Origin of the sequence: Parvibaculum sedimenti, from assembly GCF_009184905.1 — a bacterium.
Classification (GTDB): Bacteria; Pseudomonadota; Alphaproteobacteria; order Parvibaculales; family Parvibaculaceae; genus Parvibaculum; species Parvibaculum sedimenti.
This window is the reverse complement of sequence record NZ_WESC01000001.1, coordinates 280686-337326: the sequence shown is the minus strand read 5'-3', so window position 1 is coordinate 337326 and position 56641 is coordinate 280686. Positions and strand designations below refer to the sequence as shown.

Genomic DNA, 56641 nt, shown 5'->3' with positions numbered 1-56641 from the left:
GCGCGGGGCGGCATTGAGCCGCGCACCGGCCTGTGCCACCCTGCCGCCCACAGAAATTTGCCATCAGAAACGTCAAAAAGCGGACTTGCCTATGGGTCTTCCCGAAAATCCGAACATCTTCGCCAATAATCCGCTGGACCGCGCGAGCTATCGACGGACCGACAAGGCATGGATCGCCGAGCAGATGGCCGATCCGCAGAGCCTTTTCGTGCCCTTCCGCAAGCTCGAGCCCTTCATCCTGCCGGAAGCGCAGCCGGGCGACGGCAAGGATGTGGGCTGGCTCCGCATGGGGCTGCTGAAGGAACTCGCAGGGCCCGATCCGCTGGTGATCTTTCTCGGCATCAACCGGCGCGGAAAATCGCTCTTTGCCGCCGATGTCACCGGCCTCAAGGACGCGGAAAACCATCCCGCGCTCAAGGGTCTCGGCGCGTTCGAGGAATTGCGCGGGCTTGCCATGTCCGGCGACATCACGCCGACCGAGCTTGCGATCCTCGCTCAGGCGAAAAGCATGATCGACTGGCACCTGCGCCACGGCTTCTGCTCGGTCTGCGGCACGGCGAGCGAGATCATGGAAGCGGGCTACAAGCGCCAGTGCCCCTCTTGCAAGGCCGAGCATTTCCCGCGCACGGACCCCGTCGCCATCATGCTCGCGACCTACAAGGATTCCTGCTTCCTCGGCCGTCAGAAGATCTGGCCGAAGGGCATGCATTCGGCGCTGGCGGGCTTCATAGAGCCGGGCGAATCGATCGAGGAGGCGGTTGCCCGCGAGCTTCATGAAGAGGCGGGGCTCAAGGTTTCGCACGTCACCTATCACTCGACGCAACCCTGGCCCTACCCCTCGTCGCTGATGATCGGCTGCCATGCGGTGGCCGATACGGACGAGTTCAAGATCGACGGGATCGAGCTTTCGGCGGGCCGCTGGTTCACCCGGGCGGAAATCCAGGCCGTGCTGGCGGGCAAGGGCGATGGAAGCTTCTGGCTCCCGCCGCCCTTCGCCATCGCGCATCAGCTGGTCAAGGCCTTCGCCGAAGAGAAGGCCTGAAGCGGAAATCCGGCGGCTGCTATTTCGGGCAGTCGCCGATCCGCTTGTGATCGACCTTCATGGTCATGATCTGCGACGTACCATCCATTGAGGTCGTCGTCTTTGCCTCCTGCACCATGTGGCTCGAACTCTCGAACGTCATGGTGCCGATCGTCGTCATCGAGCCGCCCTGCTCCGGCATCGCGCATTCGCTCTTGAAGTGAAAGACGTTGCCGTCCCACGTGCCCGACGTCTTGCAGTTCGTCTGATCCTCGCCTTCCGGACGCAACATCTCCTCGGCGGACTGCCTTACGTCATCCGGCGAGAAGCATTCCTTGTCGGTAAATGTATTGGTCCCCAGCGTCATGGTGCGCTCCCAGAGACCGGGGGCCATTTGCGGCGGGGCGGCAATAGCCGAGACAGGCAGCAGCAGCGCCGCTACCGCGATTGAAATCACTTTTTTCATATAGACCTCCAAGCGGTCCGCGCACACGCGACGCGGGCCCGTGGCGCGAAAGCTAACACGCCTCGCGCAACGCGAAATAGTGCCGCCCGTACAAAGTTTTGTACGGAGACAATTTGTATGGAGACAATCTATTCTTCAGCGGCCGCTGGCTGCCAGTTCGCGCCTGTAGGGATGCGACTTGTAGATGCCGAGTATCTTGAGTTCGGTCGTGAAGAACTCAAGCTCCTCCAGCGCCAGGCGGACATTGCGCGAGGCGGGATGGCCCTCGATGTCGGCATAGAACTGGCTCGCGCTGAATGTGCCTTCGAGCTGATAGCTCTCGAGCTTCGTCATGTTGACGCCATTGGTGGCGAAGCCGCCCAGCGCCTTGTAGAGCGCGGCGGGCACGTTCCGAACACGGAAGATGAAGCTGGTGATCACCGGGCCTTCCTCCGGCTCGGCATCGTTCGGCTCCTTCGCCATGATGAGGAAGCGCGTCGTGTTATGCGCAGCGTCCTCGATGTCCCGCTTGAGAATGTCGAGGTCATAGATTCCGGCCGCAAGCTCGGAAGCGATGGCGGCACGGCTCTTGTCCCCTGCATTGGCGATTTCACGCGCCGAGCCCGCCGTGTCCGCGGCGACGACGGGTGTGAGCCCCAGCTCGCGGATCACCTTGCGGCACTGGCCAAGCGCCATGACATGGCTCTGGATCGTCTTGAGATCGCCGAGCGATGCGCCCTTCACGCCGAGCAGCTGATGACGCACGCGCAGGAAATGCTCGCCGACGATATAGAGCGATGAATCCGGCAGCAGATGATGAATGTCCGCCACGCGGCCAGCGACCGAATTCTCAATCGGGAGCATGGCGAGCCTGGCCTTGCCCTCGCTGATGGCCGAGAAGACGTCCTCGAAGGTCGCGCAGGGAAGCTCCACCATGTCGGGGAAGGCTTCATGGCAGGCGATATGCGAATTGGCGCCGGGCTCGCCCTGAAAGGCGATGATGTTTTCGGGGCTTGCGGGAGAAGAGCTCATGGCGTCTTTCATGCGGCGGTGCTGGGGCCGAGGGCCGCGCGCGCCTTTTCGAGGTCGGCGGGAGTATCGACACCGAGGGGAACGGTGTCAACGAGCGCCACTTCTATCGACATTCCGGCTTCGAGCGCGCGAAGCTGCTCGAGCTTTTCGCGCCGCTCCAGCGGCGACGGCGCGAGCGAAACGAAACGCGCAAGCGCCGAACGGGCATAACCGTAAAGGCCGATGTGGTGATAATGCGGGCCCTCGCCATAAGGTGCGGTCGCCCGCGTGAAATAAAGCGCACGGCCCGAACGTGCGCCATCGGGCAGCGCGATCACCGCTTTCACGACATTGGGATTGGTGCGCTCTTCCTCGACCTTGATCTCGCAGGCGAGCGTCGAGATGTCGGCACCGGTCCTCACCAGCGCCTCGGCGGCGCGGCGGACGAGATGGGGATCGAGCGTCGGCAGGTCGCCCTGGACGTTGAGAATGACCTCGTGGCGGCCTTCGGGATCGACGCCCTTCAAGGCCTGCCAGATGCGGTCGGAGCCGGAAGGAAGATCAGGGTCGGTCAACACCGCCTCGCCGCCTGCCGCAACCACGGCCTCGGCAATCTCGCGCTCCGCGGCTGCGACCACGACCCGGCCCACGCAAGCCTCACAGGCCCGGCGCCAGACCTGGACGATCATGGGCACACCGGCAATATCGGCGAGCGGCTTGCCCGGAAGCCTCGTCGAGGCCATGCGGGCGGGAATCACGATAATCGGCTCGGCGGACATGAGGGGCCTCTGCTCGGATGGCGATCTCGGGTCTGCTCGGCCCCTCTGGCGACCCTCAATGGGTACGGCTGCGACGGAACGCCGCACTTTGGCCCCGTTTCACCGCCCCGTTCCCGAGAGATCAGGCCCGCCGGGGACCTTGCGAATGCGAGAACTTATACGGCTTGCGGCGCAGACGCGGAAGCGGCTAATCTCCGCGCCAATTGCGGGGTGGGGCAAGGCGTGAGCGCTTCTTCTGGTGCTTCTCCGGACCTCTCCATCCCGACTTCGTGAATAGATCTTCCGTAAATAAAGCCGGGCGGAGCGAGAGCTGATGGATAGTTTTGAACTCAACAAAATCGCGGGCGCAGTGCTGTTTTCTGTGCTCGTCGTGCTCGGCGTGAAGAACCTCGCCGACTACCTCTATCATGTGGAGCCGGCCAATCCGAAGGCCTTCATCGTCGAAGGCGTCGCTGCCGCCGGTGGTGAAGCCGGCGCCGCGGCGGAAGCCGCCCCTGTCGAGGAGCCGCTCCCCGTTCTGCTCGCCAAGGCCGACAAGGCCAAGGGCGAAGCCCAGTCGAAGAAGTGCCAGGCCTGCCACAACCTGCAGGAAGGCGCCGGCGCCAAGATCGGCCCGGACCTCTATGCCGTGGTCGACCGTCCGGTCGCCAGCGCAGCCGGCTTCGCCTATTCGGAAGCGATGAAGAAGAAGGGTGGTAAGTGGACCTTCGAGGAACTCTTCCACTTCGTGAAGGATCCGCGCGGCTATGTCTCGGGCACGGCGATGACGTTTGCCGGCATCAAAGACCCGCAGCAGCGCGCCGACCTGCTCGTCTACCTGAACACGCTGGGCTCGAACCAGCCGCTTCCAGCGCCTGAAGCCGCGCCTGCCGCGGCCGCGAAGCCTGCGGAAGCCAAACCTGCGGAAACCAAGCCCGCGAAGTAATCGCCCGGCCCACCGAACCCCGAACAAAGCGCCCGGAAGAAATTCCGGGCGCTTTTTTCTTGCGCAGAATTCATCCGCAAACGCGGCAAGGCTCGCACTGGTCTCAAAAAATGGCCACAATGCCTGATAAACCTTGGCGCATGGCGGCGGAACAATCGCAGCCGCACATGCCGAGTTCGGAGGGGAAATGAGGTTCAGCAAGGCCGTGCTCGCATTGGCGCTCACCATGTCGGTCGCCGGTGCTTCGGAAATGGCTTCCGCCGCGCCAGCCACAACTGAACGCCACGGCGCTTCGCTATTCGGCGATCTCAAATACGGCCCGGACTTCAAGCATTTCGACTATGTGAACGCGGATGCGCCCAAGGGCGGCGAGCTGCGCTATGCGGCCATTGGCACTTTCGACAGCCTCAACCCCTATATCGTCAAGGGCGAGGTCGGCGCGGGCATCAACCTGATCTACGATACGTTGCTTGAACCGAGCATGGACGAGCCCGGCGCGGAATACGGGCTCATCGCGGAGACAATTTCCTACCCGGACGATTTTTCATCCGTCACCTTCAAGCTGCGCAAGGAAGCGCGCTTTCAGGACGGCACGCCCATCACGCCCGAAGATGTCATCTGGACTTTCGAGACGCTGAAGAAGCTCCACCCCTTCTACGCCGCCTATTACCGCAACGTCGAAAAGGCGGAGAAAGTCGGCGCCGACAGTGTGCGCTTCGTCTTCTCCGTCAAAGGCAATCGCGAACTGCCGCAGATAACGGGACAATTGCCGGTGCTGCCCAAGCATTACTGGATGGCCAAGGACGCAAAGGGCCGCCCGCGCGACATATCGCAAACGACGCTCGAAGCGCCGCTCGGCAGCGGCCCCTACCGCATTGCCGAAGTCATTCCGGGGCGCACCATCGTCTACGAGCGCGTGAAGGATTATTGGGCGAAGGATCTGCCGGTCAAACGCGGCACCAATAATTTCGATCGTCTGCGCTTCGACTATTACGGCGATCCTGTCGTCGCGTTTCAGGCCTTCAAGGCCGATCAGGTCGATCTGCGCATCGAGACCAGCGCGAAGAACTGGGCCACAGGCTATGACTTCCCGGCTGCGAAGGACGGGCGCGTGAAGCGCGAAGAAATCCGGATGCGCAATCCTGCCGGCATGCAGAGCTTTGCCTTCAATCTGCGCCGAGACATGTTTCAGGACGAGCGCGTCCGCGAGGCCTTCAACTGGGCGTTCGATTTCGAGTGGCAGAACAAGAATATCTTCTCCGGGCAATATGCGCGCACGGACAGCTATTTTGCCAACTCCGAACTCGCCTCGCGGGGCGTGCCGCAGGGCCTCGAACTCGAAATGCTGAAGCCCTTCGAGAAGGAGCTTCCGCCGGAACTTTTCACGACGCCCTACAGCAATCCCAAGACCGATGGCAGCGGCAACAATCGCGCCAATCTGCGACACGCAGCGGAACTTCTCGACGCCGCCGGATGGAAGATCGTCAACGGCACGCGCATGAAGGACGGAAAGCCGCTCGCGGTCGAATTCCTGCTTGCCGATCCGCAATTCGAGCGCGTCGTCGCACCCTACAAGCAATCGCTCGACAGGCTTGGCATCAAGGTGACGCTGCGCACCGTCGATACGGCGCAATATCAGAACCGCCTCGACAATCGCGATTTCGACATTGTGGTCGAGAGCTTCGGCCAATCGCTCTCACCGGGCAATGAGCAGCGCGAATTCTGGGGCTGCGAGGCCGCCAGGCGCGTTGGCAGCCGGAACGTCATCGGCATTTGCGATCCCGTCATCGAGAAGCTCATCGACCGCGTGATCTTCGCCAAGAGCCGTGAAGAACTCGTGGCCGCCACGCATGCGCTCGACCGTGTGCTGCTCTGGCGTCACTACGTCGTGCCGCAATGGTATTCCCCCTTTGCCCGCGTCGCCTACTGGTCGCGGCTCGCGCATCCGAAGAAGATGCCGGATTACGCGCTCGGCTTCCCCGATATCTGGTGGTACGACGCGAGCGACCAGAAGGCATCCCCCCAAAACGCGCCTACGAAGCCATGACATCGAGGTTCGAACTTCCGCGCCGCGGCGTACTCGGCCTGATGGGCGCGAGTCTCGGCTTGAGCCTGCTGCCCGCGCCCTTGCGCGCGCAGACGGCCGGCGTCAATACGGGGCGGCTCCACGGACTGTCGATCTTCGGCAATCTCAAATATCAGCCGGGCTTCACGCAGTTCGATTACGTAGCCCCTGATGCCCCCAAGGGCGGCTCGCTTTCGCAGACGCCGTCGAACGGCGCCTACAATGCGTCGCTGCTCAGCTTCGACACGCTCAACGGCTTCATCCTCAAGGGCAACGCGCCGCCCGGCCTCGACTATGTTTTCGATACGCTGATGACGCGCGCTCTCGATGAGGAAGACGCGGTCTATGGGCTCGCCGCCGAGAGCGTCGAAATCCGCGACAAGGGCAACCGGCTTATCTTCCACATGCGCGAAGCCGCGCGCTTCCATGACGGATCAAAACTCACCGCAGAAGACGCGGCCTTCTCGCTCAATCTGTTGAAGGCGCAAGGCCACCCGCTCATCGCGCTCAATCTGCGCGAGATGAAAGAGGCAAAGGCGCTCGATGCCGCGACGCTGTCGATCGTCTTTACCGGAAACCAGACGCGCGACCTCGCGATCTACATCGCGGGCGGATTGCCGATCTTTTCCAAGGCCTGGTACACGGCCCATGCTTTCGAGGAGACGACGCTGGTGCCGCCGCTCGGCAGCGGTCCTTACAAGATCAGTGAATTCAAGGCGGGTGAATTCGTCACCTATGAGCGCGTGCCGGACTATTGGGCGCGCGATCTCAATGTGAATATCGGCCAGTGGAATTTCGGCAAGCTGCGCTTCGACTTCTATCGCGACCGTACCGCGGCTTTCGAAGCCTTCGCGTCCGGACAGTACAGGTTCCGCGAGGAGTTCACCTCGAAGACATGGGCGACGCAATATGACTTCCCGGCGGTGAAGGACGGCCGTGTCAGGCTCGAGACGCTGCCCGACCATACGCCGTCGGGCGCACAGGGCTGGTTCATCAATACGCGGCGCGAGAAGTTTGCCGATCCGCGCGTCCGCGAGGCCCTGACCCTCGCTTTCGACTTCGAATGGACGAACAGGAATCTTTTCTATGGCCTCTATCAACGTACGGTGAGCTTCTTCGAGAATTCGCCGATGCGCGCCGAAGGCCTGCCCTCGCCGGATGAAATGAAGCTCCTCGAGCCCTGGCGCTCAAAACTGCCCGAGGCCGTTTTCGGGCCCGCCTATAGCCCGCCCAGGACCGATGGCTCGGGACAGGACCGCAAGTTGCTCCGCCGCGCAATGGACCTTCTCGATCAGGCGGGATGGAAGATCATCGACGGCATTCGGAAAAATGCCAAAGGCGAGGCGCTGACCGTCGAGTTCCTCGGCGACGATCCGATCCTTCAACGCATCGAAGGGCCCTATATCAAGAACCTGAAGCTTCTCGGCATCACGGCGCAATCGCGCCTCGTCGACTCGGCACAGTTCCAGAAGCGGATCAAATCCTACGATTTCGACCTGGTCGTGCAGCGCTATTCGCTGGGCCTCACGCCGGGCATCGAAATGCGCGGCTATTGGGGTTCGGAATTCGCCAGGACGGATGGCAGCCGCAATCTCTCCGGCATCGAGAACCCGGCCATCGACGCGCTGATTGAAAAGGTCATCGCCGCACCGACCCGCGCCGACCAGATCGTGGCCGCCCGCGCGCTCGACCGCGTGCTCCGCGCCGGGCAATACTGGATTCCGCAATGGTACAAGGCGAGCTATGCGCTCGCTTTCTGGGATATCTTCGCCCGGCCGGATACGCTGCCGAAGTATGATCGCGGCGTCGAACGCTGCTGGTGGTTTGACGCAGCCAGGGCGAAGAAGCTCGGGATCGAGGGATAGACATGGCGGCTTACATCGCGCGGCGCTTATTGCTGATGATCCCGACCATTCTCGGCATCATGTTCATCAGCTTCGTCATTGTGCAATTCGCGCCGGGTGGGCCCATTGAGCGCATCATCGCGCAGCTTTCGGGCACCGACGTCTCGGCGACGGCGCGTATCGGCGGCACGGGAAGCGATTTCGCGCAAGGCGCGGGCGGCGCGGCGGATGCGGCGCTCAACAGCAAATATCGCGGCGCGCGCGGCCTCGACCCGGAATTCATCAAACAGCTCGAGGTGCAGTTCGGCTTCGATAAACCCTGGTATCAGCGCTTCGGCAAGATGATCTGGGACTATTCGCGCTTTCACTTCGGCAAGAGCTATTTCCGCGACACAGGCGTTCTCGACCTCATTCTCGAAAAAATGCCGGTTTCGATTTCTCTCGGCCTCTGGACGACGCTGCTCACCTACCTGATCTCGATTCCGCTCGGCATCAAGAAGGCGGTGCAAGATGGATCGCGCTTCGACCTCTGGACGAGCGGCGTCATCATCGTCGGCTATGCCATTCCGGGCTTTCTATTCGCGATCTTCCTGATCGTGCTTTTCGCAGGGGGTTCCTACTGGTCGATCTTCCCCTTGCGCGGCCTCACATCCGACAATTGGTCGGAGTTCTCGCTCGCAGGCAAGGTGCTCGACTATCTCTGGCACATCGTACTGCCGGTGGCGGCCATGACCATTGGCGGCTTTGCGACCTCGACACTGCTGACCAAGAATTCCTTCCTCGACGAGATCCGCAAGCAATATGTGACGACGGCGCGCGCCAAGGGACTGACCGAAAAGCAGGTTCTCTACGGCCATGTCTTCCGCAACGCCATGCTGATCGTCATTGCGGGATTCCCCGGCGCCTTCATCGGCGCGTTTTTCTCGGGCTCCATCCTCATCGAAACGATCTTCTCACTCGACGGGCTCGGCCTTCTCTCCTACGAGTCGATCGTCAATCGCGACTATCCTGTCGTCTTCGCGACGCTTTACGTCTTCGGCCTGCTGGGCCTCGTCGTGGCGCTGATTTCAGACCTCACCTATACATGGGTCGATCCGCGCATCGACTTCGAGTCGCGGGAGGTTTGAGGTGATGCTATTCGGAAGGCGCCTCGCCCTCAGCCCGATCAACAGGCGGCGCTGGCGCAATTTCAAGGCAAACAGGCGCGGCTACTGGAGCCTGTGGCTTTTCCTCGTGCTGTTTTTCATCTCGCTCTTTGCCGAATTCATTGCCAATGACCGGCCACTCTTCATCACCTTCAAGGGTGGCATCTACGCACCAGTCTTCGTCTCCTATCCGGAAACGACCTTCGGCGGCGAGTTCGAGACGGCGGCGGATTACCGCGACCCTTATGTGCAGAAGCTGATCGCGGATGCGGGCGGGCATATCGTCTGGCCGCTCATTCGCTATGACTACCGCACCATCAACCTCAACCTGCCCGTCCCCGCACCCGCGCCGCCCTCGGCGGAAAACTGGCTCGGTACCGACGATCAGGGCCGCGACGTTGCGGCGCGCCTCATCTACGGCTTCCGCATCTCGGTGCTGTTCGGTCTTATCCTCGCCACCGCCTCCTCGATCATCGGCGTCGCGGCAGGTGCCGTGCAGGGCTATTTCGGAGGCTGGCTCGATCTTCTCTTCCAGCGCTTCATCGAAATCTGGACCAGCGTGCCGACGCTCTATCTGCTCATCATTCTTGCGGCCATGTTCGAGCCGAGCTTCTGGCTGCTGCTCGGCATATTGCTTGCCTTCAACTGGACATCGCTGGTCGGTCTCGTTCGCGCCGAATTCCTGCGCGGACGCAACTTCGAATATGTGAAGGCGGCGCGCGCATTGGGCTTGAGCGACGGCATCATCATCTTCAAACACCTGCTGCCCAACGCGATGGTGGCGACGATCACCTTCATGCCCTTCATCCTCAACTCGTCGATCACGACTCTGACCTCGCTCGATTTTCTGGGCTTCGGCCTGCCGCCGGGATCGGCTTCGCTCGGCGAATTGCTGGCGCAAGGAAAGGCCAATCTTCAGGCGCCCTGGCTCGGCCTTACAGGCTTCTTCTCCATCGCGATCATGCTGAGCCTGTTGATCTTCATCGGCGAGGCGGTGCGCGACGCCTTCGATCCGCGCAAGGTGCTCGAATGAGCGAGACGAAACCCCTTATCGAGGTGAAAGACCTTTCCGTCGCCTTCCGCAGCGACGGAAAGGAGGTGCTTGCCGTCGATCGCATTTCCTTCGACATCATGCCGGGCGAGACGGTCGCGCTGGTTGGCGAGTCGGGTTCGGGAAAATCAGTCTCGGCGCTTTCGATCCTTCAGCTTCTCCCCTACCCGCAGGCCTCGCATCCTTCGGGCGAAATCATTTTCGAGGGCAGGAACCTCGTCGGTGCGAGCGAGCCGGAACTGCGCAAGGTGCGCGGCAACCGCATCACCATGGTCTTCCAGGAGCCCATGACCTCGCTCAATCCGCTGCACACGATCGAGCGGCAAGTGGGCGAGGTGCTGACGCTGCACAAGGGATTGCGGGGCGCGGCCGTCCGCGCGCGCGTCCTCGAATTGCTCACCAAGGTTGGCATTCCAGATCCGGAAACGCGGCTCGGCGCCTATCCGCATGAGCTTTCCGGCGGCCAGCGCCAGCGCGTGATGATCGCCATGGCGCTTGCGAACGAGCCCGACCTCCTCATCGCCGACGAACCGACGACCGCGCTCGACGTCACCGTGCAGGCACAAATCCTCGAACTGCTGAACGATCTCAAGCGCGAGATGGGCATGGCCCTTCTCCTCATCACGCATGACCTCGGCATCGTGCGAAAAATGGCCGACCGCGTCTTCGTCATGACTGGCGGCGAGATCGTCGAGCGCGGAGCGACGGAAGACGTCTTCACCCATCCCAAACACGCCTATACGCAGCGCCTTCTCGCCTCGGAGCCCAAGGGCCGCGCGCTCGGCGCGCCGAAAGACGGCGCGTTCATCATGGAAGCCGACAATCTCAAGGTCTGGTTTCCGATCAAGGCGGGCTTCCTTCGAAAAACGGTCGGCTATGTCAAGGCGGTGGACGATGTGTCCATCAATGTGCGCGAAGGCCGCACCATTGGCGTGGTGGGCGAATCCGGCTCCGGCAAGACGACGCTTGGCCTTGCGCTGCTGCGGCTCATTTCGAGCGAAGGCAATATCCGCTTCCAGGGTCAGGCGATCGACGGGCTGAAGTCGAAGGAACTCCGCCCGCTTCGCCGCCATATGCAGATCGTCTTTCAGGATCCTTACGGCTCGCTCTCCCCTCGCCTGTCGGTCAGCCAGATCGTCGAGGAAGGACTGATCGTCCAGAAGATCGGCGCGAGCGCGAAAGAGCGCCGCGCCATCGTCTCGAAAGCGCTGGAAGAAGTCGGCCTCGACCCTGCCATGCAGGACCGCTATCCACATGAATTCTCCGGCGGTCAGCGCCAACGCATCGCCATAGCCCGCGCCATGGCGCTGAAGCCGCGCTTCGTCATGCTCGACGAGCCGACCTCGGCGCTCGATATGTCGGTACAGGCGCAGATCGTCGATCTGCTGCGAGAGCTGCAACGCAGGCACAACCTCGCCTATCTCTTCATCAGCCACGACCTGCGCGTCGTGCGCGCGCTTTCAGACGACATCATCGTGATGCGCGGCGGCAAGGTGGTGGAAAGCGGCACGGCGGACGAGATTTTCGAGGCACCGAAGAGCGATTACACGAAGGCGCTTCTCGCCGCCGCCTTCGAACTCAGAACCGCCCCTGCGGGCGTCGTCGCGACCTAGCGCCGGGGCAGCCGCCTGATCGTCGTCACATGGCCCGCTACGCGCGAGATGCGCGCCATGGCGATATCGAGACGTTCAACCACGACGCGCATCTGGAAGCCACTTGCATGGATCATGCGTTCCGCGTCCACCATGATGCCGACATGGCCTTTCCAGAAAACGAGATCGCCGCGCGCGAGCGTCGTGAAATCGATGGGCTCCGGCAACCGCTCGCCCAGCGTCGCTTCCTGCATGTCGGTATCGCGAAGCGACGATATTCCCGCTCGTTCCAGCGAGGCCTGAACAAGCCCCGAGCAATCGACGCCAGTGCTTTCGCGCCCGCCCCAGAGATAGGGCGCGCCGAGATGCTCTTCAGCCACCGAAACGAAATCGCGCACGAAGGCGTCCACCGGCGCGAGATGCGCCGTGAAGACCCAACCGCCACGCTCGATTTCACTGAAGTCGCCCTTTGCTCCCACGACCTTTACCTTGGCGTTGAGAGCAAGCGGCGTCGCGGGCCTGCTTTTGAGATCGGCGCGGGGATAGACGAAAGTGCGCAGCGCCGCGACGACATGGCTCGGCTTGTAGGGATGGGGCGCGAGCGCCTTCGCATCGACATAGCCGACATAATCGTCATGCGCCGACTGTCCCCAGGCGAATCCCCCCTTTTCTTCATAAGCGCGAAAATTCTCGCCAAAGAGAAGCTGCGTATCCATCGGCGCGTCCGCATCAGGACGTTGCAGCAGCGGCACGCAAGGCAGCTTCACCTGTCGGTCCTCGCCGTCGACGAAGCGGCCTGCCTTCACCTCGCCGCGCAGATAGGCGGCGGCAATGTCGTCACGATAGGGGTTGATGCGGCGGTCGGGCCCGGTTGCACGGCTCATGCTTCAAGCCTCCCGGCAACAGAAGTCACGAGATCTGCGAAATCGCGCAGAAAGACCGAGCCCTTCACCGTGCGTTGAACGAGCACATTGCGGCGGTCGGCCTCGTCGCGCTTTCGCTTCAGCAGATCGAGCTGGCCCAGCGCGTCGAGCGCACGCGTAATCGCGGGTTTCGAGACATTGAGGGAACCGGCGAGGCCGCGCACCGTATGCGGCGGCGAGGTGAGATAGACGGTGAGCAGGATCGCGAACTGGCGCGAGGAAAGATCGGGCCCGTCGCGCCGGACTGTTTCCAAAACCACGTCCTGCCACAGTGCGAGCGCCTGCACCGGCTTCAATTCCAGTGTCATCGGCTTTTCTGCCCCCAGATCCGTTTCGGCCCCGGATCAGTTTAGAGGGCGACAGATAAGACTGTAAATGATTTTAGCCCCGCCGGTTCACTCACGTGGGCCGTAGCGGTCTTTCAGCACCGCATAGAGCGCGCGGATCGCCTGCGCCTCGCCGCCCACGGGGCGACCGGGCTTCGGCTTGGGCGCCCAGCCATAGACGTCGAAGTGAACCCATGATTTCGCATTCCCGACAAAGCGCCGCAGAAAAAGCGCCGCCGTGATCGAACCGGCAAAGCCGCCCTCACCCGCGTTGTTGACGTCGGCGATCTTGCTGTCCATCCAGCCGTCATAAGGCTGCCAAAGGGGCATGCGCCAGAGCGGATCGAACTCCGACGCCGCAGCCGCCGCGATCTCGGCGGCGAGCACATCGTCATCCGTGTAGAAGGGCGGCAGATCGGGGCCGAGCGCCGTGCGCGCCGCGCCGGTCAACGTCGCCATGTCGATGAGCAGTTCCGGCTCTTCGGCGTCGGCATCCGCCAGCGCATCGGCCAGCACAAGGCGGCCTTCGGCATCGGTATTTCCGATCTCGACGGTGAGGCCCTTGCGGCTCCTGAGAATGTCGCCGGGACGGAAAGCGTCGCCCGACACGCTGTTCTCGACGGCAGGGATCAGCACACGCAACCTGACATCGAGCTTCGCGCCCATGACGAGCGCGGCAAGGGCGAGCACATTGGCGGCGCCGCCCATATCCTTCTTCATCAGGAGCATTGCGCTCGACGGCTTGAGGTCGAGCCCGCCCGTATCGAAGCAAACGCCCTTGCCCACCAGCGTGACCTTGGGCGCATCGAAACGGCCCCATGTAAGGTCGATCAGGCGCGGCGCGACGGCAGCGGCGCGGCCCACTGCATGAATCATCGGATAATTGCGGTCGAGAAGCTCGTCGCCCTCTATGACGCTCACCTTCGCCTCATGCGCCTCCGCGACAGCATGCGCGGCGGCCGCGAGATCGGCGGGGCTCATGTCGTTGGTCGGTGTGTTGATGAGGTCGCGGACCAGGAAGATGGCGCGGGCGACGCGGCTCACCTCTTCGCCGTCCACGCCGTCCGGCAGAACGAGACGCGGATACTGGCGCGCCTTGCCGCTATAGCGCGCAAAACCATACGTGCCGAGCGCAAAGCCGAGCGCCGCCTTTTCCGGCGTCTCGCCAAGCGCACCGGCAAGACGATAGGTCTGGACCGGCAGCGAAGCCGCCAGAGCGCCGGTGACGAAAGGGTCGGAGCCGTCACCGATTCCGAGGATCGCGCCCGACAATCCGCCCGAGCCATCCGGCAACAGCAGCACCTTGCCCGCTTCCGCCTTGAAGCCCGACGTCTCGACCCATGCGGCGCCCGCGCCCGCATGTTCGGCTGCCCAGTTTTGCAGATCGGCCGACCGCACCAGCCAGACCGGCGTCGCGGCGGCATCCTTTTTCGTGACGAAGATTTCAAGCATGACCGGTCCAATAATGACGTCGCATTCGCGCAGTCGAAACCTTATAGAGTGGAGTGATTACCCGCAACGGGCGCCGGTCGGAGGCGCCGGGGCGCAGAAAAGGCGGAGGACGGCATGCAGGATTTCGAACTCATCATCGGCGACAAGAACTGGTCGACCTGGAGCCTGCGGCCCTGGATCCTGATGAAAGTAGCCGGCATTCCCTTCCGCGAGGCGCATATCCGCCTGCGGCAGGAAACCACAAAGGCGCAAGCTCTGGAGCATTCGCCGTCGGGCCTCGTTCCAGTGCTCAAGTGGGATGGCAACATTGTCTCGGACTCGCTCGCGATCTGCGAAACGCTCCACGACCTCTTCCCCGAAAAGAGGCTCTGGCCCGAAGCCGTGCCGACCCGCGCCCAAGCCCGCAGCGCCGCCTGCGAAATGCATTCGGGATTCATGGATCTGCGCCGCGACATGCCCATGGACATCATCAACCGCTATCCCGGCGAAGGGCACAGCGAGGGCGCGCGCGGCCATGCGCGGCGCATCGTCGAAATCTGGCGTACGCTTCGCAGCCGCTATGGGCTGAACGCCGCGCAGGACGAGGGCTTCCTTTTCGGCCACTTCACCATCGCGGACGCGATGTATATGCCCGTGGCGACGCGCTTTCGCACCTATGGCGTCGATCTCGCGAAGCTTGGCGATGACGGAAATGCGAAATCCTATATGGACGCCCTGCTGGCGCTCCCCGCTTTCCACGAATGGGAAGAGGGCGCGAAGCGCGAAATGGCCGCTCGTGGCTGAACTTCACTTTTCGGGCAGCACACCTTCCTCGCGATAAAAGCGCGCGGCGCCTGGATGGAGCGGAATCGGCAGATTGGCAACGGCATCCGCCATCAGCTCTTGCCGCGCCGCCTCTTCCGCTGCCTTGTCGTGCTTTTTCGGCAAGGGCGATGCCTCGTCGGCGGCTGGCAGAAACTCGCGATTACCCGGCTCGAAAAGCGCCTTCGTCATGTCATGGACCAGCGCCGGATCAGCATTGGCGTTGCATACCCAGACGGCGCTGAGCGCCAGCGTGTCGAGCGCAGGCGCAAAGCGATAGGCTTCCGCATCGATATGCAGCGGGCTCAACTCGCGATGCGAGTCCACAAGTTTTGCCGTCGCTTCGCCATCTATGGGGACAAGGTCGATGGCGCCGCGAGCTGCAAGGTCGGCGACAAGCGGGTCCGGCACAGCAGCGATCAGAAAGAACGCATCAAGCTGGCCATGCAGCATCATATCGGACGCGCGTGCCGGCCCCTCACGCACGATCTCGACATTCCTTGCCGTCAGGTCATAGCCACGCAAAATCAAGAGCACGACATCGGTGGTCCCCGACGCCTTGTCGCCCACCGAAACGCGCTTGCCTGCCAGATCGGCAAGCGTATGGATATTTGCACCCCGGCTCGCGACCAGATGAACCGCCTCGCGGCGAATGCTCGCAATCGCCCGCAGATTGGCGAAACGCTTCTCGCCGCTGAATGGCCCCGCGGCCCGCGACGCCTCGGCAAGCGTGGTCGATCGAACGAGAGCGGATTCGAAATGTCCGGCACTCACCGCCCTCACATTGGCAACCGAGCCTGACGAGGATTTGACCACCGCGACCAGCCCTTCAACGCCGCAGGGACTCCCAGGCTCGCAGGGGCCTGCATCCGGCGGGCGGCTGATGATCGCGGCGAGCCTGCGCCCAAGGCCGAAATAAGGACTGTCGGAAGCTCCGGCGCCGATACGAAAGAAGGTGATCTTTTCCGTGCCCTCGTCGAGGGTCACGGGCCCGCGCTCATAAAGAAGCGCCAGAAAGCCGGCGATCAGGGCCACAGCCGCCCCGCCGATAAACCAGCGCGCCAGCGGGCGCTTCGCGGTCTCGCCTACCCGGGCCTTGATGCTCGACCAGAACGCCATTCGGCTAGCTTCCTCCCTCCGCCCGGCGAGCGGCGCCGCATACCTCATGCAACCCGCAGCTTGCCAGAGTAGCGCCGAAAAGCGAGGCAATCCGCCGGAACTTATAATTAAGGCTTTCTTGACGGGTACTCAGCCAAAATCGCTATCGATCGGTAGAGGTCCAAGTCAGGACACATAGACCTATGGACAGCATCAAGAAATTCAGAGCCCGCTCAGGGGCGACACGCCTTCTCATGGCTTCGACGGCGCTTGCCACAGCGCTCGCGCTTTCAGCCTGCGCCACCACGCAAGGCCCCGGCGCCGATGCGGGTCAGAACGGACCGGCCGCCGCCGCCCAGCCGGCAAGCAAACCCTCCACGCAGGACGTCGAAAAGATTCGCGAGGCCGCGATCACCTCCACCAAGACGGAGGATTACATCTCGGCCGCCGCGTACTGGGGCAATCTCTATGAGCGCCAGCAGGACGACCCCGATACGGCCGTCAATTATTCCAAGGCGCTGCGCCAGATAGGCTCCATCGATCAGGCAGGCACCGTGATGCAGCGCGCCAAGGATCTTCATGGCGACAGCGCCGAAGTGCAGGCCGAATATGGAAAGGTGCTGGCCGCGAGCGGTCGCGCCGATCAGGCGGTGCCGGTTCTCAACCGCGCCGCCGCGCTCGCCCCGAAGGACTGGACCATTCTCTCCGCCGCCGGCGTCGCGCTCGATCAGACGGGCCGCTATGCGGAAGCACAGGAAAAATACAAGGCGGCGTTGACGCTCGATCCCGGCAACCCCTCTGTCCTCACCAATCTCGGCCTCTCCTATGCGCTGCAGGGCGATCTCGACCATGCCGAACAGACCCTGAGGCAGGCGGTGGCCGATCCCCGGGCAACCGCCAGCGCGCGGCAGAACCTCGCCGTCGTGCTCGGCCTCAAGGGTAATTTCGAGGAGGCGTCGCGCATCGCACGGGCCGACCTGCCCGCCGAAGTCGCCGAGAACAACATCGCCTATTTGCGTGAAATGCTGACGCAGCCCGCGCTCTGGAAGCAGATGGAAAAACTCGACAAGCCAGCCACGGCAGCGACGGCGACAGCGGATCAGGTGTCCGAAATGCCGCCGGCGACCACCACATCTCTCCACTGACGAAGTGGAATCCACTCACGAAAAAAGGCGCCTCACCGGGCGCCTTTTTATTTATCGCTACCACCTTTGCCGATCAGGCCAGATGCAACACATTGATGACCGCCGGGCCGAGGATGACGCAGAAGAGCACGGGCAGAAAGAAGGCAATCATCGGCACGGTCAGCTTCGGTGGAAGAGCCGCCGCCTTTTTCTCGGCTTCCATCATGCGCATGTCGCGATTTTCCTGCGCCATGACGCGGAGCGCCGTTCCAAGCGGTGTGCCGTAACGCTCGGCCTGAATAAGGCTCGTCACCACTGCCTTCACGCCGTCAAGCCCGGTGCGCCGGGCAAGATTCTCATATGCCTTGCGACGCTCCGGCAGATAGGACAGTTCGGCAGTCGTCACGGTGAGTTCTTCCGCAAGCTCCACCGACTGGCTGCCGATCTCGCCAGCGACCTTCTGGAACGCCGCTTCGACGGACATGCCGGATTCGACGCAGATCAGCAGAAGGTCGAGCGCGTCTGGGAACGCCTTCTTGATCGATTCCTGACGCCGCGCGATGACGTTCTGCACAAAGACGTTTGGCAGGTAGAAGCCGAAGAAAGCGCCCGCAGCCGCGATGAAGAAGCGCCCCATCGTCCCCTGGCCAAAGCTGTTGACGAAATGGAGATAGCCAAGCACGACCAGGAACAGCGCCGGCGGCATCACGAAGCGGAAGAAAATGAAGGTGTAGATCGGCCCCTGTCCACGGAACCCGGCCTGACGGAGCTTTTCCTTCACTTCCTCGTTTTCGAGCATGCGCGCATGCCCGAACTTCTCGACGATCTGCTTGGTAAAACCCTTGGGCGTCTGGCGCAGACGGTTCTTCTCCATCTGCATCTGCTCGCGATGACGCTGTCGCAGCGCCTCGCGCTCCGTGGCCGCCGCCTTCATGCGGGCACCGAGCTTATCGGTTTCGAGCAGCGGCATGGCGAGCGTCAGGATGGTCGCGAAAGCGGCGACGCCGACGAGCAGCATCACACCCGTTTCGAGATTGAACGCATCTGCAATCAGGGAATACATGGCCGCGCCCTCAGAAGTTGAAGTTGATCATCTTGCGCATCACAAGAATGCCCATGCCCATCCAGCACAGTCCGCCGACGATGATCATATGGCCGGGACGCGTGGTGATGAGCGGCTCGAGATAGGTCGGCGCGGAAAAATAGAGAATGGCCATGACGCCCGGGGGAAGCACGCCGATGATTGCGGCCGAGGATTTGGCTTCCTGCGAGATCGCAATAATCTTGGCGCGCATGCGCTTGCGGTCGCGCAACACCTTTGAGAGATTGTTCAGTGCTTCAGCGAGGTTGCCGCCCGTCTTCTGCTGGATGGCGAGAACGATCTGAAAGAAGTTCACCTCGGCGAGCGGCATGCGTTCAAAGACCTTGGCGAGCCCCTGATCGAGGGAGACACCGACGCGCTGCCCTTCGACAAGGCCCTGGAACTCGGTGCGCACGGGCTCGGCGGCTTCCGTCGCGATGATCTTCAGACAGTCGTTGATCGGAAGGCCCGCCTTGACGCCGCGCACGATGACGTCGATCGCATTCGCGAATTCGGCGAGAAACGCCTTCTGCCGGCGCGAGATGATAAATCCCAGAATCCAGCGCGGCAGGCCGAGCGCCCCCGCGAAGGCGGCCCCGAGGCCGACCAGAGGCGAATAACCCATGAACATGACCAGCGCCGCGCAGATGAGGCCGGAGGTCGCGCTCAGCATGTAAAAGTTCCGCGGCGTCATCTCAAGGCCGGCGCGTTCGAGCTTCAGCCGCAGCGTAACCTTCTGCTGCGCCTTCTGCTTCTGCTCGATGCTCTTGAGCGTTTCCTGAACCTGCTTGCGACGCTTGTCGTTGCCGTCGGCATCTGCCTCCGCGGATTTGCCGCGACTGCGTTCGCCGCCGGCCACGCGCGCCACGCGCTTCGAGGTATTGTTGCTACCGCCCACAAACGCGAATCCGACGCCGCCGATGCAGAGCGCGGCGAGCATTGCGATGCCTGTGACGAGGAGCGTTGTCTGGTCCATGGTCCCCCTCCTCAGGCTTGCGCGCGGTCGAGCGCGGCGGCCAGCGCATGATGCTGATTGTAGTAGCGCGCGCGATCCCAGAAGGCTGGCCGGGCGATACCCGTCGACTTGTGCCTGCCCTTGAGCTTGCCCGTCTCATCTTCGCCTTCGATGTCGTAGATGAAGAGGTCCTGCGTGATGATGACGTCGCCTTCGGTGCCCAACACCTCAGTGATATGGGTGATGCGGCGTGAACCGTCGCGCAGACGCGCGGCCTGAATGATCACGTCGATCGACCCTGTGATCATCTCACGGATGGTCTTCGAGGGCAGGTTATAACCGCCCATCGTGATCATGCTTTCGAGACGCGACAGAGCTTCACGCGGGCTGTTGGCGTGCAACGTTCCCATCGAACCGTCGTGACCGGTATTCATGGCCTGAAGAAGGTCGAATGCTTCGGGTCCGCGGACCTCGCCCACGATGATGCGTTCGGGACGCATACGCAGGCAGTTGCGCACGAGTTCCGTCATGGTGATCTGGCCCTGACCTTCGAGGTTCGGCGGCCTTGTTTCCAGACGCACCACGTGAGGCTGCTGAAGCTGCAGTTCGGCAGCGTCCTCACAGGTGATCACACGCTCGTCGGTATCGATATAGGCGGTGAGGCAGTTGAGAAGCGTCGTCTTGCCAGAGCCCGTACCGCCGGAGATCAGAACGTTGCAGCGAACCTTGCCGATAATGCCGAGCACTTCCGCGCCTTCGGGCGAAATCGACTTGTATTCGACAAGATTCTGCAGCGTGAGCTTGTCGCGGCGGAACTTACGAATGGTGAGCGCCGGGCCATCGATCGACAGGGGCGGCACGATGACGTTGACGCGGCTGCCGTCGGGCAAGCGCGCGTCGCAGATGGGGCTTGCTTCGTCAACGCGACGGCCGACCTGGCTCACAATGCGCTGACAGATGTTCATCAGCTGACTGTTGTCGCGGAAGCGGACGCTGGTCAGCTCGACCTTGCCGCCGACTTCGATGAAGGTCCGGTCGGCACCATTGACCATGATGTCGGCAATGTCGTCACGCGCAAGCAGCGGCTCCAGCGGACCATAACCAAGAACGTCGTTGCAGATATCCTGAAGCAGGGCTTCCTGCTCGGAAATCGACATGACGACATTCTTGATCGATAGGATCTCGTTGACGATGTCACGGATTTCCTCGCGTGCGCTCTCCGAGTCGAGCTGCGCGAGCTGGGTGAGATCGATCGTATCGATCAGCGCATTAAAGATTGTCGTCTTGATCTGATAGTAGTTCTCGGACCGCGTATCCGCAGGCTTTGCGCGGGGCGGCGCAGGCGGCGGCGCATTGCGCGCGGCGACAGGCTTCGCAGCTGCGGCGGAAGGTGCCTCGGCTGCTGAAGCCGCGCTTGTCGGCGCGGGAGCGACAGGCTTCCGGGGAGCCGACTGGGTATCATTGCGCCGTCCAAACACGCGTTACTCCTCCGGATCAGCCCTTGCGGGTCAGCCGCTTCAGGAATGGGAAGATTGATGACCCGGCTGGCTTGACGGGCTGGGCCTGACGACCGCACAGCTGCTTGGCGAGAAAGCGGAAGCCTTCCGTCGCCTTGCCCTTCGGATCGAGCTCTTCGACCATCTGCCCGTTATTCGCCGCCGTGCCGAACAACGCAGGGTTGAACGGCAGCACCAGCGTCGGCTCGACACCGATCGCCTGCGCGAAGTCCTTCACCGGAATTTCGGGCCGCTTCGGAACGCCGACCTGATTGATGACCACATGGGGCGTGAAATCATTGGCGCGCATCTGTCTGGCAAGGTCGATGATGTTCTTCGTATTGCGCAGACTCGCGAGGTCCGGCGTCGCCGTGATGACGATGTCGTCGGCGGCAAGAAGCAGCTTCTTCGTCCAGGACGACCAGACATGCGGCAGGTCAACGATGACGCAAGGCACGGTCTCGCGCACGATCTCGAGGACGGACTCATAAGCCTCGCTATCCATGTCGAAATCGCGGTCGAGAACGGCGGGCGCGGCGAAGAGGCTCAGGTGGTCCGAGCACTTTACCAGCAGCCGGTCGAGCAGCACGTCGTCAAGGCGCTCCGGCGTCGTCAGCGCATCGGCGATGCCTTGCGCGGGATCCTGATTGAAATCGAGACCCGCGGTGCCGAAGGGAAGATCGAGATCGGTGATGATCACGTCTTCCTGCATGCGCGTCGAGATGCACCAGCCGACATTATGCGCGATGGTGCTGGAGCCCGTACCGCCCTTCGCGCCCATGAAGGCGATGGACCGTCCGATCGGCGGGGCATCCGGGTCTGCATAAAGGCGAGAGACCGCCTCGATGATCTGCATCGGCTGCAGCGGGCTCACGAGATACTCGTTCACGCCCTGGCGGATCATCTCGCGATAGACGGAAACGTCATTCAGATGACCAACGACGACGACCTTCGTGCCGGCATCGCAAACCTCGGCAAGGGCCGCCAGATCGCTGAAAAGGTCAGCTTCGCCGCGCTTCGTCTCGACGAGAATGAGATTCGGCGTGCCGTTCTGCTGATACTGTTCCACGGCCGCCTTGATGCCGCCCATGTGAACGGTCAAATGAGCCTTCGCAAGACGCCGGTCTTCGCCCGCGCGCTGGATGGCGCTGCCGGTCTCGGGCAGCTCGCAAAAAGCATGGATCGTGATCCGCGGCACGGGCTTCATGACCGGAGAGGGAGCTTCCTCTTCCGGCATCGGCGGTGCTTCCATCGCTTGCTTACGCGCTATGCTCATTTGCTGACCTCACTCACCGCTGCGGAATCCTGCCCGTCACGCTTCGTCGCTGTAATTTCACCCTGGCGATACTTGCCGAGAACTTCGGTCGAACGCTGCGCGTCCCTCGGCGTGCTGTCGCGCGGCGTCACCAGATCGCCTGGATCGGCAACAAGCACCGCAAGATTGTTCTGACTGGCGCAACCGAAATTGGGCGGAGACCCGTTCGTCGGATCGTCCGCATAGTCGCTCGACCAGTCTCCGCAGGCGCTCGGTTTGGCGACATAGCGATTGTAGGAAAGAATAATCGGCGCATCGGCGCTGGAAGCCGAAGCTGCATAAGAGGTGTAGTTTACGGCGTCCGTCGAGACACCCTTGTCCGACAGCGTATCGCGAATATCGACGAGTACGTTCATTGCCGTCGTCGTGTTGGCGGAGCCCGACGGCGTCGATACGGTGAGCGCGCCATGTCCGCGCTCCTTGTAGGCGACGGCAAAGCTCGCAACGTCGCGGCGCTCCTGATCGGTCAGGGCCGACTTCGAACGCGGCGCGGGAACGCTGAGCGTCGGGACATCGCGATCCACCGAAATTGGGTGACGATATTCAGGCTCCTGATAGGCCATTTCGGCTCCGTTGAAGCCACCGCCGCAACCCGTGACCGAGAGGGCGATAGCAACGGGCAGAAGATGCCGCGCGATACGGAAGGACAACACATGACTCATTTGGTCCACGGCTCCCATCAATCCACCACGAACCCAACCGGGCCCTTCAACTTCTTGTCCGTCGGCGCGCTGCCGTTCGTGCCGTAAGTTGCGTTGAGACGGCCCATGAGAATCGTGTCCATGTCGCTTGCTGGTGCATAGCCATCCGTCGGCAGCGCAATCTTCTTGCGGTTCGTCGGGTCGACGATGTACGGCGTCACGACGACAACGAGTTCCGTTTCGTTCTTCTGATAGTCGCGGCTCCGGAAGAGCGCGCCGAGAACCGGCACGTCCTTCGCACCCGGAACGCCGTCGATGTTCTGCTTCGTCTTGTCGGAGAGAAGACCGGCCATAACGAGAGATCCACCGGAGGGAAGCTCAAGCGTCGTTTCGGCGCGCCGGACATTGAGGCCGGGAATGCTCATGCCCTGAGAAACGATCGCGCCCGACGTCGTCAACTCGCTGACTTCGGTCGAAATCTTCAGGCTGATCCGGCCTTCGCTCAACACCACCGGCGTAAACGCAAGACCGACACCGAAAGGCTTGTAGGAAACTGTGATGTTGCCCTGGTTGTCCTTGGAGACAGGGATCGGGAATTCACCGCCCGCGAGGAATTTTGCGCTTTCCCCAGAAATCGCCGTTAGCGTCGGCTCGGCGAGCGTCCGGACAATTCCGTCCTCCTCAAATGCCTTTAACGTCTGATCAATGGATAGTCTTCTGCTCCTCCATGAAAGAGGACTTTTCAGCGTAGCCCCACCAAGCTCTCCCTGAAGGGAGAAGCCATTTGTGGTTACGAGACTTGCGGCAAACTTCCCCAAGGTCAGCGCACTCGACAGATCGATGCCGAGCTGCTTGATGACGTTGCGCTGCATTTCCGCAACGGTCACCTTCAGCATGACCTGTTCCTTGCTGTCGACCGCAAGCATGTTCAGCACCTGCTCAGTCTTGCCGACATAGCGCTCGGCGAGATCGCGCGCCTTGTCGGCGTCGCTCGAATTGGCGACGGTACCCGACAGAACGATGTGATCGTTCATCGCCTGAACATCGATCTTCGCATCGGGCAGATAGTGGCGAAGCGCATCCCGGAGTCCGGTCAGATCGCGTTCGACGCGAATTTCGAGATCGAGGATCTGCTGACCCTTGTCATTGAAGAAGAATGCGTTGGTCTGCCCGACCGTCAGGCCGATCAGATAGGTACGCGTGGCGGAACGTACGACGGCATCGACGACTTTCGGATCGGAAACCAGAACGTCGCGTGCCGCAACGGGCAACTCGACGATGGCAGCCTTGTTGAGACCGAGCACAACCGAGCGCGACGTCTTGCCGGACCCGCCGGTTTCAATCTTCACATAGTCGGCGTTGCTCACCGCGGCGTTGGCCGGAACGGCGATGGCGCAAGCAGCAAGCATCGTTACCAACAGTCGGCTTGCGCGAAGAATGCTCATGATCTTGCCTGTGACCAAACTCATGACGCTTACCTCACCCGTACCGTTTTTTCCGTGCCATACCGCACAACCCGGATCATCGTGCTTTCGGTCTTGGCCGCCTGATCGTCGGCAACCACTTTGTCCGCTTCGGCAATGCTGCGCAGAGAGAGCGAAATGGTTCCGTCAATTTGAGCAGCCGCGAGCACCTCGACCTGCTGGCCGCTCAGCTCAAGCGTCGCCGTCCGACCCACGGTGGCCTGATCGCCGTCTTCCTTGAAACGCTGATCGATGGCGAGAACCCGAACATTGCGCAGAATGGTTTCCGCGCGCGCGACGTCCTTGCCTTCGACGCCGCTCTCGCGGACCTTGTGCGTCAACACCACATCGACGTGATCGTTAGGCAGGATGAAGCCGCCGGCACTCGTTTCCGCGGCAACCGGAACCGCGACAGCCCGCATGCCAGGCGCGATCAGCGCCGACATGAAGCCGCCCTTGTCCAGGCTGACGAGCTTTGTTTCGATGATCGGCTCGCCGTTCGAGATCTGCATGCGCGCGACACTACCCGCGAACTGGTCGATGGCGTTGGGTTTTACGGCCTTCGTAATGAGCTCCGGCGCGAGCTGACCTTCGGGCCATGCCTGCCAGCGCAGGCTGCCGCCGGTTACGCGCTCGCCACGCTCAATATTCGAGGCAGCCACCAGGACTTCAACAGCCGGAGCCGCCGCGACGGGTTCGGCCTTGTCGGACTTGTGCGAGACAAGACCACGGGCCAACAGTGCTGCAAGCCCCGCCGCTACCACCGCCAGAATCAACACACCCATGCGCGCCGCGTTCACGTCTCAGTTCCTTTCGTCCGGTGCGACAAACTTGTCCACCAAAGCCCCTCAGGCTCTTATCCCAGAGAGATCACCATCCGGAAAACATCCGTATCCGGAAATATAATCAGTCCCGCCGCCGCCAATGCGAGCCCATAAGGCACGCCCTCCTTGCGATCGTGCAGCCGCGCGATCCAGTTCACGCGGAAGAGAAAGCCCGGCAGCGGCATGTTTCTGTAAAAAAGGATCAGCAATGTCAGGACACCGCCGAAAATGCTCGCGACGAGGAGATAGGGCAGCGCCTGTCCCCAACCCACCCAGAGAGAGGCCGCCGCCACAAACTTCGCGTCGCCGCCGCCGATCCAGCCCATGGCGAACGCCGCCATGCCGACAAGCAGAAGCGCAAGACCCGCGGAAGCATGCAGCGCTATTTCCGAAAGCGGCACACCGACAAGCGGCGCCGTAATGAAGAAAGCGAGCGCAAGACCCAGCGTCAGCCAGTTCGGGATCGTCATGGTCGTGAGATCTCGAATTCCGGCGAAGATCATCGCGGCTGCGAAAACGACAATCGGCAATATGCTCAGCACAGCAACGCCCCGATTTCTGTTGGCGGATCGGCAGACCTCTACCGATCAACTTTTCTGTTCGTTTTGAATTTTGAACCTGAGCCGTAAATTTGGCGTAAACAGCGGCTTTCATTGGTGAACGAAGCGTTAAAAATAAAACCGCCAGATCCCGTTGCCAGGATCTGGCGGTTTTCAGAAACGCTCGGTACCGGCGGACGTGGCAGAGGGCTGCTAGCCGCCGTTACTCCGAGTTAGCCCTTGATCGCCGTATCGACCTTGGTGAACGTCGCGCTGATATCGGTACCCAGCGACGTAACGATCATGGCGATGGCAACGGCGATACCGGCGGCAATCAGGCCGTATTCGATCGCGGTCGCACCGGATTCATTCTTCGCAAAAGCTTTCAGAAACTGACCCATTACAAGTCTCCTTCACATATGTGGCTTCTCGACAGCATCAATCTCCTCAGCCCCGCCGGGAGATAGCCCGCTCTGGGGCCGACAAGGAGCCTAGCGATCCTTCATTACTTGAATACTAACAATCACGTTCGAGTTGCCTAAAATACGGCCATTTTTTTGGTTGTTTTCTGTATTCAACAGAACTATTTATGTATTCATACGCATGACAAAGAATATCTTGCCTCAACTTTTCAAATAAAACAGAAGTGGCATTCGAAACAAGGTTACTTAGGGGTTAAACGCCGCGCGATTACCCTGCGGCGTGCGCATCCCCATTCAGCGCAATGCGCAGATACAGGTCAGCAGCGACACAGACGCGCCGCAGCCGATTATTACGAAATATGTAAGGGGAGCCCGCGTCAGCGAGCGTCACAGATACGGCGCAGCGCCGCTTCGTTCCTGATCCAGAGTCCCGGATAATCGCGCTCGGCGATTTCGAGCCGCACGAGCTCGGCAATTGCGCCTGCGACGACTTCTTCGGTGGTCGACAGACGATCCGCAAGTTCGCGGTGGCGCGGCAGACGCGGCACGATGAGGCCGCCCCGAGCATCACCCTGCGCGCGCGGCTCCGCCAGCGCGAGAAGTTCGGCATAGACGCGCTGAGCTCCGGTTGCGCCGGGCTGACTTTCCGAGGCGGCGCTGGTGGCAGCCTCGCGAGCGCGCAGCATCTTTGCATATTGAAACAGAAGAGCACGCGAGACGGATTCCTGGCGCGTGAGCAATTCGGAGAAGCGCGCCTCTGGCAGCAGCGCGATCAGCGTGTCGTCGCGGGCAATCGCGGTGAGGTCGCCATCGTCCAGGCCGAGTATTCCGGTTTCGCCGAACTGGCCGCCGGCAAAGACATCGACATAGGAAATGCGGCCGGCCGCGCCCGTGGGCCGCGCAAGACGCACCGAGCCCGAGACGATGAAAACCACATCGCCGCGCGTGCCGCCCTGCCCCGCCGAAAAAATAATGTCGTTGCGCGCATAGGACCGCCAGTCACATTCGGCGGAAAGCAACGCCAGCTCCCGTGGCTCCAGATCGGCCAGAATGCGGATACCGCGCAGGCTTTTCGACTTCTCGGGGGAAGATTGGGTCGTGCGGTCCGTTCCGAACATTTGCGCCTCCAATTGCAACATGAAATTAAGGCGGCCGCCTTAATCTGCGGTAAAGACGCCGCTCGGTGAAAGGGTCAACAAATCATTCACCCCTTGGCCTTAGGCTCCATACACATAACGGCGAACTGGTCGCCGCCCGAAAGAGATGGCCATCCCATGCTTTCAACTTCCCGCAAAACTCTCCGGCTCGCCGGTTGTGCCGCCCTTGCCCTCGGCTTCCTTTCGAGCGGCGCTGAGGCTGGCAATTTCAAGGTTGAACTCAACGAGCAGAAGGTGCTTCACCTTGCCGCTCCGATCGCAACCGTCATGGTTGGCAACCCGGCCATCGCCGATGTTCTGGTCGAGAACTCCCAGACCGTCTATGTCCTGGGCCGCAGCTACGGCAAGACCAATTTCATTGCCCTGGACGCAGCGGGCAAACAGATCGTGCAATATGATCTCGATGTCGTCGCTCAGTCGGGCGGTGTCGTTACCCTCGTTCGCGGTACGGGCCAGGCAACCTACAGCTGCTCGCCGCGCTGCGAGCCGGTTCTGAATCCAAGCGACTCAGGCGAAAGTTTCTCCAAGACCCTCAATCAGTCGAGCGCGCTGGCAGGTGCCGCGAGCGGCGCCGCGACAAGCGCCAGCGCTGCCCAGACCCCCCAGTAATACGCCTGCCAAACAAACCAAACGGCCCGCCTTGAAAAGGCGGGCCGCTTTTGTTGGCTGACTATTATTGGCTGATGCGGAGATTGGAAATCGACGTCGCGATCGCCGTAAAGATCGAATCGAGCTGACTTGCGCTCGATACGTCGTAGTAATAACCCGTGCCCGACGAGCAGGCGGACAGAAGCGTGGCGTTTCCATCCAGCGTGCGGATCGTATAGACCGTGATGCCGGCGTTCTTGATGGCACTGCAGACAAGGGCGGTGCGCACATCCGCGCCCGAACATATGTTCATGCCGTCGCAAGTCACCGCTCCCTGACGATAGTAAGTATTGTCGCCGTCAGTCAGGAAGATCAGCACCTTGTTGATCTTCTTGGGGTCCGCCGCTGCCGCCGTCGAGAGGGGCATGCCCTGCGTCAGCATGTTCCAGCCCCAGACGAGTCCGATCGTCGTGTTGGTCGAGCCGCCGGCCGTCATCGCATTGATCTTGCTCGTCAGCGCCGTCCAATCATAGGAGAGCGACATCAGCGACTGCAGGCTGCAACTATTGTTGTAGCTGTTCGCAGTATCGGCCGGATAAAGTGTCGTTGAATCGCTGGTCGAAGGCGGCGTCACCGACACGTCATTGTCCTCGTCGCGATCGGTAACACACCCCTTCCAGCCCGTCTTGCTGACGGTTTTGGTCGACGTGGTGTCGGTACAGGTCGTGCGGCCCCATGTCCTGGTGCAGGTTTGCGACGGGTAGGTCCAGCTCCATTTGAGCCAGCTCGCAGAACTGTTCGACGAACCGACATTGACGTCTGTCGTAAAGGGAATGATCGCAACCTTGACGTCGCCGGCGTTCGGCGCCGAGTTCTGCAGGACCGTCAGGAAGCTCTTTGCCGCCGTCTGAAGCGAGGAGAGCTTGCTGCTTTGTGACATCGAGCCGGTATTGTCGAAGACCAGCGCCACCTCCAGCTTCTTGCCCAGCTTGGTGATCTCTGAGGTTGCGGCAATGCTCATGCTGTTGATGCCGACAATGCCCATGATCGCAGTCGGCATCGACGCGGAGGCGGCAAGCGTGACCTTCGCAGTGGTGGACGTCACCGTCAGAGTGCCGGGAACACCGATTTTTGTCGCCGGATAATTGGCATTGAAAAAGTTCTGAGCGGTCGTCTGTATCTGGGCGTTCGTAAGGCCCGTCATGCCCGCGACAGCGAGGCCCGCGGCATCGAGCGCCTTCGTCATGCGCTGCTTGACGACATAAGCGCGCGAAATGTCGATGGCCGCGCCGACGGCAATGAGGATCGGGATGACAGATAGAGCGAAGAGGATCGCATAGCTGCCGCGCGCGTCCGAAATGAAGCGGCGCAGCAAGGATGGGCGCCGCGCTGGGCGCATTGAAGTTGGAGTCTGGTTCCGCATGGCCTTGGCCCCGGCAATATGAAATGCAGGGCGATGATGTGATGCCAGCAGTTAACGCAACATCAACTTTCACGTTGCAACTCTAGGCATCTCCGCGAAATGCGCGAGCTTCCCCGCGGCAGTCCGCCCGCCTCATTGCCGTTCGGCGATACTTCCATTTGCGCATGGAAAGTTAACGAGGCATCAAGAATCTACCGCCAACATGGACGTGGACGGTCAATCCACGCCGGGCCGACGATGCCTGAAGCATCGCAGCGACGTGCCGAGAACCCGAGGCGAGTATCTGGCGATGACGCAAAACGAAAGCACCAAAAGGAACGGCCTCCTGCGCCGCTTCGCGCGCGCCAATCGTGCGAGCGTGGCCGTCGAATTCGCCCTGACGGCGCTTCCCTTCTTCATGGTTCTTTTTGCCATCATCGAGGGCGGCCTCGTTTTCTTCGCCACGGCAACCCTCGAAAACGCGGTGACCGATGTGGGCCGCCTCATCCGCACCGGCCAGGCCCAGACAGGCAACATGACCTCGGCGCAGCTCGTTCAGAAGATCTGCAATGAAGTCGTCTTTGTCTCGAACTGCACCACCAACCTGAAGCTCGACGTGCGCACCTTTTCGAGCTTCTCGAGCGTGGCCTTTCCTTCGCCTGTCGACGCGAACGGAAAGATCGTCGACACGCTGCAATTCGATACCGGCAGCGCGGGCGACATCGTCCTTATCCGCGCCTTCTATGTCTGGAGTGTCATGAGCCCGCTACCAACGGGACTTGCGAACAATACGGGCAGTTCTCGCCTTATCCAGTCGAGCGTCGCATTCCGCAATGAACCCTATACGTCCTCCTGAGTGTTGCAGAGGCCCCGCCCATGAGTGCCCATTCCCGCAAAGAAGCCGCAGCACTGATGACAGCGCATGAACAGTCGCGCCGTTTCTGGCGAGACACGCGAGGGCTTGCCGCGGTTGAGTTCGCGATGATCCTGCCGATCATGCTGACGCTGTATTTCGGCACGCTGGAGACGGCGGACGCGCTCACCGCGTCGCGTCGCGTGGCCAATGTCGCGGAGACTGCCGCTGACCTTGTCGCCCAGGAGACCACGGTCAGCAGCGCCGACCTGAACGACGTCTTCGCGGCAAGCACCGCGATCCTTACGCCCTTTGACACGGCACCGATCAAGATCACGATCTCAAGCGTGGTGGCGAGCAGCAGCAACGTGACCACCATCGCCTGGAGCAGCGCTTATGGAGGTGCCACCGCCCGCACCGTGAATTCCAGCATCACTCTCCCGACCGGCCTCACCACCGCCAATTCCAGCGTCATCATGGCCGAGGTGACCTACAGCTACGTCTCCCCGATCGCCCATTTCATCGTCGGGCCGATCACCATGACCGAAACGGCCTATCTGCGCCCTCGCCGCTCGCTCACCGTCGCGAAGACCTCCTGAGCGGATCGATTCCGTCCGTTAACCAACATTCCCGCCTGCCCGATGCAAAACTGCCGCAGCCACCTTATGGGGCGGTAAAGGGCGGACCCATGTCCCGCCACCGGCGCGTCGGCGCTATCGCGCGCGGCAATGCGGCGGACTTTACCGGCGTGTGCGCCGCCAGGACGCGGCAAAGCCGATCGGCAGCCACAAGCGTCTGAAAATTATGGGAATTTTGCCGCAGGGGCGCTGGCGGAGGGAGAGAACTCTTCGACAAACTCGCTTAGCGGGTCGCTTCGCATTGGGTTGATGTTTGGGCAAACTGACGCGTAGATCGGCTTTGCTCTGCTTTTCGCTGATGGTTCCGCAGCACAAGCCCCGGCAACGCCGGACCATCCCATCATTGCCCGTGAACGTAGCTGTTTGGGACGCCGCATCGTCAGGGGTGCAGTCGTCTTACTCTGCCCAGCAATGGACTAGTTTGCCCTGGTTTCCTATGCTATGGTCGCAAAAACAGCGAGGGCTCGATAATGGCGGATTCGCCAGACCAGGCCATGACCGTCCGGGATGTGGCTGGCTATCTGAACGTCGACGAGAAGACGGTCTATCGGCTTGCAAAGCGTGGCGACCTGCCGGGGTTCAAGGTGGCCGGTGCATGGCGCTTCAAGAGATCGGACCTCGATAGCTGGATTGATCTGCAGAAAAAAGCTGCACAGACCAAGGCTTGAGGGGGCCCGAGTGAGCGATCTGAACATCAGCAATTTTATCTGGAACATCGCCGATGATGTTCTGCGCGATGTCTATGTTCGCGGCAAATACCGCGACGTCATCCTGCCGATGACCGTCATTCGTCGGCTCGACGCCGTGCTTGAACCGACCAAGGACGCGGTCTTGGCCATGAAGACGCAACTGGACAAGGCCGGAGTCGCCAACCAGCACGCGGCTCTTTGCCAGGCGTCGGGCGAAGCCTTCTATAACACATCGCAGTTCCGGCTTCGCGACCTCACGTCTCGCGCGCGCCGCCAGCAGCTGAAGTCAGACTTCGAGGCCTACCTCGACGGCTTCTCCCCGAACGTTCAGGAGGTGCTCGACAAGTTCAAGTTCCGCAATCAGATCCCAACGCTTGTCGAAGCGGACGCGCTCGGGTTCCTGATCGAAAAATTCCTCGACCCATCGGTCAATCTCAGCCCGAAGCCCGTGTTGCACCAAGACGAAAGTGTGCGCCTACCGGGGCTCGACAACCACTCCATGGGAACGATCTTCGAGGAGCTCATCAGACGGTTCAACGAAGAGAACAACGAAGAGGCCGGAGAGCACTTCACGCCGCGCGACGTGGTGGAGCTCATGGCGTACCTGATCTTCATGCCGATCGCGGATGAAATTCAGTCCGGCACCTATCTTGTATACGACGGAGCCTGCGGTACGGGCGGTATGCTGACGGTGGCGGAAGAGACGCTGGTCAAGCTGGCGGCCGACCATCGCAAGGAAGTGTCCGTCCACCTCTACGGACAGGAGGTTAACCCAGAGACCTTCGCCATCAGCAAGGCGGACCTCATCCTCAAGGGTGAAGGCGCAGAAGCTGAGAACATGAAGTACGGCTCGACGCTCTCCAGCGACGCATTCCCATCGCGCGAGTTCGATTTCATGCTGTCGAACCCGCCCTACGGCAAGAGCTGGAAATCCGATCTTGATCGGCTCGGCGGCAAGAAGGACATCGCCGACCCCCGTTTTGTGATCGAGCACGGTGGTGATCCCGAGTACAGCCTGATCACGCGCTCCAGCGACGGCCAGATGGTGTTTCTGGCCAACATGCTGAGCAAGATGAAGAAGGCCACCAAGGTCGGCAGCCGCATCGCGGAGGTCCACAACGGCTCGTCGCTGTTCACCGGCGATGCAGGCTCAGGCGAAAGCAACGTGCGGCGCTGGGTCATCGAGAACGATTGGCTCGAAGCCATCATCGCGCTGCCGCTGAACATCTTCTACAACACCGGCATCGCGACCTACATTTGGGTGCTCAGCAATCGCAAGGCAGAGTCCCGCAAGGGCAAAGTCCAGCTGATCGACGCCACGGCGTGGTTCAAACCGCTGCGGAAAAACCTCGGCAAGAAGAACTGCGTTCTAGGGCCGGACGACATCAAGCGCATCTGCGACAGCTTCCTCAACAGCGAGGAAAGCGAGCAGTCGAAGATCTTCCCCAACGCGGCGTTCGGTTATTGGAAGGTGACGGTCGAGCGGCCCTTGCGCTTGAAGGTCGATCTGTCGGCGAGTGCGCGGCGTCGCTTCGCAAAGGTGTGCGCGGATGCGGGGGAAGAATCGCTCACTGGCGTTGTGGAAGCGGCAGCCGATCGGCTTGGCGAAGGCCCTCATCTAGATTTCAACCGCTTCCTTGAAGAAGCCGAAGCTGTGGCGGGCAAGCACGGCGTCCGTATGACAGCCAAACGCCAGAAGCTCCTGATGGCGGGGCTGGGCATAAAGGATCCTGGAGCTGAGCCGGTCATCAAGAAAGTGTCCAAGATCAAGCCGGGCGCCGATGCTGAAACGGAAGCGCTCCACGGCAGCTATCATCTGACCGTCGGCGGAAAGCCAGCCATCGTCGAATACGAACCGGACACGGAGTTGAGAGACACCGAGCAGGTGCCGTTCTTGGAAGACGGCGGTATCGAGGCGTTCTTCCGCCGCGAGGTTCTGCCTCATGCGTCGGACGCCTGGATCGACCCGTCCAAGACGGTCATCGGCTATGAAATCTCTTTCACGCGGCACTTCTACAAGCCGCAGCCGCTGCGGACACTCCAGGAGATCGAAGCCGACATTCGGGCGCTCGAGCAGGAAACCGAAGGCCTTCTTGAAGACGTTCTGACGGGAGGCCAGTGAACATGGCCACCCAACGCTACTCCGTCACCCCCCATCCGATCGAGACCCTGCTCACTTGGGTGAAGTCCGGCGAGATCGCCATTCCGGAGATCCAGCGCCCTTTCGTGTGGGACGCGACCAAGGTCCGCAACCTTCTGGACTCGCTCTATCAGGGCTATCCGGTTGGCTATCTCATCGCCTGGCGGAACCCGTCGGTCCGGCTGAAAGACGGCTCCACATCGTCGGGCAAGCGCATCCTGATCGATGGGCAGCAGCGCGTCACTGCGCTCATGGCCGCGTTGCTCGGCCAGGAGGTGCTGACCAAGGACTACGAAACCGTCCGCATTCGGATTGCGTTCCACCCGGTCGAGGAGCGCTTCGAGGTCTCGAACCCGGCCATCCAGAAGGACGCCTCATGGATTGCTGACTTGGCGACGGTCTTTGCGCCAGACGCCAGCCTGACCAAGCTCACACGTGAATATGCAGCGCGAAATCCGGAGTCTGATCAGGACCAGATTTCATTGGTGCTGGAGAAGGTCCGCAAGATCATCAACAACCAGGTCGGCATCATCGAGCTGGCCGAAGATCTCGATATCGAGACGGTCACCGAGATTTTCATCCGGGTGAATTCGGCCGGCGCATCGCTCAGCCAAGCGGATTTCGCCATGTCGAAAATCGCGGCGAACGACACCTATGGCGGCAACATGCTGCGCAAGGCGATCGACTATTTCTGCCACCTCGCCGTCGCACCGGAGTTCCTGCCGCGCATCGAGAAGGGCGACAAGGTCTTCGCCGCTTCCGAATTCCTGCCGAAGATGCGCTGGCTGAAAGACGTAAACGACGACCTGTACGACCCGTCCTACACCGACATGCTGCGCGTGGCGTTCACGTCGGAGTTCCGCAGGGGCAAGCTGCAGGATCTGGTCGCCCTGCTGTCGGGCCGGAACTTCGAGACGAAGCAGTACGAGGAGACGGTCGCCGAGGAGGCTTTTGCCCGCCTGAAGGCCGGTGTCCTGAACTTTATCAACAAGACGCATTTCGACCGGCTGACGATGATCCTGCGCTCGGCAGGGTTCGTCACGGCCGGCCTGATCCGCAGCCAGAACGCCATCAACTTCGCCTATATTCTCTACCTACGAGGCCGCGCCGAAGGCATGCCGGCAGCCGAGATCGAGCGTCTCGTCCGGCGCTGGTACGTCATGTCCCTCCTGCGCGGGCGCTATTCGGGCAGCCCCGAAACGGCCTTCGATTTCGATATCCGCCAGATCGAGTCCCGTGGCCTTGCTGCCTATACGGATGCGGTGATCAACGCCGAGCTGCCGGAAAGCTTCTGGACCACGCTGCTGCCGCAGGAAATGGACACCTCGTCGGCCTCGAGTCCCTATTTCCTCGTCTATCAGGCGGCGCAGGTTAAGCTCGGCGATCTGGGCTTCCTGTCGCGGGACATCACGGTTCGCGACCTGTTGCTGAACCGCAGCGATGTGCACCACGTCTATCCGCGCAATCACCTGAAGGGCCAAGGTCTGACGCGTGGTCGTTACAATCAGATCGCCAACTTCGTCCTCGCGCAAAGCGAGATAAACATCGGCATCGGGGACCGCGATCCGAAGATCTATTTCGCCGAGCTAGCGGGCCAGTGCAACGGCGGCATCCGGAAGTATGGCGGCATCACGACGGACGAGGAGATGCGCGCCAATCTTCGCATGAGCTGCCTGCCGGAGTGCCTGCTCGACGGTGATATCCCGTCTTTCGATGACTTCCTGGAACAGCGGCGAAAGCTGATGGCCCAGAAGATCAAAACTTATTTCGAAGGGCTTTGAAGTGCCGTCGGGGAAATACTACGCAGGTGGAGGGGCGAGACATGGCTGAACGGGACGACCTGCTCGCATCAATAGCGACGACCACCGCCGACTATCGCGAGGGTGATCTGGCGGTGCCGACTCCGGAGCATGTGGGACGCTGGATCGATCAGTTTGACGCTGGCGTCCAGCTGCCGATCCTGCGTGAAGTGAACCATGTCCTAAAGCAAACCTACCTCTCACAGGAGTGGATTAAAGGCTTCTTCTCTCACCAGATAATTCACAAGGACATGACTGGCGACAATGCACAAAGATTCTGGTCACGCGCACATGTCTTAGACATCCAGCAAAATGGTCAAAGCCAGACCCACATAAGGAGACTATTTGGGGAGTCGTTGTTGGAGAAATGTGGCCTTGATATTGATGCGTGCGGCACTGCTGGTGGCGCATACATCTATCTTGATGACGTGATCTTCACCGGCGGGCGTGTGAAGAGTGACTTGACTGCATGGATCAGGGATGCCGCGCCAGCCAAGGCTGTACTGCACATATTGGTAATCGCCGCCCATACGCTTGGCGAATGGCAGTGCACGAAAAGCCTTAAGGAAGTGGCCGCAGCGGCTGGAAAAGAGATCGAACTTCATGTTTGGGCTGCTGCTCGAATTGAGAATCGAAAAGCCTACCGTAACGTGTCAGAAGTTCTTTGGCCCGCGACGGTGCCAGACGATCCTGCTGTGGCAGCCTATTTGGCCCAACAAGGCCGCTTCCCGCTTGAGCCTCGTCAGCCGGGCGGTAAGCCAAAGATCGAGATATTCTCATCTGAAGAAGGGCGGCAACTCTTAGAGCGCGAGTTCCTGCGCGCAGGGATCAGGATCAGAGGCTTCTGCCAGAACCCGAATGCCATCATGCGCCCGCTGGGGTTCGGCAATTTTGGAGTCGGTTTCGGTTCGACAATCGTGACCTATCGAAATTGCCCGAATAACGCGCCGCTTGCTTTGTGGTGGGGTGACCCTCACGCGCATGCCAACCACCCATTCAGCAAGTGGTATCCGCTGTTACAGCGGCGAACCTATGAACGAGAGGTCGATTTCGATGACTTCGACTTCTGAAGCGCCCCGGGGCAACCAGTTTCGCACCTACGACCGCGAATCGAGCGTCGTCTTTCTGAAGACGAACGAGCGGTTCGGCGGTCTGTCGAACATGGCGCCGGGCTTCCCGCTGCGGGTGAACGGCGTTCGCATCCGCACGTCGGAAGCGCTCTATCAAGCCTGCCGTTTCCCACATCTGCCCGATGTGCAGCGCAAGATCATCGACGAGCACAGCCCGATGACGGCCAAGATGCGCAGCAAGCCGTTCCGCAAGGACTCGCGGCCGGACTGGGACGCGGTGCGCGTGAAGATCATGCGCTGGTGCCTGCGGGTGAAGCTGGCACAGAACTGGCGCGAGTTCGGCAGGCTGCTGCTGGCGACGGGAGACCGCCCCATCGTCGAGCAATCCCGCAAGGATGATTTTTGGGGCGCGAAGGTGGCCGAGGACGGATCACTCGTCGGCATGAACGTGCTGGGCCGCCTGCTGATGGAGCTTCGCGAGCAGATGAAGGGCGACGAGGCCGAGAGCCTTCGGGTCATCGAGCCGCTGGCGATCCCCGAGTTCCTTCTGTTCCGCCAGCCCATCGAGGCGATTTGCGCCGCTGACGGTTGGGAGAAGCCGATCGGGATCGAGCCGCACGCGTCGCAGCCAACCGCCTCGCCACTACCGCGAGACCTCCCGCAACCTTCTCTTTTCGACCAGCCGACGATCGCCCGGGGGCAAATGAACATTCAGCAGAGCAACCGCCCGGCCGAGGCGTACACCAGTAAGAAGCCAATGCCCTATTCCGGATATCGGGACAGCGGCCTGCCTTGGCTCGGAGAGATCCCGGAGCATTGGGAAGTTCGGCGCAGCAAGTACGTCTTCCGCGAGGTCGATAAGAGATCAGAAACCGGTGAGGAAACGCAGCTTTCAATGAGCCAAGTTCATGGCCTTGTCGAAAGTTCGAAGATCGACACTTGGCGCCTGCGCTCAGAGAGTTACGCAGGCGGGAAACTCTGCGAGGCGGGCGACCTCGTTCTGAATCGGTTGAAGGCTCACCTCGGTGTGTTCGCGCACGCCTCGATGCCTGGCGTTATCAGCCCGGACTACACGGTGTTCCGCCGCGTTGATGGCGCTGAGGTGCGTTACTTCGAACATCTGTACAAGTCGCCGATTTATAAGACGGAGCTGCGCAAGCGCACCAAAGGGATCGTCGAAGGGTTCTGGCGTCTCTACTCCGATGATTTCTACGACCTGCGCGTTGTCGTCCCGCCGACGGAAGAACAGACCAAGATTGTCGCATTCATCGATTCATATGACCGCCGCGTCCGCCGCCTGATCCGCAACAAGCGGCGGCTGATCGGGCTACTGAACGAGCAGAAGCAGGCGATCATCAACCGAGCCGTCACGCACGGCTTAGACTCCAATGCCCCGATGAAGCCCACCGGCATCGACTGGATGCCCGAGGTTCCCGCCCATTGGGAGGTGAAGCCGCTCAAGCACTGGCTGCGCGAACGCGCCAAAGCACTCGGCGACAAGACCTCGCCAGAGTACGAGTTCGATTATCTCGACATCAGCTGTGTCGGGACTGGGTTTCTGACCGCCAAGCCAGAACGCATGAAATTCGAAGATGCCCCGTCTCGCGCGCGACAGATCGTGCAGAAGGGCGACACGATCCTTTCGACAGTTCGAACGTACCTGAAGGCGGTCTATTTTATCGAGAACGACTGGCCGGACCTCATCGCTTCCACAGGCTTCGCCGTGCTGCGGCCCGTCGAGCAGGTGGAGCCCCGTTTGCTCGGCTACGTCCTTCAGAGCAGCACGTTCATTGAGCGTGTCATACGAGCGTCGATCGGCGTTGCCTATCCGGCGATTTCAGAGGGGCGTCTGGGCACGCTTCATGTGGCGTTTTCCCCTCATCTGGCCGAACAGAAGGCCATCCTCGATCACATTGCGGCTGAGACCGCCGCCTTCGACGAGGCAATCGAGAAGGCTCAGAGCGAGATCACGCTGATCCGGGAATACCGAGAGCGCCTGATTGCCGATGTCGTCACCGGCAAGCTGGACGTGCGCCATGTCGAGATCGCCGAAGCTGCGGACGAGCCGATTGCCGACGACGAGGCGCTGGAGGAGGAAGGCGACGACACCGAGGTGATGGAGGGGGCCGATGCCGACGACTGACACCAGCGAAAAAGGCCTCGAAGCCCTCATCGTCCGCTCGCTGATCGACGAGGCAGGTTACGTTGCTAGCGAGTCGAAGGACTTTGACCGGGACCACGCGATTGACCTGGCCAAGCTGTTCGACTTCCTGAACGCGACGCAGCCGGAGGCTGTCGAAGCCCTCGGCATTGGCGAGGACGGACCGAAGCGGCTGCAGTTCCTGCACCGGCTGCAAGGCGAGATCGCCAAGCGCGGTGTCATCGACGTGCTGCGCAACGGCGTGAAGCACGGCCCCGGATCGGTCGAGCTGTTCTTCGGCACGCCGACCCCCGGCAACGCGAAGGCCGAGGAGCTGTTCGCCGCCAACATCTTCAGCGTTACCCGCCAACTGCACTATTCCAAGGATGCGACCAAGCTGTCGCTCGACGCGGCGCTGTTCATCAACGGTCTGCCCGTCGCCACCTTCGAGTTGAAGAACAGCCTGACCAAGCAGACGGTCGAGGACGCAATCGAACAGTACAAGCGCGACCGCGATCCCAAGGAGCTGCTGTTCCAGTTCGGCCGCTGCGTTGTCCACTTCGCTGTGGACGACCACGAAGTGCGGATGTGCAGCCACCTGAAAGGCAAAGCGTCCTGGTTCCTGCCGTTCAACAAGGGCTGGAACGACGGCGCAGGCAACCCGCCGAATCCGCATGGCCTGAAGACCGATTACCTTTGGAAGCAGGTTCTGACCAAGCGCAACCTCACCGACATCCTGGAAAACTACGCGCAGGTGGTCGAGGAAACGGACGAGCGCGGAAAGAAGAAGCCGCCGAAGCAGATTTTCCCGCGCTTTCACCAGCTTGACGTGGTGCGCAAGCTGCTCGCCGACGCAGGGTCTTCCGGCGCCGGGCGGCGGTACCTCATCCAGCACTCGGCAGGTTCAGGCAAGAGCAACTCGATTGCCTGGCTCGGCCACCAGCTGATCGGGCTGGAGACAGGCGGCAAGCCGACCTTCGACACCGTCATCGTTGTCACCGACAGGCGCAATCTCGACAAGCAGATCCGCGACACCATCAAGCAATTCGCGCAAGTGTCCTCCATCGTCGGCGCGGTCACCGAAGGATCGCAGCAGCTGCGGACGTTCCTGCAGCAGGGCAAGAAGATCATCATCACCACGGTGCAGAAGTTTCCGTTCATCCTGGACGAGATCGGGGACAGCCATCGCGGGCGAACCTTCGCCATCATTATCGACGAGGCGCATTCCAGCCAAGGCGGCCGGACGTCAGCCAAGATGAACATAGCCCTTGCCGCGAATGGTGCCGAGGAGGAAGACGAAACCGTCGAGGACACCATCAACCGCTTGATGGAGGCGCGGAAGGTTCTGCCGAACGCGAGCTATTTCGCCTTCACCGCCACGCCCAAGAACAAGACGCTGGAGATTTTCGGCACGGCGGTCCCCGAGGGTGGGAAGGTCAGGCACGTCCCTTTCCACAATTATTCGATGAAGCAGGCCATCGAAGAGGGCTTCATCCTCGACGTGCTCAAGCACTACACGCCGGTCGAAAGCTACTACCGGCTCATGAAGACGGTGGAGGACGACCCGCAGTTTGACGCCAAGCGGGCGCAAAAGAAGCTCCGGCGCTATGTCGAATCCCATGACCATGCCATCCGCAAGAAGGCGGAGATCATGGTCGACCATTTCCACGACCAGGTGATGGCCCATCGCAAAATCGGCGGAGCAGCGCGCGCCATGGTGGTGACCAGCGGGATCCACCGGGCCATCCAGTATTTTCACGCCTTCGAGGAGTATCTGAAGGAGCGCAAAAGCCCGTACCAAGCCATCGTCGCCTTCTCGGGCGAGCACGAATATGGCGGTCAGAAGGTGACTGAGGCGTCGCTCAACGGCTTTCCCAGCAACAAGATCGAAGAGTTGATCCAGAAGGACCCGTACCGGTTCCTCATCGTCGCCGACAAGTTCCAGACCGGCTACGACGAGCCGCTGCTGCACACGATGTACGTGGACAAGACGCTGTCCGGCATCAAGGCCGTGCAGACGCTGTCGCGCCTGAACCGGGCGCATCCGCAGAAGCACGACACCTTCGTGCTGGATTTTATGAACGACTTAGACGGCATCAAGGCGTCGTTCGAGGATTATTATCGCACGACGATCCTGAGCGAGGAGACCGACCCGAACAAGCTGCACGACTTGAAAGCGCGGCTCGACGGCTACCAGGTCTATTCCTGGGAGCAGGTGGAGGACCTCGTGGGGTTGTATCTCGGTGGCGCCGACCGGGACAAACTCGACCCCATCCTTGATGCCTGCGTTGCGGTCTACAAGGCCGATCTCGATGAAGATGGGCAGGTCGACTTCAAGGGCAAGGCGAAGGCTTTCACGCGCACCTACGGGTTCCTGGCGGCAATCCTGCCGTACACGAATGCGGAGTGGGAGAGGCTCTCGATTTTCCTGAACTTCCTGACGCCGAAATTGCCTGCACCAGAGGAGCAGGACCTGTCGAAGGGCATTCTGGAGGCCATCGACATGGACAGCTACCGGGTCGAGGCGCAGGCGACGATGGCGATCGCGCTTCCCGATGCCGACGCGGAAATCGGACCTGTGCCGTTGGGCGGAGGCGGTCGCAAGCCTGAGCCGGAACTGGACCTGCTCAGCAACATCCTCAAGACGTTCAATGAGATGTTCGGCAACATCGACTGGAAGGACGCCGACAAGATCGGGAAGGTAATCGCTGAGGAGTTGCCCACGAAGGTCGCGGCCGACAAGGCCTACCAGAACGCGATGCAGAATTCGGACAAGCAGAACGCCCGCATCGAGCATGATAAAGCGTTGGAGCGCGCGGTGATCGAACTGCTGTCGGACCACACCGAACTCTTCAAGCAGTTCAGCGACAATCCCTCGTTCAAGAAGTGGCTTTCAGAGACGATTTTCGCTGCGACCTATGCCGACAAGGCGGCGCAGGCTGGTTCCGCCGCTACTCGCAGCTGAACCAGCGCATGGCGGTCTGGATCAGATGATCATGATCACCGCTTGTGGCCTCCTTGTAGAAGGCGTCGATCTCTTCCTTCGGGAGATTGGCGTCTTTCGCTGCCCGTTGACACAACCCGAGGATCATAAAGGCATTGCTGTCATGCCCAGTCAGCTGGACCGTGATGTTGGGATACTTTGGGGGCATTGACCGGCTCCTCCAGTGCAGTAGACAGGGTGCTACAACGCTCTTTTTTTCATTATTATCAATATGATAAGGCGCTTGTAGTTCGCGCATTTTCCCATCGCTGTGCTGATGGGCGCCGGCTGCGGCAACTTCGTGCCTGGTCCCGCATGACGGCGTAGTCGCTCATCATCTCGGCGATGGCCGATCCGTCCGGCAGCACCCCGAGTTCCTCGGCTGCGCGCGCTTGGAACTCGCGGCTATACTCGACAACGGGTGGGCAGACGGTGGCGATGCGTGGCTCAGAACCTGCCGTCGCGCAGGCGGTCAGCAAGCTCATCGCGATCGCGAGGACGGCGAGCCGCGGCATCCAGCATCTGGCGTTGGACGTCATTGGTCTTCTCCGAGGTTTCGAGGCGTTCGGCGAGGCGGCCCGCGCGCTCGCCGGAGCGCCGGAGCGCGAGCAGGAACAGGAGCACCGCGAGTGCGATGGCGCCGTAGCGCAGGGCCGCCCTCATCCACGGGCTGGCGGCGATCCCGGTGAGGAGAGCGGCGATCATCGCTGCCCCCGCTTCCAGTCATCAAGCCGCGCGTAAATCGTGACGGCGACGCCCGCGAGCGCCACGGCGATGAACACCCAGCGCAGCGTATCGAGGTACGGGACGAGCGGCAGGATGGCGGACTGGGTCTCGGCCAACACGCTCTGCGCGACCTCGACCCCGGCTGCGCCCAACGTGGCGACACCCGCCGCGCCGCCGCCCTTCATCGTGCGGCTGTCAGCCAGCGTCTCGCGTGCAGGTGCGGTCTCCTCGGCAAAGGCCGTGGGACGCACGGGGAACCGCTGGCCCCAGATCCGCGCCGGACCGAGGTCGATGTGAATGAAGCCGGAGCGCGGGTAGAAGCCGAAGCCGAGGAAGCCAACGGCTCGGGCGGCCGCCTCGAAGGCCACAGGGTCATGGTTCGCCATGGCGATATCAAACGCCGTACCGTCCATGTGCTTCGAGCGCGGCGCGCCACCAACGGCACGGTTGTGCTCGGGGCTGCGATACGCGGAGCGGACGATCAGCGGCTTGCCCAGCCGGTCGCGCAGCGCCTGCAGCTTGTCGAGCGCGGGTTCGTTGATGAGCAGCTTGCCAGCGCCCCGGCAGGCGATCTCGGCCGGCGAGAAATTGGGCCAGCGCCAGGTGCTCTCAGGCACGTCGCGCCAATGGCGGTGGAAGGTCGTCGTCATGGGGTCCTCCGAAAACGAAAAACCCGCCTAGAGGGCGGGTGCGGTTGGGCTGATGATGGGAGTGGGGAGCGGCTACGGGCTGCCGCCGAAGATCTTCAGCTTGATCGCGATGCCGGCCAGCAGAGCCAGCATGACGCCGGTGGTGATCATGCGGACGGCGGTCTGCATCGCCGTGCGCCGCACCAGACGGATGCAATCCACCAGCGAGCGCAGATCGCGGATGTCGAGCGCGGCCTCGTCGCCGTCGAGGCCGACATCGGCGAGCGCGCGTTTAGCGCCTTCCTCGGCCGCCCGGGTCAGGATCGCCTCGAACTCGGCGTCGGGCATGCGCACGAAGCCCTCGGATCGGGGTGGGTTCATCGGGATCCTCCTTCCGCCGCTCAGCCGACCTTGCAGCCCCAGAAGGACGTGTGGTCTGCCGCGAAGTAGCCGTCCGCGACCCGGAAATACCCCTGGAGCTCGACGGTATCGCCTGCGGTGAGTGGGACCATGGTCTGCAGCCAGATCGCGGTGGCGAGCGAGACGTGGGTGGCGGATATTTCGCCGAGGGAGCCGCGGATTTCGGTGGTACCGTTCAGGACGAGCCGTCCACTCATGCGGGCCGTGGTGCTGGCGTTGATCTTGTAGAGCAGCGTCGCGCCAAAGAGGTAGGTGCCGTCGACTGGCGCCACGAAGTGGTTGTTCGCGGCGTCGAAGACCCCCTGGTCGTTGTAGTCGGTGTTGTTCAGGCCGATCTTGGTCCAGGTGCCGACGCCCACGTAGTTGTCGTAGTTAGTGTAGGCCTTGAACCGCGGCAGTTGAGGCTGGTCGACGATGCCGGTGGCGTTGTCGACGCTGAGCCCGTCGAAGAAGGTGCTGCCGTCTGCCGAGACCGCGAGGCGGAACCTGTCGGACCCGAACAGCCCGACCAGCGCCTTGGTGACGAAGCCGGTCTGCAAGATCAGACCGAGATCGTCGGCGGCGGCCTCCTTGTTCATGGTGTAGAACAGATCGCCGGTGCCACCCTCGGCGACGGTCTTCGCCGTCCAGAGCGCAGCGTTCAGCTTGGCCGAGAACGGGTTGGACGCATCTGCGGTTGTGCCGAGACCCAGCAGCGTCATGTTCTGTAGAGCCGCCGGGGTAGAGTCGATCCAGTCCGCCCCATCGTAGACGAGCAGCAGGCCCTCGTCCTCGACCCACGCCCGCCAGCCGGTCCGGGGTGGCAGGCGGAGCCAGGCCCCATCCGTCCACAGCGCCACGTTCAGGTCCCACCCCGCCCAGTCGCCAGTCGCACCCGAGGCGACGATGTAGCGGTCGCCATCGCTCGGGCTGCCGGGAGGGGCGATTGCCGATGCGCTGATAACAGAAAGCTGGACCAGCGCATCGAGCAGCCGCAGGGCCTCGTTGTGCGTTACATGCTTCTGCGATTGGTTCGCCAGGATGTAGGGCATATCGAGATGGGGCGTGGTATCGGGCATGGGCAAACCTCAGAAGAAAAGGGTTTCAGCCTTCGGCGCGCCGCGTCCGAAGGTGGCGCTGATCTGATAGACGACGACCGCGAGCTGATCGCCGGGCCCCAGCGGCGCGCCCCAATCGGCGGTCTGCTGCGCGCCCGTATAAACGACGCTCGGTTGGTTCGAGGCGAGGGTGCGGAGGACGGTTTCGCCATCGATGATGTCGACTTCATAGGCTTCCGCGTCTTCATCCAGCGGGACGGACGCCACCTGCCAGCTATCGCCCGACGCGGCGCGCGTGCGCCTGACCCAGCTGATTTCCAGATCGCCCGGCACGCGCGGAAAGCGGAAGGGTTGCGATACATGCGCCACCGAATAGGGCCGCAGGCCGACGCCCGTCGCCGCGAAGACGATTTCGGCATAGGAGGAATCGTCCGGCGTCCGCGCGGCGGGGCCGCAGCGCCAGTTGAATGAGAGCCCGAGCGTATCGGCGGAAATCGGCAAGGGCACGACCGCGCTATCGAGCACCACCACCCGGGCGCCTTCCGGCGCGGGAGCGCGCATCGCGCTTTCGGTTCCCAACTGGCCGCGCAACAAGCGCCGCAGCACGTATTGCCCCGGCGCGACAAGTTCAGCTTCGCCGAACTGAACGATTTCCCAAAAGCCGCTTTCTGATTCCACGGCCAGCGCGTTGGCGCCGCCAAACAGTTCGATATCGGAGACGCTGCTCAACTGGCCCGAGTAGAGACTGACCCAAAGTTCATTCGCCAGATCGAACCGCGCCACGGGGCCGCTGTAGAAATCCCCGGCCAGTTCGCCCATGCGTGCGGGCAAACCGGGCGTTTCGATCAGCTCGAAATTGTCCTGGGTCGCGCTGCGATAAATGGCGCTGCGGCCATACCATGGCTGCGCCAGCACGGCCGCGTAGGGGCGATGCGCCGGAACATCGTCCGACAAGCGGGGCAAATTCATCAGCGCCGCCACCGGCGGGCCGTAGCCAACGGGTATAGGCAGGGAAGGTACCCTATCGGGCCCCGGGCGCATGCCATGGATCGCGGCATCGGCCCGCGCCGCCTCGATCCCTCGCGCCTCGCCATCGGCGACGGAAGCGATCCTGAATTCCATGAAGCGGCCGTCATGGGCTAACAGCACGATATCGGTAGGGTCCAGCGCCAGCCGCGACGGCGGCAACCTGAAGGCGGCCGTTTCGCGTTCCAGCCAGGCTTCATAAAGCGCGCGGCGGCAGCGGGTATCGGCGTCGCCTTGCATGCCGGCGATCGAGAAGCTTTCGGTTGAAATCCGCGCGGTATCGACGGTGATCCGCCGGGCTTCGACCGTAAGGCCGTTATATTCCTCGTCCGCCCGAAGAAGCCGCCATTTCAGCGCGAGGGGCAGTTCCGTTTCCTGGCCGCGCGTCAACATGAGATCGTCGGATTGGCGGGACGGCGCGGCCACCAGCGAGTCGGAATCGAATTCAAGCACCGGCTGGCCGCCGCGCGGAACAAAGCGGATCAGCCCGTCGCTTTCCACCGCGTCGAAAGCGTAAAAGCGCATCAGCGGCCCCAGCGAGGCGCGGGCGCTTTCAATGCCCTGAATCAGGTAGCCCGCCACCGTGGCGTTCAGCAGCGACGTATCGATCAACCCGTCCGCCAGCCCGGCGCGGCGGCACAGCGCGCGAACGATCGAGCCAAGGCCGGCGGCACCGAGCCGCCCGGCGATCCAATGGCCCAGGCGCCAGTTTTCGGCATCGCTCCATACATCCGGCAATCCGGGAAAATAGGGATAGGGCCGCGCGTCCCATGTCCAGATATGGATGTTGGCGGCATCGATCATCCGGCCGCTATATTCGGTCGAGGCCGGGTTGTTGTCCGGATCGGACCAGTAGCCGATCAGCGACTCGATATAACGCCGCTGGATGAAATCGTCGCGCTCGCCGCGCGAGAAGTACGGAGCGGTGCTTTCCGCCGATTTGGGATCGACAAACACATTGGGCTGGTTCGTGCCCTTATCGATCGCCGGGCAGCCCGCTTCGGTAAACCAGATCGGCTTGGATTCCGGCGCCCAGGCGGTCGGCGTTTCGCTTTCAACGCCCCCGGGCCGGTTGTAATGCGCGTTCTGCCACCAGCTTCGGAGATCCTTGTAGCGGAAGGCCCAGGGCTTGCCTTCGCCATCGGTGATCGCGGTGCGGGTTTGCGTTTCACGATCGCCGCCGCTGGCATAGTACCAGTCGAAGCCCTCGCCGCCCTCGATGTTCGATTGCAGATAGTCGGGATCGTATATCGATTTCCAGCCGGCTTCCGCGTCCAGATGGTCGTTCCCATCGCGCCAGTCCGAAAGCGGCATGTAGTTGTCGATGCCGACGAAATCGATATTCGCGGATGCCCAGAGCGGGTCCAGATGGAAATATACGTCGCCGCTTCCGTCCTGCGGATGATGCCCGAAATATTCGGACCAGTCGGCGGCGTAGCTGATCGCGGTGCCCGCGCCCAGGATCGCGCGAACATCGGCGGCCAATTGCGCCAGCGCGGTTACGGCGGGATAGGCGGAGGCGCTGCTTCGGACCTGCGTCAACCCGCGCAATTCGGAGCCGATCAGGAAAGCATCCACGCCGCCGGCCGAGTCGCAAAGGTTGGCGTAGTGAAGGATCATGCGGCGGTACGACCATTCCCCGGCCCCCGGCGATGCCGAACCGAAGAACGAATTGATTTGCGTGGCCGCCGCCGAGGTCTTGTCCGGGCTTCCCGCCTGCCCCGGCGCGGGATCGCAGGTAATCCGGCCACGCCATGGATACGCCGGCTGGCCGGCGGCGCCGGTCCATGGATCGGGCAATTCGTTATCCGGCGGGATGTCCATCATGACGAAAGGGTAGAAGGCCACGCGCCAGCCGCGCGCCTTGATGGCGGCGATGGCGCGGCCGACCGAACCGTCGGAAGGGGTGCCCCCGAACGCCTGGCGGCCGTCGAAGCTGCTTACCACCGCCGCCGACGACCGCCCGATCCCGGCGACGCTCCATGCGTGCGGCAAGGAAATCCGGTGATTGACTTCGACCTTGGGGCGAAGGGTGCAGTCGCCCGCGCGTAGATCGTCGCCGAACCAGGCAACGACCAGCGCCACCGATTCAAGGTTGGGGCAAACATCGGCCAATTGATCCAGCGCCACCTCAAGGTCGGTCCTGTCCGGCGCGGCGTGATTGTTCAGGGTTCGGCTACTGGTTTCGGTAAGAATGTCCCGCTGGCGGGCCGTTTCATAGACGAATTCGCCGGCCCCGGGGATCAGATTGACGGCGGTAATGAGTTGCTCGCTGGACGCTGTTTCATCGTCCGGCCGGTAAACCTCGAACGAAAGCTGCGGGATACGATTGCCGAATTTTTCGAGCGGCAGTTCCTCGAAGACCACATAGGCGGTGCCGCGATACGCGGGCACGGTTCCCGCGCCCTGCTTGGCCTCGATCCATGAATCGGGCTCCTGATCCTCCGTACCCTGATAGACGCGCCAAACAGCGCCGGGCACATCGAACGGTTTGCCATCGGCCCATATGCGGCCGACCCCGGCGATGGGCCCCTCGCACAGGGCCACCGCGAAGGAGGCGTAGTAGATATATTCGGTTACGCTGACACTACCGCCGCCACCGCCCTTGCCGCCGCCTTGCGATGTCGTGCGCGTTTCTTCGCGGAAATCGGTGGCCCAGATGATCTGGCCGCCAATTCGCATCCGCCCGAATACGCGCGGCAAGACGGCGCCCTCGATCGATGTGGTTACCCGCAGGGTTTCGAGCCGCTGCCCAACAATATTCTGGTTGGGCTGCATGCCCGCGACGATCAGGCTGTCAACGACCGATCCGAGGCCGGAGCCGATCATGCCGCCGATCGTGGCCGCCGACATGCCGAGGAACGTTCCGCCAATGGAACCGCCGATGGCGGTGCCGACCGCGCCCAGAACAAGCGATGCCATGGGTTATCGGGCCTCTTTCGGGAATCGGAGCGCGAAGGCGATGCGCCGGCGCCAGGCGCCGGTCAGGGGTGCCTCGACCACGCCGCCGCGTTCATAGGAGTGGACGAAGCGGGAGTCGGAGGTAAGTATCCCGCAATGCTTCGCGATCGCGCCTTGCCGCATGCGGAACAGCACCAGATCGCCCGGCGCCCTTTGGAACGGCGGGCAAGGCAACATCCAGCGCAACGCGCCCGACAGAAGCACCTCGCGGTTGCCCACCTCGCCCCAATCGCGGCTGTAGGGCGGTACACGTTGCGGTTCCGGCCCCACCACATCGCGCCAAACGCCACGCGCCAGGCCCAGGCAATCGCATCCGATTCCCTTGATACTGGCCTGATCGTGATAGGGCGTGCCGATCCATTCGCGCGCGGCGGCGATCACCCGCGCGGGATCGGCCGCTTCCATGGCGGCTTGGAAATGCCGGGCCTGCTCGATCATTTTATCGGAGCGTTCCACCGCTGTTTTCGTCGCCCCGGTTCGGATAGCGTATAACCACATCATCGCCGGGCATATGCGGAAAGCCGCGGAAGTTCGCGACGTTGGCGAACTTTGCCCGGCAGGTGCCGATCTGCTTGTCGCAACCGGCGCGGATATAAAACTGATCCCCGGTTTCCAACGGGCGCACGGGGGCTTCCGCGAGCTCCACCGTCGCCGTGCCGCCGGAAAAGCCGTGCGCGGCGACTTCCGCGCGGCGGCCGGCGTTGGCGCCGGTAAGCCATTCAACATGGCCCATGCTGAACCAGCCATCGGCGAAGCCGCCAAGGCCGGAAGCCTCGAAAACGCGATCGGCCGTAACCGCCGTGATTTCGCCGGCACCGCGAAAAGCCGGGGCGTCAAGATCGATGCCGCAGCGGCCATCGCCCAGCGCGGCATCGCAATAATACTGAAAGGTGCGCCCAACCGTCTGGTTCAGCACATGCGAAAGGGAACGGACCTCCGTTATGAAGGAGACCTTGCCTCGCCGGATCTCGCCGATATTCCCGCGCCGCATCAAAACGCGCTGCGCGGGCGCGGTCCAGTTCACCCGCCAAACCTCGATTGCGGCATTATCCCAGCGGCCGTCCAGGATATCCGTTTCCTGGATGCGATCGGACGTAAGGGCCCCTTCGGCGTCCTGGGCGTCGACCGCCAATTGCGAGCCCGCGCGGATCTCCGATGCGCTGAAACCGCTTTCCGGCTCGTAATCGGTGCCGCCGAAGGAGATCGCGCGGTCGTGATCTGTAAACCCGAAGACCTCGCCATCGGCGCGTTCGACGCGCCAGCACCAGGCAAGGGTGGTGGTGCCGCTATCCAGATGCGCTTGCAGTGCGGCGGGCAAAGCCTTCATCGCTTGATCTCGATCAGAGGAATGGAGGTGATGGAGCCGAGGCGCTCGATATCGAGCGTAACGTCCAGTTGATCCGTATCGAAACGGACAGGCACGTCGAATTCGAAACCCGCCGTGACGAGCACGCCCTCGGCGGGCGCGGTGTCGAAGGTGACGATGCCGGTGGCCGTGTTCACCGCCCAGCCCGCTACCTGTTCCACGGCATCGAGCGCGATGACGCTTGTACCCAGGACCGGCTTGGTGATGGGGCGGCTGTAGGATTGCGCGCCGCTGGCGTAGCTTTTCGCCAACTGGAATTCGACGGTTTCGCCGTCGCCTACCCCGATCAGTTGGTCCCCGATGGCGGGTTGCCCGCTGGGAAGGCAGGATTTGTAATCGGCCCAATCCTTCCAGCGGAATCCGTAGAGCCGTCCATTGCGCGCTTCGAAGAAGGCGACCACCGCCGCCAGATCGTCCGCGCGGCGAACACCATAGCTGGCGTCGTAGCGGCGCCGGCTGCCGGCCCATGCGCCGTTGCGTTCTTCGTCCCCCGACGCCAATTCCACTATTTGCGTTCGCCGTTCCGGGCCACCGCGAGCGCCCCGGCTGATATTGTCGGGGAAGCGGATTTCGTGGAACGCCATCAGCAAGCCCTCCATTCGCCATCGGTGAGCCAGCCGTGCCACCGGCAGCCCCCGACCCACCGGACACTTGGCGTAAGCGTTGGCGATGCCTCGTTTCCGTTCCAGTTCCAGGAAGGGGATGGCTCCGGCCTGAACGGGAGATTGCCCTCGCTCCCGCAACCGCAGGGGCATCGGAAGGCCATGCCCGCGGTGCCGGCTTCGCGATTGGACACGATTTCGTAGGCGCCCGGCCGCTGTCCCGCGGCACCGTCGATATCGTCAACGAGCACCGCCTTGACCATCACGACCCCCTGCGCGAGCCGTAAGCCACCGCGCGCGCGATATCGGCGGCGACCTGCGTGCGCGATTGCCGGAAGCTCTCGGCGTCGCGGGCCATGATGGTGACGTTGACCCCGCCGCCCGCGCCGTAGGCCTGCGCCTCGCGACGTGACAGCACCCGCTCGCCCCGCTGCAGGATCGCGGGCACCTCGTCGTGGCGGAGGCCGGCCATGCCGCCGGAATGCATGCGGGGCGCGGCGGCAAAGGCCATGGCCGGGACCATTCGCGACGGCCCCGCGGACCCCACCATCCCGCCCGCATGCAGGACGCTGGCGAAGATGCCGCCCGCCCCGGAGAACACGCCGGAGAGCGCGTTTGCGATCGGCCCGAGGATGAAGCGCCGCGCCGCCAGCTGGGCGAGATCGGCCAGCAGCGAGGTGACCAGATCGCGGAAGTTCAGCTTGCCGGTCTTCACGAACTGGCCGACGGCGTTCTCGGCCGACTGGAAGGCGCTCACGAGGCTCTGGCCAATATCGCCGCCAATCTCGCGGGCCTTGCTGGCGTAGTCCGATAGCGCCGCCGTGACGGCCTGCCAGCCGGTGACGGCGGCTTCGGTCGCGGGCTCCGCCGCCGCAGCAGCAGCCCCGGCAGCCGCACCAGCCCCCGTCGCGGCGCGCCCGGCTTCACCAAGCGCCGTCTCCAACCGCTCGGCAGCACCCGTGGCCTCGGTCAGGGCATCCGCGCTCGCCTCGTCGGTGCCGCGCACGGCATCGCGCAGCGCCTGCCAGCTTTCGAGCGGTGCGCGGGCTCCTTCGGCCAGATCGCGCGCCGCGCCACGGTAGACATTCGCAGACTCGAGTGCCCGGTTCGCCGCCTCCGTGAGTCCGAGATCGGGTGCGGTAAGAGGGTTATCCTCGAAGGCCCGGTCGAACGCCGCCTGCGCCGCAATGGTTGCGGCTGTCGCCGCCCCTTCGAAGCGGTTCTCGATCTCGCCGAGGTCGAGGTCGGGCACCAGCGAGATGCGCCGCTCCGACCCGAGGGCTTCCAGCCCCTGGTTGATGCCGCCGATGAAGCCGTTGATGCGCGAGACCACCCCGTTCAGCATCGCCTCGACGCCGTCGACGAGGCTGTTGGCCGACTGGAACGCCAGATCGCCGATAGCGGCAGGCAGCAGACCCCAGATCGCCTTGATCGCCTCGTAGGCGCCCTCGAAGGTGTTCGCGGCCGTATTCCCGAAACCGACGACGCTCTCGATGGCGCTCTGCATGCCCGACGCCGCATCGGCCTTCAGGTCGAAGAACATCGCCGTGGCGGCGGCACCCGCCGCTGCGGCGCCCATCCTGATGCGTTCCCAGACCTCGACCGCGAGGTCCTTCAGGAGCGACATCGCTTCTCCGAAACCGCCCGCGCCGGAGACGAGACGGGTGAACTGGTAGACGAGCTCGCCCGCGCCGACGATCAGCGCGCCGATACCGGTACGGATCAGCGCCCCACGCAGGACGACCAGCGCCGTGGCGAGGCCACGGACCGAGAGCGCGGCAGCGGCCATGCCAGCGACCCAGCGGCCCGCAAGGAAGGCCGCGAAGGTCCCGGCATAGATGGTCAGGCGACCGATGTTGTCGAAGAGACCCCGGATCGCGATGCCAAGCGGGCCGGTGCGGCTGGCGACCGCCGCCATGGCGTTGGCGACGGCTTCCAGCGCCGGAGCCGCTGCGACGGCAAGCTGGTTCGACAGCCCGCGCCAGATCAGCCCGAGCCGGGAGATGGCGTCGTTCGTCCGCTCGATCTGGTCGGCGTCCTGTTCGGAGACGACCACTCCGAACGCGAGGACGTCCTCGGTCGCCTGGCGTAGCGTCGCGGTGTCGATCCGCGACATGGCGATCGAGCCTTCTTCGCCGAAAAGCTGGCCCGCCACGGCGGCGCGTTCGGCGGCAGGCACGAAGTTCTCGATGGCGGCGTTGATGGCGCCCACCCGCTGGTCCAGCGGCAGCGCGATCAGCTCGTTGGCCGAAAGCCCCAGCCGGTCGAGCGCGTCGGCGGCCGGGCCGCTCCCGGCGGCTGCCTGGCTGAGACGGCGCGTCAGATCCTTCGTGGCCTGCTCGATGCCGGACATCGACACGCCCGCCAGCTCACCCGCCCGCTCCAGCGTCTGGATCGAGGCAACCGTGGTGCCAAGCGACTGCGCCAGCTTCGCCTGCGCATCGACGGTCTGCAGCCCGGAGCGGATCATCGCCACGCCAGCGGCGGTTGCGGCTGCAACTGCGGCAGCGGAGGCCACGCGAACCCGGCGCGAGAAGGCTGCGAGCCGGGCGTTCGCCGCTTCCATCTCCCGGCTGAGACGGCCAAAGCCACGCGACCCGGCCTCGCCGACACCTTCCAGCTCGGCGCGCACCTGTCGCCCACCCACGGCCGCGAGGCGGACGCTAACCCGTTTTTCCGCCATTGGAGTGATCCATCTGTTCGTTGAGTTTGGCGACCATCACCGCCTCGATGACGGGCAGCAGTTCGGCCATGGCGAGCGGCGGCACGCCGAGCGCGTCACCGAGCGCCAGCGCCGCCGACAGGTCCCAGCCAATCACCGCGCCGGGCAGGACACGCAGCTGGCCACCCAGACGGCCGACAAGGTCCCAGACCTGCCAACCCTCTGGCGTTTCCGGACGGTTCAACCGCGCCGGGCAGTCCGGGCAGGCTTGCTCGCGGCCCTCGTAGGGTGCGCAGGCTTCGCAGTATCGGTCGCCCCCGCCGAAGGACCATTCGGCGAGAGCGCGGAGGCGTTTTTTTCCAGTTCCAGCAGCAGGCCCTTCGAGACGTAGGTCAGCTGGAAGGCCTCGAAGATCGGCCAGACATCGAGCAGCGCGTCGATGGCCTCGGGGCTTGGGTCGATGGGCTTGCCGTCCGCGTCCCCGATGCCGTCCCAGGCAAGCACGGCGCGTCGCGCCAGCGCCTTGGCGAAGGCGACGGCGCGCTCCTCGTCAGACGCCTCTTCCGGCACCGCCTCGACGGCCGGATCGCTGCGCGTCGCCACCATTAGCGCCGTGGTCAGTGGGCGCAGTTGCACCCGGACGCCGGGCGCAAGGTCGTGCCAGCGCGGCGCGTTCGTCAGGTCAAGCGTCAGCATCAATACGTCTCCACATCGTTCACGAGGGTTGCGGTGCACATCCGCCCGACCACGCTGTCGCGCGCCGCCTGCCAGTCGAAGGTGGCCTGCACGCCCTGCGGCCCGGAAATCTCGATGCGCGGGCGCGGCAGGTAGACGGCGTGCACGGTGAAGGTGAAGTTCTCGCCCGAGGGCAGGACGTAGGCGAACTCCATCTCGCAGGCCTCGCCGTTGATCGCCTGCGTCACCAGCGTCTGGTCGGCGAAGCGCACCTCGATCCGGCCGGTCAGCGCCGCGATGGACGGGTCCGCGCCGTCGATCCGCCCGTCGCTGCGGATGGTCTCGATCCGGTCGAGGTTGTTCGCATAGGTGATCTCGGCCGAGACCACGTTGCCGAGGGCGGTGCCATTGCGCGTGATCGCTCCGTTGAAATGGCCGAAGCGCTTCAGCTCCAGCGCGGTGGGTGGTGAGGCGGGTGCGCCGAACGCGCTGGTCGTCGTGCCCACCGTCTCGCCCTGCGCCACTAGCCGCGCCGTTGCGGTCAGCAGTCCCGAGCGCTGCATCTGCCAGGTGATCTGGTCGAGCACGCAGCCGGAATACATCGCATAGCGCGGCACCTCCGGCATACCGGTCTCGATCGACATCGAGGGCAGCGTCCAGGACCCCGATTGGAACTCGTGGCTGTACGGGGCCTCCGCTCCGGTGGTCGTCGGCGACCCGAAGGCCGCCTTCAGCCAGAAGCCGAAGGCCTCTGCGTCGAGCGGCACGACGACGTCGCCATCGGCCGTCACCGCGTCCTTGATCGGCGCCAGCGGATCGCGGCCGTAGCCAAGCAACTCCGAGTTCAGCAGCGGCTGCTCGGCGCCGAGCGAACTGCTGGCGAAGGGCATGCGGGTGAACCCGCTCGCGGGCGGCGTTCCATAGATCGTCTCGAACGCAAGCGCCATCAGCGCCCGCGCCCCCTGGGCTCGTGCCATGGTGTTCTCCTGTTGTCGGTTGGGTCAGGCCAGCGGGTCGGCCGTGGAATAGTGCAGGATGACCGGGATGACGGCCGCCTTCAGGCTGGCCGCACCCTCGACCGGCAGATCGACCGGGCGCGGCGCTTCCGCCTCGACCCAGTCGCAGAGCCCGCCCAACGTCCGGTCCGCGGCGAGCGCTGCGCCGATGCTGGCGGCCAGCGTGTCGAAGGCGGCGTCACGGTCGGCGCCTTGCACGACAGCCTCGATCTCGGCGCGATGCTGGTAATGGTAGCGTAGTGGCGACAGCGTCACCTCGGGCTCCCCCGGCTCGCCGTCGCGCAGGATCAGCAGACCCTCGGCGGGCACGCGCTCGGGCAGCACCTCGCCGCGCAGGGCCGTGGCGGGCAGCGCCGAGAGCCGCGCGTGCAGCGCGGTGAGGATGGTTTCTCGGGGAGTGGGCATGCGGAAAACCCTTCGGGATGCGTTGCTAGCTCTTCGCGCTCCGCCTATTCAGAAACTTCAACCGAGAGCATTGGAGATAGTCTTTTGTCCGAAAAACAGGATCATGCGGCCGAAGACGCGCGAGAGATCTGGAACATTCTTCAGACGGCGAAATGCATGGCCCGTTATGACAAGATCAGCCACGAAATCTTGGCTGAACTCCTGGTCTCGATCGCAACCGGCGGCGAGGTTATTGGCGGCAACAACCGCGGATCCGATGTCCGCTCCCCGCAATTTGGCCTCATTGAGGTTAAATCGCGGATCCTCGGCACCGATGGCCCTTACCCCCGCGTTTCGTTGAAGCAGCACAATCTCGATAAGGCGGACTGGTTCGCGGCAGTTCGGTGGCACCGCAACTATGCCCTCTACGACGCGGTCATGCTCCCCAAGCTCGTCGCTCGGGAACTCTACGAGAAGAAGAGGCAGACGACCGGGCTGGCGCACATCGGCTGGGCTGATTGGTCGTCAGCTGCGAGTGCTAAGAACATTCGGGCTGAATGCGAAGATGTGATGCATGGGTTGCGTTAGAACCGCTGATCCGCCCAGTTCGCGACGATCAACCCCGGCACGCTGTCCAACGCCCGGTCTGCGTCCCGCGCCAGATCCAGCCGCTTCGGCAGCTTGACCTGCGGCACCAGCAGGAAGATCGGCGCGGTGACCTTGCCGCGCCCGGTCTTCGATCGCGACACGACAGCCTGCCCCTTCGTGTTCAGCCGTCCCTCGGCCACCAGCAGGCTCGGACCCGCGCGGCGATAGACGAAGCGCAGGCGCAGGCCCCGTCGTCGTTCCCATTCACCGGGCGTGATCCGGCCGCCGCGCAGGGATTTGCCTGCGGCGGGCAGCGGGATCGCCAACCAGAACCCGTCTTTGGAGCGGATCAGCGGTCCCGTGTCATGCGCTCCGACGATGACCGGGGCCTTCGACCAGACCAGCGCCGCCGCATCGAGGCTCTCGCCCGACCTCGGGAAGTTCTGGCTCCGGATCGAATTGGCCAGCCGGGGCCCGAGCCCCGCGCCGGTGATCTGCAACCGCCAGGCGCTCTTCAGCCCGGTCCCGGCCTCTCGCATGGCGGCGGTCACCGCGCGTTCGCCCGCTGCCACCTCCGCCGCCATCATCGCGACGATGTCTGGATCGATGTCGAGCTTCAGTTTCACGCGGGCCTCAGATCGACAGTCCAGACCAGCCGCTCGCGGTCACGGACCGGCTCGCCCTGGATGAGGAAGGCGTCTCCGTCGATCTCGATACGGTCGCCCGGGCGCGGGTTCGCCACCTCGGCGACG

54 protein-coding genes (1 of these 54 running past the window's edge) are annotated in these 56641 nt (G+C 62.7%); 19 read left to right on the top strand and 35 right to left on the bottom strand.

Annotation, left to right across the window (positions count from 1 at the left end):
• Positions 1–91 precede the first annotated feature (91 nt).
• Positions 92–1042: an NAD(+) diphosphatase gene (gene nudC / locus F2P47_RS01645; RefSeq protein ID WP_152214409.1), complete on the top strand. Its 951-nt coding sequence runs from the start codon at positions 92–94 to the stop codon at positions 1040–1042.
• Positions 1043–1061: 19 nt separating this feature from the next.
• Here the strand turns inward: nudC and F2P47_RS01640 are convergent, their stop codons facing one another.
• The 3 genes from F2P47_RS01640 to F2P47_RS01630 all read right to left on the bottom strand — a co-directional run bounded on the left by F2P47_RS01640 (position 1062) and on the right by F2P47_RS01630 (position 3256).
• Positions 1062–1487: a DUF3617 family protein gene (locus tag F2P47_RS01640; protein WP_152214408.1), complete on the bottom strand. Its 426-nt coding sequence runs from the start codon at positions 1485–1487 to the stop codon at positions 1062–1064.
• A 135-nt stretch (positions 1488–1622) separates the two neighbouring features.
• Positions 1623–2498 (bottom strand): prephenate dehydratase, encoded by an 876-nt coding sequence (locus F2P47_RS01635; RefSeq protein WP_246176691.1) that lies wholly within the window; start codon positions 2496–2498, stop codon positions 1623–1625.
• An 8-nt stretch (positions 2499–2506) separates the two neighbouring features.
• Entirely contained in the window at positions 2507–3256 is a 750-nt protein-coding gene (locus F2P47_RS01630) for a 3-deoxy-manno-octulosonate cytidylyltransferase (RefSeq protein WP_152214406.1), read from the bottom strand.
• Between the two features lie 313 nt (positions 3257–3569).
• On the opposite strand from F2P47_RS01630, the gene F2P47_RS01625 reads away from it, so the two are divergent.
• The 6 genes from F2P47_RS01625 (at position 3570) to F2P47_RS01600 (ending at position 11899) form a co-directional block, all read left to right on the top strand.
• The gene (locus F2P47_RS01625) at positions 3570–4181 is read left to right on the top strand and encodes a c-type cytochrome (RefSeq protein ID WP_152214405.1); all 612 of its coding nucleotides are present in this window, start codon (positions 3570–3572) and stop codon (positions 4179–4181) included.
• A gap of 187 nt (positions 4182–4368) precedes the next feature.
• Entirely contained in the window at positions 4369–6228 is a 1860-nt protein-coding gene (locus F2P47_RS01620) for an extracellular solute-binding protein (RefSeq protein ID WP_152214404.1), read from the top strand.
• Entirely contained in the window at positions 6225–8111 is a 1887-nt protein-coding gene (locus tag F2P47_RS01615) for an extracellular solute-binding protein (RefSeq protein WP_152214403.1), read from the top strand. Before F2P47_RS01620 ends, F2P47_RS01615 begins: the two co-directional genes overlap by 4 nt.
• Positions 8112–8113: 2 nt before the next feature.
• Positions 8114–9217, top strand: a complete 1104-nt coding sequence (locus tag F2P47_RS01610) for a microcin C ABC transporter permease YejB (protein ID WP_152214402.1) — start codon at positions 8114–8116, stop codon at positions 9215–9217.
• A 4-nt stretch (positions 9218–9221) separates the two neighbouring features.
• Positions 9222–10268 (top strand): ABC transporter permease, encoded by a 1047-nt coding sequence (locus F2P47_RS01605; RefSeq protein ID WP_152214401.1) that lies wholly within the window; start codon positions 9222–9224, stop codon positions 10266–10268.
• Positions 10265–11899 (top strand): ABC transporter ATP-binding protein, encoded by a 1635-nt coding sequence (locus F2P47_RS01600; RefSeq protein WP_152214400.1) that lies wholly within the window; start codon positions 10265–10267, stop codon positions 11897–11899. Before F2P47_RS01605 ends, F2P47_RS01600 begins: the two co-directional genes overlap by 4 nt.
• Here the strand turns inward: F2P47_RS01600 and F2P47_RS01595 are convergent.
• From F2P47_RS01595 to F2P47_RS01585, 3 genes are all read right to left on the bottom strand, one after another.
• Positions 11896–12762 (bottom strand): C40 family peptidase, encoded by an 867-nt coding sequence (locus F2P47_RS01595; protein WP_152214399.1) that lies wholly within the window; start codon positions 12760–12762, stop codon positions 11896–11898. The two genes, F2P47_RS01600 and F2P47_RS01595, sit on opposite strands and share 4 nt — an antisense overlap.
• Positions 12759–13109 (bottom strand): MarR family transcriptional regulator, encoded by a 351-nt coding sequence (locus F2P47_RS01590; protein WP_152214398.1) that lies wholly within the window; start codon positions 13107–13109, stop codon positions 12759–12761. Before F2P47_RS01590 ends, F2P47_RS01595 begins: the two co-directional genes overlap by 4 nt.
• A gap of 87 nt (positions 13110–13196) precedes the next feature.
• Positions 13197–14579, bottom strand: a complete 1383-nt coding sequence (locus F2P47_RS01585; protein ID WP_152214397.1) for a leucyl aminopeptidase family protein — start codon at positions 14577–14579, stop codon at positions 13197–13199.
• Between the two features lie 114 nt (positions 14580–14693).
• On the opposite strand from F2P47_RS01585, the gene F2P47_RS01580 reads away from it, so the two are divergent.
• Complete coding sequence (locus F2P47_RS01580; RefSeq protein ID WP_152214396.1) at positions 14694–15362, top strand: glutathione S-transferase family protein; 669 nt, start codon at positions 14694–14696, stop codon at positions 15360–15362.
• A gap of 3 nt (positions 15363–15365) precedes the next feature.
• On the opposite strand, the gene F2P47_RS01575 is transcribed toward F2P47_RS01580, so the two are convergent.
• Positions 15366–16499, bottom strand: a complete 1134-nt coding sequence (locus tag F2P47_RS01575) for a TAXI family TRAP transporter solute-binding subunit (protein WP_185680890.1) — start codon at positions 16497–16499, stop codon at positions 15366–15368.
• 233 nt (positions 16500–16732) lie between these two features.
• On the opposite strand from F2P47_RS01575, the gene F2P47_RS01570 reads away from it, so the two are divergent.
• Entirely contained in the window at positions 16733–17623 is an 891-nt protein-coding gene (locus tag F2P47_RS01570; RefSeq protein ID WP_185680889.1) for a tetratricopeptide repeat protein, read from the top strand.
• Positions 17624–17696: 73 nt separating this feature from the next.
• Here the strand turns inward: F2P47_RS01570 and F2P47_RS01565 are convergent, their stop codons facing one another.
• The 10 genes from F2P47_RS01565 to F2P47_RS01520 form a co-directional block, all read right to left on the bottom strand.
• Positions 17697–18665 carry a type II secretion system F family protein gene (locus tag F2P47_RS01565; RefSeq protein WP_152214393.1) on the bottom strand — a complete coding sequence of 323 codons (969 nt, stop codon included), beginning with the start codon at positions 18663–18665 and terminating at the stop codon, positions 17697–17699.
• A gap of 10 nt (positions 18666–18675) precedes the next feature.
• Positions 18676–19659 (bottom strand): type II secretion system F family protein, encoded by a 984-nt coding sequence (locus F2P47_RS01560; RefSeq protein WP_152214392.1) that lies wholly within the window; start codon positions 19657–19659, stop codon positions 18676–18678.
• 11 nt (positions 19660–19670) lie between these two features.
• Positions 19671–21116: a TadA family conjugal transfer-associated ATPase gene (locus F2P47_RS01555; RefSeq protein WP_152214391.1), complete on the bottom strand. Its 1446-nt coding sequence runs from the start codon at positions 21114–21116 to the stop codon at positions 19671–19673.
• A gap of 16 nt (positions 21117–21132) precedes the next feature.
• Positions 21133–22410: a CpaE/TadZ family protein gene (locus F2P47_RS01550; RefSeq protein WP_152214390.1), complete on the bottom strand. Its 1278-nt coding sequence runs from the start codon at positions 22408–22410 to the stop codon at positions 21133–21135.
• Positions 22407–23111: a CpaD family pilus assembly protein gene (locus F2P47_RS01545; protein WP_185680888.1), complete on the bottom strand. Its 705-nt coding sequence runs from the start codon at positions 23109–23111 to the stop codon at positions 22407–22409. Before F2P47_RS01545 ends, F2P47_RS01550 begins: the two co-directional genes overlap by 4 nt.
• Positions 23112–23128: 17 nt before the next feature.
• Positions 23129–24559 carry a type II and III secretion system protein family protein gene (locus F2P47_RS01540; protein WP_152214388.1) on the bottom strand — a complete coding sequence of 477 codons (1431 nt, stop codon included), beginning with the start codon at positions 24557–24559 and terminating at the stop codon, positions 23129–23131.
• A 5-nt stretch (positions 24560–24564) separates the two neighbouring features.
• The gene (gene cpaB, locus F2P47_RS01535; protein WP_246176688.1) at positions 24565–25338 is read right to left on the bottom strand and encodes a Flp pilus assembly protein CpaB; all 774 of its coding nucleotides are present in this window, start codon (positions 25336–25338) and stop codon (positions 24565–24567) included.
• 71 nt (positions 25339–25409) lie between these two features.
• Complete coding sequence (locus F2P47_RS01530) at positions 25410–25919, bottom strand: A24 family peptidase (RefSeq protein ID WP_281349266.1); 510 nt, start codon at positions 25917–25919, stop codon at positions 25410–25412.
• A 230-nt stretch (positions 25920–26149) separates the two neighbouring features.
• Complete coding sequence (locus tag F2P47_RS01525; protein WP_152214386.1) at positions 26150–26317, bottom strand: Flp family type IVb pilin; 168 nt, start codon at positions 26315–26317, stop codon at positions 26150–26152.
• A gap of 398 nt (positions 26318–26715) precedes the next feature.
• Complete coding sequence (locus tag F2P47_RS01520) at positions 26716–27456, bottom strand: Crp/Fnr family transcriptional regulator (RefSeq protein WP_185680887.1); 741 nt, start codon at positions 27454–27456, stop codon at positions 26716–26718.
• A 156-nt stretch (positions 27457–27612) separates the two neighbouring features.
• Between F2P47_RS01520 and F2P47_RS01515 the strand changes: the two genes are divergently transcribed.
• Complete coding sequence (locus tag F2P47_RS01515) at positions 27613–28104, top strand: pilus assembly protein N-terminal domain-containing protein (RefSeq protein ID WP_152214384.1); 492 nt, start codon at positions 27613–27615, stop codon at positions 28102–28104.
• Positions 28105–28168: 64 nt separating this feature from the next.
• On the opposite strand, the gene F2P47_RS01510 is transcribed toward F2P47_RS01515, so the two are convergent.
• Entirely contained in the window at positions 28169–29458 is a 1290-nt protein-coding gene (locus F2P47_RS01510) for a vWA domain-containing protein (RefSeq protein WP_185680886.1), read from the bottom strand.
• 337 nt (positions 29459–29795) lie between these two features.
• Here F2P47_RS01510 and F2P47_RS01505 point away from each other — a divergent pair, with 337 nt between their 5' ends.
• From F2P47_RS01505 to F2P47_RS01465, 8 genes are all read left to right on the top strand, one after another.
• On the top strand, positions 29796–30341 hold the full coding sequence (locus tag F2P47_RS01505; protein ID WP_185680885.1) for a TadE/TadG family type IV pilus assembly protein: 546 nt from the start codon (positions 29796–29798) through the stop codon (positions 30339–30341).
• Positions 30342–30361: 20 nt separating this feature from the next.
• Positions 30362–30937, top strand: coding sequence for a TadE/TadG family type IV pilus assembly protein (locus F2P47_RS01500; RefSeq protein ID WP_152214381.1), 576 nt, complete (start codon positions 30362–30364; stop codon positions 30935–30937).
• Between the two features lie 509 nt (positions 30938–31446).
• Positions 31447–31644 carry a helix-turn-helix domain-containing protein gene (locus F2P47_RS01495; protein WP_152214380.1) on the top strand — a complete coding sequence of 66 codons (198 nt, stop codon included), beginning with the start codon at positions 31447–31449 and terminating at the stop codon, positions 31642–31644.
• A gap of 10 nt (positions 31645–31654) precedes the next feature.
• Complete coding sequence (locus F2P47_RS01490) at positions 31655–33787, top strand: type I restriction-modification system subunit M (RefSeq protein WP_152214379.1); 2133 nt, start codon at positions 31655–31657, stop codon at positions 33785–33787.
• Positions 33788–33789: 2 nt separating this feature from the next.
• Positions 33790–35586 (top strand): GmrSD restriction endonuclease domain-containing protein, encoded by a 1797-nt coding sequence (locus tag F2P47_RS01485; protein ID WP_152214378.1) that lies wholly within the window; start codon positions 33790–33792, stop codon positions 35584–35586.
• Between the two features lie 41 nt (positions 35587–35627).
• Complete coding sequence (locus F2P47_RS01480) at positions 35628–36674, top strand: phosphoribosyltransferase-like anti-phage protein (protein WP_152214377.1); 1047 nt, start codon at positions 35628–35630, stop codon at positions 36672–36674.
• Positions 36658–38817 carry an NADAR family anti-phage protein gene (locus F2P47_RS17800; RefSeq protein ID WP_204886468.1) on the top strand — a complete coding sequence of 720 codons (2160 nt, stop codon included), beginning with the start codon at positions 36658–36660 and terminating at the stop codon, positions 38815–38817. The genes F2P47_RS01480 and F2P47_RS17800 overlap by 17 nt, the downstream gene beginning before the upstream one ends.
• The gene (locus F2P47_RS01465) at positions 38804–41779 is read left to right on the top strand and encodes a type I restriction endonuclease subunit R (protein ID WP_152214376.1); all 2976 of its coding nucleotides are present in this window, start codon (positions 38804–38806) and stop codon (positions 41777–41779) included. The genes F2P47_RS17800 and F2P47_RS01465 overlap by 14 nt, the downstream gene beginning before the upstream one ends.
• Here F2P47_RS01465 and F2P47_RS01460 read toward each other — a convergent pair.
• From F2P47_RS01460 to F2P47_RS01385, 15 genes are all read right to left on the bottom strand, one after another.
• Entirely contained in the window at positions 41766–41966 is a 201-nt protein-coding gene (locus F2P47_RS01460) for a hypothetical protein (protein ID WP_152214375.1), read from the bottom strand. The two genes, F2P47_RS01465 and F2P47_RS01460, sit on opposite strands and share 14 nt — an antisense overlap.
• A 278-nt stretch (positions 41967–42244) precedes the next feature.
• The gene (locus F2P47_RS01450; protein WP_152214373.1) at positions 42245–42502 is read right to left on the bottom strand and encodes a hypothetical protein; all 258 of its coding nucleotides are present in this window, start codon (positions 42500–42502) and stop codon (positions 42245–42247) included.
• Entirely contained in the window at positions 42499–43173 is a 675-nt protein-coding gene (locus tag F2P47_RS01445; RefSeq protein ID WP_152214372.1) for a YcbK family protein, read from the bottom strand. Before F2P47_RS01445 ends, F2P47_RS01450 begins: the two co-directional genes overlap by 4 nt.
• Positions 43174–43245: 72 nt before the next feature.
• Positions 43246–43533, bottom strand: coding sequence for a DUF6127 family protein (locus tag F2P47_RS01440; protein ID WP_036708271.1), 288 nt, complete (start codon positions 43531–43533; stop codon positions 43246–43248).
• 20 nt (positions 43534–43553) lie between these two features.
• Entirely contained in the window at positions 43554–44630 is a 1077-nt protein-coding gene (locus F2P47_RS01435) for a DUF2793 domain-containing protein (protein ID WP_152214371.1), read from the bottom strand.
• 9 nt (positions 44631–44639) lie between these two features.
• On the bottom strand, positions 44640–48557 hold the full coding sequence (locus F2P47_RS01430) for a baseplate multidomain protein megatron (RefSeq protein WP_152214370.1): 3918 nt from the start codon (positions 48555–48557) through the stop codon (positions 44640–44642).
• A 3-nt stretch (positions 48558–48560) separates the two neighbouring features.
• Positions 48561–49034 carry an NlpC/P60 family protein gene (locus tag F2P47_RS01425; RefSeq protein ID WP_246176686.1) on the bottom strand — a complete coding sequence of 158 codons (474 nt, stop codon included), beginning with the start codon at positions 49032–49034 and terminating at the stop codon, positions 48561–48563.
• A 1-nt stretch (position 49035) separates the two neighbouring features.
• On the bottom strand, positions 49036–49923 hold the full coding sequence (locus F2P47_RS01420; RefSeq protein ID WP_152214369.1) for a DUF2163 domain-containing protein: 888 nt from the start codon (positions 49921–49923) through the stop codon (positions 49036–49038).
• Positions 49920–50546, bottom strand: a complete 627-nt coding sequence (locus F2P47_RS01415) for a DUF2460 domain-containing protein (RefSeq protein ID WP_152214368.1) — start codon at positions 50544–50546, stop codon at positions 49920–49922. Before F2P47_RS01415 ends, F2P47_RS01420 begins: the two co-directional genes overlap by 4 nt.
• Positions 50546–50728 (bottom strand): ubiquitination-like system serine protease family protein, encoded by a 183-nt coding sequence (locus F2P47_RS17850; RefSeq protein ID WP_246176697.1) that lies wholly within the window; start codon positions 50726–50728, stop codon positions 50546–50548. Before F2P47_RS17850 ends, F2P47_RS01415 begins: the two co-directional genes overlap by 1 nt.
• A gap of 98 nt (positions 50729–50826) precedes the next feature.
• On the bottom strand, positions 50827–53247 hold the full coding sequence (locus F2P47_RS01405; RefSeq protein ID WP_152214366.1) for a phage tail tape measure C-terminal domain-containing protein: 2421 nt from the start codon (positions 53245–53247) through the stop codon (positions 50827–50829).
• Positions 53228–53470, bottom strand: coding sequence for a DUF7697 family protein (locus F2P47_RS01400; RefSeq protein ID WP_204886465.1), 243 nt, complete (start codon positions 53468–53470; stop codon positions 53228–53230). The genes F2P47_RS01405 and F2P47_RS01400 overlap by 20 nt, the downstream gene beginning before the upstream one ends.
• Positions 53467–53922, bottom strand: coding sequence for a hypothetical protein (locus F2P47_RS01395; RefSeq protein ID WP_152214365.1), 456 nt, complete (start codon positions 53920–53922; stop codon positions 53467–53469). Before F2P47_RS01395 ends, F2P47_RS01400 begins: the two co-directional genes overlap by 4 nt.
• The gene (locus tag F2P47_RS01390; RefSeq protein WP_152214364.1) at positions 53922–54878 is read right to left on the bottom strand and encodes a phage tail tube protein; all 957 of its coding nucleotides are present in this window, start codon (positions 54876–54878) and stop codon (positions 53922–53924) included. Before F2P47_RS01390 ends, F2P47_RS01395 begins: the two co-directional genes overlap by 1 nt.
• Before the next feature lie 24 nt (positions 54879–54902).
• The gene (locus F2P47_RS01385) at positions 54903–55322 is read right to left on the bottom strand and encodes an acyl-CoA transferase (RefSeq protein WP_152214363.1); all 420 of its coding nucleotides are present in this window, start codon (positions 55320–55322) and stop codon (positions 54903–54905) included.
• Positions 55323–55406: 84 nt separating this feature from the next.
• On the opposite strand from F2P47_RS01385, the gene F2P47_RS01380 reads away from it, so the two are divergent.
• Entirely contained in the window at positions 55407–55889 is a 483-nt protein-coding gene (locus F2P47_RS01380) for a hypothetical protein (RefSeq protein WP_152214362.1), read from the top strand.
• Here F2P47_RS01380 and F2P47_RS01375 read toward each other — a convergent pair.
• Both F2P47_RS01375 and F2P47_RS01370 read right to left on the bottom strand, forming a co-directional pair.
• Positions 55886–56515 (bottom strand): DUF6441 family protein, encoded by a 630-nt coding sequence (locus F2P47_RS01375; protein WP_152214361.1) that lies wholly within the window; start codon positions 56513–56515, stop codon positions 55886–55888. The two genes, F2P47_RS01380 and F2P47_RS01375, sit on opposite strands and share 4 nt — an antisense overlap.
• Positions 56512–56641, bottom strand: the end of a protein-coding gene (locus tag F2P47_RS01370; protein ID WP_152214360.1) for a head-tail joining protein. Its footprint extends 182 nt past the window's final position; the window shows 130 of its 312 coding nt (coding positions 183–312); its start codon lies beyond the right edge, outside the window; the stop codon is at positions 56512–56514. Before F2P47_RS01370 ends, F2P47_RS01375 begins: the two co-directional genes overlap by 4 nt.

Excerpts from the sequence above, each read along its gene's own strand:
- nudC (WP_152214409.1), top strand. The coding sequence starts at position 92 with ATGGGTCTTCCCGAAAATCCGAACATCTTCGCCAATAATCCGCTGGAC.
- F2P47_RS01640 (WP_152214408.1), bottom strand. The coding sequence starts at position 1,487 with ATGAAAAAAGTGATTTCAATCGCGGTAGCGGCGCTGCTGCTGCCTGTC.
- F2P47_RS01635 (WP_246176691.1), bottom strand. The coding sequence starts at position 2,498 with ATGAGCTCTTCTCCCGCAAGCCCCGAAAACATCATCGCCTTTCAGGGC.
- F2P47_RS01630 (WP_152214406.1), bottom strand. The coding sequence starts at position 3,256 with ATGTCCGCCGAGCCGATTATCGTGATTCCCGCCCGCATGGCCTCGACG.
- F2P47_RS01625 (WP_152214405.1), top strand. The coding sequence starts at position 3,570 with ATGGATAGTTTTGAACTCAACAAAATCGCGGGCGCAGTGCTGTTTTCT.
- F2P47_RS01620 (WP_152214404.1), top strand. The coding sequence starts at position 4,369 with ATGAGGTTCAGCAAGGCCGTGCTCGCATTGGCGCTCACCATGTCGGTC.
- F2P47_RS01615 (WP_152214403.1), top strand. The coding sequence starts at position 6,225 with ATGACATCGAGGTTCGAACTTCCGCGCCGCGGCGTACTCGGCCTGATG.
- F2P47_RS01610 (WP_152214402.1), top strand. The coding sequence starts at position 8,114 with ATGGCGGCTTACATCGCGCGGCGCTTATTGCTGATGATCCCGACCATT.
- F2P47_RS01605 (WP_152214401.1), top strand. The coding sequence starts at position 9,222 with ATGCTATTCGGAAGGCGCCTCGCCCTCAGCCCGATCAACAGGCGGCGC.
- F2P47_RS01600 (WP_152214400.1), top strand. The coding sequence starts at position 10,265 with ATGAGCGAGACGAAACCCCTTATCGAGGTGAAAGACCTTTCCGTCGCC.
- F2P47_RS01595 (WP_152214399.1), bottom strand. The coding sequence starts at position 12,762 with ATGAGCCGTGCAACCGGGCCCGACCGCCGCATCAACCCCTATCGTGAC.
- F2P47_RS01590 (WP_152214398.1), bottom strand. The coding sequence starts at position 13,109 with ATGACACTGGAATTGAAGCCGGTGCAGGCGCTCGCACTGTGGCAGGAC.
- F2P47_RS01585 (WP_152214397.1), bottom strand. The coding sequence starts at position 14,579 with ATGCTTGAAATCTTCGTCACGAAAAAGGATGCCGCCGCGACGCCGGTC.
- F2P47_RS01580 (WP_152214396.1), top strand. The coding sequence starts at position 14,694 with ATGCAGGATTTCGAACTCATCATCGGCGACAAGAACTGGTCGACCTGG.
- F2P47_RS01575 (WP_185680890.1), bottom strand. The coding sequence starts at position 16,499 with ATGGCGTTCTGGTCGAGCATCAAGGCCCGGGTAGGCGAGACCGCGAAG.
- F2P47_RS01570 (WP_185680889.1), top strand. The coding sequence starts at position 16,733 with ATGGCTTCGACGGCGCTTGCCACAGCGCTCGCGCTTTCAGCCTGCGCC.
- F2P47_RS01565 (WP_152214393.1), bottom strand. The coding sequence starts at position 18,665 with ATGTATTCCCTGATTGCAGATGCGTTCAATCTCGAAACGGGTGTGATG.
- F2P47_RS01560 (WP_152214392.1), bottom strand. The coding sequence starts at position 19,659 with ATGGACCAGACAACGCTCCTCGTCACAGGCATCGCAATGCTCGCCGCG.
- F2P47_RS01550 (WP_152214390.1), bottom strand. The coding sequence starts at position 22,410 with ATGAGCATAGCGCGTAAGCAAGCGATGGAAGCACCGCCGATGCCGGAA.
- F2P47_RS01545 (WP_185680888.1), bottom strand. The coding sequence starts at position 23,111 with ATGAGTCATGTGTTGTCCTTCCGTATCGCGCGGCATCTTCTGCCCGTT.
- F2P47_RS01540 (WP_152214388.1), bottom strand. The coding sequence starts at position 24,559 with ATGAGTTTGGTCACAGGCAAGATCATGAGCATTCTTCGCGCAAGCCGA.
- cpaB (WP_246176688.1), bottom strand. The coding sequence starts at position 25,338 with ATGGGTGTGTTGATTCTGGCGGTGGTAGCGGCGGGGCTTGCAGCACTG.
- F2P47_RS01525 (WP_152214386.1), bottom strand. The coding sequence starts at position 26,317 with ATGGGTCAGTTTCTGAAAGCTTTTGCGAAGAATGAATCCGGTGCGACC.
- F2P47_RS01520 (WP_185680887.1), bottom strand. The coding sequence starts at position 27,456 with ATGTTCGGAACGGACCGCACGACCCAATCTTCCCCCGAGAAGTCGAAA.
- F2P47_RS01515 (WP_152214384.1), top strand. The coding sequence starts at position 27,613 with ATGCTTTCAACTTCCCGCAAAACTCTCCGGCTCGCCGGTTGTGCCGCC.
- F2P47_RS01505 (WP_185680885.1), top strand. The coding sequence starts at position 29,796 with ATGACGCAAAACGAAAGCACCAAAAGGAACGGCCTCCTGCGCCGCTTC.
- F2P47_RS01500 (WP_152214381.1), top strand. The coding sequence starts at position 30,362 with ATGAGTGCCCATTCCCGCAAAGAAGCCGCAGCACTGATGACAGCGCAT.
- F2P47_RS01495 (WP_152214380.1), top strand. The coding sequence starts at position 31,447 with ATGGCGGATTCGCCAGACCAGGCCATGACCGTCCGGGATGTGGCTGGC.
- F2P47_RS01485 (WP_152214378.1), top strand. The coding sequence starts at position 33,790 with ATGGCCACCCAACGCTACTCCGTCACCCCCCATCCGATCGAGACCCTG.
- F2P47_RS01480 (WP_152214377.1), top strand. The coding sequence starts at position 35,628 with ATGGCTGAACGGGACGACCTGCTCGCATCAATAGCGACGACCACCGCC.
- F2P47_RS17800 (WP_204886468.1), top strand. The coding sequence starts at position 36,658 with ATGACTTCGACTTCTGAAGCGCCCCGGGGCAACCAGTTTCGCACCTAC.
- F2P47_RS01465 (WP_152214376.1), top strand. The coding sequence starts at position 38,804 with ATGCCGACGACTGACACCAGCGAAAAAGGCCTCGAAGCCCTCATCGTC.
- F2P47_RS01460 (WP_152214375.1), bottom strand. The coding sequence starts at position 41,966 with ATGCCCCCAAAGTATCCCAACATCACGGTCCAGCTGACTGGGCATGAC.
- F2P47_RS01450 (WP_152214373.1), bottom strand. The coding sequence starts at position 42,502 with ATGATCGCCGCTCTCCTCACCGGGATCGCCGCCAGCCCGTGGATGAGG.
- F2P47_RS01445 (WP_152214372.1), bottom strand. The coding sequence starts at position 43,173 with ATGACGACGACCTTCCACCGCCATTGGCGCGACGTGCCTGAGAGCACC.
- F2P47_RS01440 (WP_036708271.1), bottom strand. The coding sequence starts at position 43,533 with ATGAACCCACCCCGATCCGAGGGCTTCGTGCGCATGCCCGACGCCGAG.
- F2P47_RS01435 (WP_152214371.1), bottom strand. The coding sequence starts at position 44,630 with ATGCCCGATACCACGCCCCATCTCGATATGCCCTACATCCTGGCGAAC.
- F2P47_RS01430 (WP_152214370.1), bottom strand. The coding sequence starts at position 48,557 with ATGGCATCGCTTGTTCTGGGCGCGGTCGGCACCGCCATCGGCGGTTCC.
- F2P47_RS01425 (WP_246176686.1), bottom strand. The coding sequence starts at position 49,034 with ATGATCGAGCAGGCCCGGCATTTCCAAGCCGCCATGGAAGCGGCCGAT.
- F2P47_RS01420 (WP_152214369.1), bottom strand. The coding sequence starts at position 49,923 with ATGAAGGCTTTGCCCGCCGCACTGCAAGCGCATCTGGATAGCGGCACC.
- F2P47_RS01415 (WP_152214368.1), bottom strand. The coding sequence starts at position 50,546 with ATGGCGTTCCACGAAATCCGCTTCCCCGACAATATCAGCCGGGGCGCT.
- F2P47_RS17850 (WP_246176697.1), bottom strand. The coding sequence starts at position 50,728 with ATGGCCTTCCGATGCCCCTGCGGTTGCGGGAGCGAGGGCAATCTCCCG.
- F2P47_RS01405 (WP_152214366.1), bottom strand. The coding sequence starts at position 53,247 with ATGGCGGAAAAACGGGTTAGCGTCCGCCTCGCGGCCGTGGGTGGGCGA.
- F2P47_RS01395 (WP_152214365.1), bottom strand. The coding sequence starts at position 53,922 with ATGCTGACGCTTGACCTGACGAACGCGCCGCGCTGGCACGACCTTGCG.
- F2P47_RS01390 (WP_152214364.1), bottom strand. The coding sequence starts at position 54,878 with ATGGCACGAGCCCAGGGGGCGCGGGCGCTGATGGCGCTTGCGTTCGAG.
- F2P47_RS01385 (WP_152214363.1), bottom strand. The coding sequence starts at position 55,322 with ATGCCCACTCCCCGAGAAACCATCCTCACCGCGCTGCACGCGCGGCTC.